Source organism: Blautia sp. HCP3S3_C4 (genome assembly GCF_052064095.1).
Taxonomy (GTDB): Bacteria; Bacillota; Clostridia; order Lachnospirales; family Lachnospiraceae; genus Blautia_A.
Window position 1 is genome coordinate 1 of sequence record NZ_JBQHWF010000002.1, and the last position, 57,671, is coordinate 57,671.

Here is a 57,671-nt window from a genome sequence, read left to right on the forward strand (position 1 = left end):
GGAAGGGATAAACGCTGAAGGCATCTAAGCGTGAAGCCCCCCTTAAGATGAGATATCCCATTCGAAAGAAGTAAACCCCCTTGAAGACGACGAGGTAGATAGGGCAGAGGTGGAAGTGTGGCAACACATGGAGCTGACTGTTACTAATCGGGTGAGGGCTTGACCAACTAGCCGAGGAAGCGGCAGGATGGAGCAGGAAGGATTCGGAGCAAGCTTGCTTGTGGAGAAGCATTCCTGATACAGACTGGACATTTGCGAAGCAAATGACACTGAGTGACGAAGTCACGAAGTGACCCCCGCGGAGTACAATACTCAATCGGCAACGCAGAAAGTTAATTCTCAAGGAAATGTCAACATGTATGTAGTTTTGAAAGTATATTAATTATTTGCATGTGGCTTTAACCAGTCACATGTATTATATTTTATAGGGGATTGGTCAAATGGTATGATAGGGGTCTCCAAAACCTTTGGTGGGAGTTCGATTCTCTCATCCCCTGCTAAAAAAACACCGGAAAGTCAATGAATACGGCTTTCCGGTGTTTTTTTATGTTATAGGAAATTACTCTGTAATGTTTCTATAACATAAAAAGATGTTGCGAAACCTACTGAAGCAGATCCAGCACAATTCCACAAAATGCTTTTACGCCATTTGCAAGAGCATCTTCGTGAAAATCAAATTTGTCATTATGAAGAGGTGCTGCACAGGGACTTAAATTTAAAAAATAACAGGATTGTCCGCCATGAGACTGGACACGTTGGGACATATAGTAATAATCTTCGCTTCCACCTACATCTGCAGAGGAAAGGTGAAGAATTTTCAGATGCATTTCCTTTTCACACACATTGGCCAGACGTTTCATGAGAGGTTCATCGTTTTTTCCGCTTATGGCGGATCCCATCTGTTTGAGTTTATAGGTGCAGCCATGCATTTGGGCGGCAGAGTGGATGATACGTTCTGCATAATTTTTCATATATTCATTTGCCTCAATTGAGGATCCACGTACTTCTAATTCTATATGTGCATGATCACAGATGATATTTCTGCCAGTTCCTGCTGTAGCTTTACCCACATTAATTCTGGTATCACCCTGACTGCATCTGGGAATGGCATGAAGATTTAAGATTGCTGTAGCCATAGAAAGCATGGCATTGTTTCCTGATTCTGGTGAAGCAGAAGCATGAGCACTTTTGCCATAGAATTCTGCATCAAATTTTGTGGTTGACATACTGTGACTTTTTCCCACTCCGATGGCGAATCCCTGCTGCTGGGGATGATTACACATGTGTGAGGCCAGAACATAATCTACATCATCTAGATGCCCGTTTTCTACAATAGCCTGGGCACCTCGGACCCCCTCTTCAGCCGGTTGAAAAATCAGTTTGATAGTTCCATGAAGTTCATGGCGGATTTCACTGAGAATTCTGGCAATGCCAAGTCCTATGGCTGTGTGTCCATCGTGACCGCAGGCATGCATGACACCATTATTTTGGGAACTAAATCCGTTCTTTGTGGGAAAATGTGTTTCTTCAGAACTTTCCTGTATGGGAAGAGCATCAATATCAAATCGAAGTGCTACAACAGGCCCGGAGCCGCAGCGTAAAATTCCGATTACACCGGTGAATCCCTTTTGGGTATCCGGAAGATATGTAAGATCTGTCCCCTCCTGATTAATAGTTTGTGTATAGTGTTCAGATAGACAGCTCTTATCAGGAATTCCCATTCGTGCATTTGCTTTACAGACTGCTTCGCCGGTCAGGATTTCATCAAAGTTAAATTTTTTTAAATAACCGGCAATAATGGAAGATGTGCGCATTTCCATCCATCCCGTTTCCGGATATTGGTGGAGGGTACGGCGGATTTTTTTTAATTCCGGTTGAAGCTGATCAGTTTTTATTAGTATTTGTTTGTATAAATCTGGAGTAATCATAAGAATTCCTTTCTATGATCTGATATAGGCGGTATTTTTATAGTCCTCAGAATAAAGACAGAAGGGCTGAATGATATAAGAGTTTATATATAAAAGATATAGCGGCTATCAAATCTTGTCAATAGTAGCCAGAAAGTATTTTTTATGCAATAAGTTCCTTCAGACTATGGAAGCTGTATCCCATCTGTTCCCATTTGCTCAGAAGTTCATCCAGAATCAGAGCATTGGTGGAGGAGGTACTGTGAAGAAGTACAATAGCTCCTGGATGAATTCGATTAGTTAGTTTTGTAATGGCTTCCTGAGGGTCCGGTTGATTATCCTGATACCAGTCTACATAGGCCAGACTCCAGAAAAAGGTGTGATATCCCAGTTCTTTTGCCATAGATAAGTTTAAAGTACTGTAGATTCCCTGAGGAGGACGATAAAACTTTATCATTTCTTTGCCGGTAACTTCTTTATATATAGCTTCCACATCGGATAGTTCCTTCTGAAAGGCTTCTTTTGTAGAAATTTTGGACATATTTGGATGAGTCATAGTGTGATTGCCTATGATATGTCCTTCTTTTTCCATTCGCTTGATCAGATCGGGATTTTGGGATAGAAAATTTCCTACCACAAAGAAAGTGGCTGGTACCTGATGCTTTTTTAAGGCATCCAGAATTGCAGAGGTATTACCGTTTTCATATCCTGCATCAAAGGTAAGATAGATATTTTTGCTATCAGTGTCCTGAACATAAAAAGCATTATATTGTTTTAATTCTTGTATGGAAGCATTCCCCAGAGGTTGCTTTCCTTTTTCCTGAAAGCTGAGCCCCCAGTTTCCGGAAGGATCAGAAGATACTGAGAGTGCTGTAATATCCGGAGAGATGATTTCGGAGGATGTGATTTTGGCAAGCAGGCGTCCTGTCAGGAAAGCTGCACAGAAAATCAATATAAGTTTCAGATATTTGCCGAATCTGCTGTGAAAAAGATATGTAAGATTCTTCATAGAAGAAACTCCAAAATAACTGGTATTGTTATTATATATGCGTGAAAAGAGTGAAAAATTCAAATAAAAAAGAGCCATCAGTTTCGTTTACTGTGGCTCTTTTTAAAATTGAATATCCAATGGTAAATACCTCTCTTTCTGATTATTACTTTACATTTTTCATTTTATAATTTATAAGATCAAAGACTCATATCCCATCGGTCTGTACCATCCTTTAAAATTTTGAAGATAAGGTAAATCGTTAAATTTTCATTGGTCCGTACCATCCTTCTGTGATTTTGAGATGAGGTAAATCATTATGGTTTCATTGGACTGTACCATCCTTCTGTAATTTTGAAATAGGGTAAATCGTTAATACTTCATTGGACTGTACCTTCTTTAAATTAATTAATAAGTTTCAGATATAAAACGTTATTGGATTTAAGGCTTTAAGTTCTTGGTGGTCTGTACCTGCCTTTCATAAATTATAAGAATTGATTTAAAATAAATTATGCTGGTGGTCTGTACCTCGCTTTCATATATTATAAATAAAATCTTATGTTTTCGGTGGTCTCACTCCTTTCAGCTTTTATTTTTTATCCCCTGTTGTTTTATGACTTTACTATATCAGATAACTCCAAATAAGTCAAGCATAAATTTGAAAAAATATAAAATAAAATACAAAAGACAAATAAGATGATGATAATTAAGAAATATTCTGAAAATACAAGCTCGTCAAAAACTGTATAGAAAAAAATATCCAGGAAAAACTATTTCTATAAAAGTCTAATTTTATAGGAGGTTCTAAAATGTTACGTTATCTGCCTGTAAGAAGGGTTCACGCAAGACAAGTACTGGATTCCAGAGGAAATCCTACAGTTGAAGTAGAAGTTACGGTAGGAGAAGGCGTAATAGGGATAAATGGATATACGGGGAGAGCTATGGTGCCCTCCGGAGCTTCCACAGGAAAATTTGAAGCAGTTGAACTGCGGGATGGAGAAAAAGGAAATTATGGAGGACTAAGTGTTCACAGAGCGGTGGAAAATGTAAACACAAGACTGGCAGAAGCAATTTTGGGAGAAAATGCTCTGAATCAGAGATTTATTGATCATAAGATCATTGAGACAGATGGAACGGATAATAAAAATAGTGTAGGAGCAAATGCTGCTCTGGGAGTATCTATGGCAGTGGCAAGGGCAGCGGCAGCAGCTTTGCGTATCCCTTTGTACCAGTATATGGGAGGATGTCATACAGGACGGATGCCGGTTCCTATGATGAATATTTTAAACGGGGGCAGGCATGCAGATAATACTGTGGATATGCAGGAATTCATGATTATGCCTGCAGGTGCTTCAAATATGGAAGAAGCGATCCGTATGTGTGGAGAAATTTATCAGTGTCTAAAAATCATACTGAAACAGAAAAAGCTTTCCACTGCAGTGGGAGATGAAGGCGGATTTGCCCCGGACCTGGAAGATTCTGAGAAAGTGCTGGAATTGATCATGGAGGCTGTGAAAAAGGCTGGATATGAGCCGGGAAAGGATATCTATATTGCTATTGATGCAGCTGCCAGTGAATTATATGATAAGGATAGAAATGCATATGTTTTCCCAGGTGAAAGTTTAATGAAAGGAAAAGAGATTTTGCGGGATTCAGAGCAAATGATCGAATATTATGAGAGACTTCTGGATCAGTTTCCTATTGTATCTATTGAAGACGGATTGGAAGAAGATGACTGGGAAGGATGGAAAAAACTTACGAAATATCTGGGCGCAAGGGTTCAGCTGGTGGGGGATGATCTGTTTGTGACGAATATTAAGCGTCTGTCCTGCGGAATCAGGCAGAAGGCAGCAAATGCAATTCTTGTGAAAGTAAATCAGATAGGGACTCTGTCTGAGGCTTTGGATGCAGTGGAAATGGCACAGAAATCAGGATATCGTGTGGTTATTTCACACAGATCAGGGGAGACGGAGGATTCCTTTATTGCAGATCTGGCAGTAGCCACAGGTGCAGGACAGATAAAAACAGGGGCACCCTGCAGATCTGACAGAAATGCAAAATATAATCAGCTTCTTCGTATTCACGAAGAACTGGGAGAATTGGAAATTTATGAGAATCCTTTTGTATAAACAGAGTAAGAGAAGGAAACCAGTAAGCAACTATCAGTAAACATGATAATACGGAAAATATTGAAAATTCAAGAATTGTAGTTGAAATCCGCTCTCAGCTATGTTAAAATATTTCCTAGTTGATTAGGAGGTGTAATGAAGTGAATGTTGTTAAGATTATTCTTGGTATTATTTTCTTAATAGATTGTATTGCTCTTACTATTGTAGTTCTGATGCAGGAGGGTAAGCAGCAGGGCCTTGGCGCTATTGCCGGAGCGGCAGAGACATACTGGGGCAAGAATAAGGGTCGTTCTATGGAGGGCGGACTTGTGAAGGCTACCATAGTTATGGGAATTTTGTTTTTCGTATTAGCTGTAGTGCTGAATATGCTTGGTTAATGAGAGAATGAAAATGCGGCTGTTGCAGTAAGCATATCCTTGTTTGGATGTGTGCTTATGCGGCAGCCATTTTTTTACTGTGAAAGTGCTGGAAAACAGCTGATTTTCAGATAGGATGAATAGATACAGAGGAGTAAAATGAACAGGAAAGACATAGATCGCAGAAAAAAATTTATTTTGGAGTTAATGGGGGATCCGGTTTATAAGCCTATGAGACTGCGCGAGCTGTCTTCCTTGCTGAGATTGTCCAGAGAAGAGAAAAGGGAATTGTTTGATGTTCTGGATAGTTTATGTGAGGATGGAAAAATAACTCAGGATAATAAGGGAAGATACTCCAGGATTACCGGAAAATGGAAAAAGAAAGAAAAGCATCTGAAAGGACATAAAGAAGATAACAGAAATTGCAAAGAGCGCAGAGAAAAAGAGGGTAAAGACAGGAAAAAACCAGAAGGGATGCAGGCAGAGGGAATCTTTATCGGACATCCGAAGGGGTTTGGCTTTGTGGAGATCGAAGGACAGGAAGAGGATATTTTTATTCCGGAGGAAAATACAGGTACTGCTGTGAACCAGGATAAAGTCCGGATTATCATTAAAGATGAACAGCGAGAGGGAAAACGCCGTGAGGGCATAGTAGTGGAAGTCCTGGAGAGAGGGATGGAGCAGATTGTAGGTACTTATCAGCTTAATAGAGATTTTGGCTTTGTGATCAGTGATAATCCCAAATTTTCAAAGGATATTTATATCTCAAGGAAAAATTCACTGGGAGCAAAAAATGGTGATAAGGTAATTGCCGTTGTAACAGATTACGGTTCTAAAAACAGAAAACCGGAAGGAAAGATCAAGGAAAATCTGGGAAATATCCGTACACCGGGGACTGACATTCTGGCAATTGTGAAAAGCTTTGGAATCCCCAGTGAATTTCCTGAAAAAGTAATAAAACAGGCGCAGAGAGTGCCGGATCATGTGCTTGATGCAGACCGCGACGGACGTCTGGATCTGACCCATCTGCAGACCGTAACTATTGACGGTGAGGATGCAAAGGATCTGGATGATGCTATTTCTCTCAGCAAGGAAGGGGAGATTTATCATCTGGGTGTGCATATTGCAGATGTAAGTAATTATGTACAGTACAATAGTGCTCTGGACAGAGAGGCATTAAAGAGAGGAACCAGTGTATATCTGGCAGACAGAGTTGTGCCAATGCTTCCGGAGAGACTTTCCAATGGGATCTGTTCGCTGAATCAGGGTGAGGACAGGCTTGCATTAAGTTGCCTTATGGATATTAATGCACAGGGAAAAGTGGTGGCTCATCAGATTGTGGAAACAGTGATCAATGTAGATGAGCGTATGTGCTATACAGATGTGAAAAATATTCTGGAGGATACAGATCAGAATGCAAAAAAACGCTATGAGAAGCTGCTTCCCATGTTTTTCCTGATGAAGGAATTATCAGAGAAACTGCGCAGCAGTCGTCATCACAGAGGTTCTATTGACTTTGATTTTCCAGAGAGTAAGATCATATTAAATGAGGCGGGAAAGGCAATTGATGTGAAGCCTTATGAAGCCAATGTAGCTACAAGGATTATAGAGGATTTTATGTTAATGGCTAATGAGACAGTGGCTCAGGAATACTGCACAGAAGAAATTCCGTTTGTATACAGAACCCATGACAATCCGGACCCCGAAAAGATAGAGAGTCTTCTGACTTTGCTTCATAATCAGGGGGTAAAGATCCAGAAGGCCAGAGAGGAAATCACTCCTAAGGAAATCCAGAATATTATAGAGAGCATTGAGGGACTTCCAAATGAACCGATGGTCAGTCGATTGGTGCTGCGTTCCATGAAGCAGGCAAAATATACCACAGAATGCAGTGGACATTTTGGCCTGGCAGCCAAATATTATTGCCATTTTACATCACCGATCAGAAGATATCCGGATCTTCAGATTCACAGGATCATTAAGGACAATCTCAGAGGAAGGCTGCTGCGCGAAGGCAGAACAGAGCATTACCGGGAAATATTGGATGAGGTGGCAAGACAGTCCAGTGTATGTGAGAGACGGGCTGATGAGGCGGAGAGAGAATCTGATAAACTGAAGAAAGCAGAGTATATGTCTTATCATATCGGAGAAAAATTTGAAGGAATCATTTCCGGAGTGACTGGATGGGGATTTTATGTGGAACTTGCCAATACTGTAGAGGGACTGGTTCATGTGAATACACTGAGGGATGATTATTATACTTTTGATCAGGAAAGCTATGAACTCAGGGGAGATATGACAAAAAAGGTGTATAAGCTAGGAGACAAGGTGTGTGTCCGAGTGGAGGATGCAGATAAGCTTCTTAAGACGGTGGATTTTGTGCTGGCAGACTAGCTGTGGAAAGGAAGAGATTGACAGATGGCTAAGACAAAAGGAATCAAGCTGATCGCAAATAATAAAAAAGCATTTCATGATTATTTTATAGAAGATACTTATGAGACAGGAATTGCACTGGCAGGAACAGAGGTGAAATCTCTGCGAATGGGAAAATGCAGTATCAAGGAGTCCTTTATCCGTGTAGAGAGAGGAGAAGTGTTTATCTATGGTATGCATATCAGTCCTTATGAGAAAGGAAATATTTTTAATAAGGATCCGTTGAGAGTGCGGAAACTTCTCCTTCACAGATATGAGATCAATAAGATTGAAGCGAAGCTGAAGGAAAAGGGATTGACGCTGGTTCCTCTGAAGGTTTATTTTAAAGATAGCCTGGTGAAGGTTGAGATAGGCGTGGCAAGAGGTAAGAAACTTTATGATAAGAGACAGGATATTGCGAAAAAAGACCAGAGAAGAGAGGCAGAACGCGATTTTAAAGTAAGAAATCTGTAGTAAGAAAACTTTTTGTTTGAGAGTAATGTCCGGCGAGGCAAATAGTTTGTTATGGAAAACAATAACTCTGAAAATTATATGAAATCAGAAGCACTTTGGTTGACAAGTTATAGAGACTCTGCAATAATAAGAAATTGAAATTCAGCTTTGAATCTGGATATTTCAGATACAGGAGGGAATATATTATGAAGAAACGATTTTTGATACTTGCAGGAGTACTGGCGCTGACAGTGGCAGTATCCGGCTGTGGAAAGAAAAAAGATACAGATGTGCAACCTGTTGCAGCAAGTGCTACTCCTACACCTGAGGTTACTAAGGCAGCAGAAATTGTGGATATGAAGCAGTCTACAGAGGAAGAGATTGCCAATATTATGGGCGAGGAATCAGCAACTGCTTCCAAAGTTATTTTTGTGAATAACATGGGAAGTGATATTTCTTCTGTTTATATCAGGAAACATGTGGAGGATGAGGATGATTCTGAGGATGATACCTGGGGTAGTGACCTGGTGGATGGAAAATTCACATTAAAGGATAAGGACAAAGCGTTGTATTATTTTTCACCGAATGCAACGGAAGATAGCACTAAGAGTACTGCTTCTTATGATATTCGTGTGGGATTTACTGATGAAGATAAGAATGAGTGCTTTTTCAGGGACATTCCTCTGGGTACTATTTCACAGATCACTCTCTGTATGAGTGGCACAGATGAGGATGCTATTCCTTATGCAAAATATCTGACAGGAAGTACCAAGCGGGAAATTTCAACTTTAAATGATGTAAAGAAGCGTCTGGGAATGACCGATGATTCTGATTCCACGGATGATCAGAACACCAATTCAGATAGCAGTGATGATTCTTCACAGAACACAGATTCTGATTCAAATAGTGATGCAGATAACAGCAGCAGTACAGATGACAACAACAGTGGAAACAACAGTAACAGTGGAGATGATAATAACAGCGGAGATGACAATAACGGAGGAGATGATAATAACAGCGGAGATGACAATAACGGAGGCGATGATAATAGCGGTGGAGATGATATGATTTCTACTGCAGAGCAGTATGTGGGCCAGTCTATTGATGCACTGCAGAGTGCTTGTGGCTCTCCTCAGGGCAGCAGTTATGAGACAGATCCTGAAACCGGAAAGACAGGCTTCTATTATTACAGTAATTTTACAGTTTCTACCACAGTTGATGAAAATGGTAATGAAATTGTTGCTAAGATATGGTAAAATAAAAGTATCATAAAATGAACTTTAGGAGAAAACAATATGAAGCGTGTATTATTAAAATTGAGCGGGGAAGCTCTTGCCGGTGAAAAAAAAACAGGATTTGATGAGGCTACAGTTATTGAGGTTGCCAAACAGATCCGTGAGATTTCCAAAGAAGGTCTGGAAATCGGGATTGTGATCGGTGGCGGAAATTTCTGGAGAGGACGTACCAGCGAGACAATCGACAGAAATAAGGCAGACCAGATCGGAATGCTTGCTACAGTGATGAATTGCATTTATGTGTCAGATATCTGCAGATACCTGGGAATGAAGACACAGATTTATACACCGTTTGTCTGTGGTGCATTTACAGATCTGTATTCAAAAGATGCAGTGGAGGAGAGCTTTGCACAGGGTAAGATCGTATTCTTTGCAGGCGGAACAGGACATCCGTATTTCTCCACAGATACAGCAACAGTTCTTCGCGCAGTGGAGATTGAGGCAGAGGCGATTCTTCTGGCAAAAGCAGTAGATGGAATTTATGACAGTGATCCTAAGACCAATCCCAATGCAGTGAAATATGATGAGATTTCCATTGAAGAAGTGGTAGCCCAAAAGCTGGCAGCTATGGATCTGACAGCCTCCATTATGTGTATGGAGCAGAAAATGCCAATGCTGGTATTTGCACTGGATGAGAAGGACAGTATTATTAATACAGTTCACGGCAAATTTACAGGTACAAAGGTAACTGTCTGATCCGAAAGGATGGGAATGCAGATCAGTTAGACAATTTATAAAACAACAGGAGAAGGAGACAAACCTAATGGATGAAAGAATTCAGAAATATGAAGAAAAAATGAAAAAGACACTGACGAATCTTGAGAGCGAGCTGGCAACAATTCGTGCAGGAAGGGCAAATCCCCATATTCTCGATAAACTGACTGTAGATTATTATGGAGCACCTACACCTCTGCAACAGGTGGCGAATGTGACAGTTCCGGAGGCACGTATGATTCAGATCCAGCCTTGGGAATCCAGCCTGATCAAAGGAATTGAAAAAGCAATTCTTGTATCTGATCTGGGACTGAATCCCAGTAACGATGGTAAAGTGATCCGTCTTGTTTTCCCAGAGCTTACAGAGGAACGCCGTAAGGAACTGGTAAAGGATGTTAAGAAGAAGGGTGAGGCTGCCAAGGTTGCAGTCCGCAATATCCGTCGTGATGCCAATGATGCATATAAGAAGCTTGCAAAACAGGATGTATCTGAGGATGAGATCAAGGAGCTGGAAGATAAGATCCAGAAGAGCACTGATAAATATATTAAAGAGGTTGATGCAGCGGTAGATGCCAAGAGCAAAGAAATCATGACTGTATAAAAAGTAAAGGGAGCTCCATTATGCGGGCTCTCTTTTAAGCTTGCAGATGGTGTCTGCGAGAGCAGCATGGTTTGTACACAGCATATAATGAACATAAGAAACGAGGAAAAAATATGAATGTACCGAATCATATAGCCATTATACTGGATGGTAACGGACGTTGGGCGAAAGCAAAAGGGATGCCCAGAAGCTATGGACATATGAAGGGCTGCGCTAATCTGGAAACAGTCTGTGATTATATGAAAGAGCTGGGAGTAAAATATGTTACAGTTTATGCGTTTTCAACAGAGAACTGGAAACGGTCCAAAGAAGAAGTGGATGGTCTGATGAAGCTGTTCCGCAGTTATCTCAAGAAATGCATTAAACTTGCTGATAAGAATAAAATGCGTGTTCGTGTAATTGGAGAAATTTCAGCATTTGATCAGGATATTCAAGACAGCATTGAAAAACTGGAGGAGTATTCACAAAAATATGATGAAATTTATTTCCAGATTGCATTGAACTACGGAAGCAGAGATGAGATTATCCGGGGAGTGCGAAAGCTTGCTCAGGATGCAGCTGATGGCAGGATAAATCCCCAGGAAATAGATGAAAAAGTATTCGGAAATTATCTTGATACAGCAGGAATTCCTGATCCTGACCTTATGATCCGCACCAGTGGGGAGCTTCGCCTTTCCAATTTTCTGTTATGGCAGATGGCATATACAGAGTTTTATTTTACAGACGTGGCATGGCCTGATTTTAATAAAGCAGAGCTGGTGAAGGCAATTGAAAAGTATAATCAGAGAGACAGAAGATACGGTGGAGTGAAGGAGGAAGCATAAATGTTTAAGACAAGACTCTTAAGTGGAATCCTGCTGGTGATCATTGCGCTTGCAACAATTATCAGTGGTGGATATATACTGTTTTTTACTTTGCTTGCAGTTTCTCTGATCGGTATGTCAGAATTGTACAAGGCAATGAATGTGCAGAATGAAAAGAATTATTTGCTGGCTGCGGCCGGATATGCAGGAGCAGTCTTGTATTATGCTGCTGTTTTGCTCGATTTTCAGAGATACGGTGTGCTGGCAATTATTTTTGGCCTGGTATTGATCATGTTTGTGTATGTGTTTACTTATCCGGAGTATGAGGCAAAGCAGGTTATGCCGACATTGTTTGGAATTGTTTATGTGGCAGTAATGCTGTCATTCATTTATCTGACCAGATGTCTGCCTGGAGGAAAATTCCATGTATGGCTGATCTTTTTGTGTTCCTGGGGGTGTGATACCTGCGCTTATTGTGTGGGAATGCTTATTGGAAAACATAAAATGGCACCTGTGCTCAGTCCGAAAAAATCTATAGAAGGAGCAGTGGGGGGTGTGGCAGGAGCTACACTTCTGGGTGTAGCCTATGCTGCGGCAACTCAGGGACCAATGGTTCAATATGCAGTTATCTGTGCAGTGGGAGCATTGATCTCCATGGTAGGAGACCTGGCAGCATCTGCAATTAAAAGAAACCAGGGAATTAAAGATTATGGAAAATTAATTCCCGGACATGGAGGAATACTGGATCGTTTTGACAGTGTGATTTTTATAGCTCCTGTAATTTACTTTTTGTCACTGATTATGATCACAGCGTAGGATCGTGAATATCCATTTGATAATATAGTTATAACAGAAGGGATCAAGATGAAAAAAATAGCAATTTTAGGTTCTACCGGTTCTATTGGAACTCAGACCCTGGATGTAGTCCGGGCGAATGATGATCTGGAGATTGTGGGACTTTCAGCAGGAAATAATATTGATAAACTGGAAGAGCAGATCCGTGAATTTCATCCCAGACTGGCAGCTGTCTGGAATGAAGATGCAGCCCGAGATCTGGCAGTAAGAGTACAGGATCTGGATGTGAAAATTGTAAGCAGTATGGATGGCTTGCTGGAACTGGCAAGAATGGAGGAAGCAGATATTCTGGTGACTGCTATTGTGGGAATGATCGGGATCAGACCGACTATGGAGGCAATCAGGGCAGGTAAGGATATTGCTTTGGCAAATAAGGAAACACTGGTGACTGCCGGACATCTGATCATGCCACTGGCCAGAAAAATGAATGTTCAGATCCTTCCGGTGGACAGTGAACACAGTGCTGTTTTTCAGGCAATTCACGGAGAGAAAAAGGAACAGATTCATAAACTTCTGATCACAGCATCCGGAGGTCCTTTCAGGGGAAGGAAAACAGCAGAACTGAGTAAGGTTACGCTGGAAGATACGCTGAAGCATCCAAACTGGGTGATGGGACAGAAAATCACGGTAGATTCTGCAACTTTGGTAAATAAAGGGCTTGAAGTGATGGAGGCCAGATGGCTTTTTGATGTGGACCTGGATCATATTCAGGTAGTAGTTCAGCCTCAAAGTATTATCCACTCTATGGTGGAATTTGAGGATGGAGCTGTAATAGCTCAGCTGGGAACACCAGATATGAGGCTGCCTATTCAGTATGCACTGTGTTATCCGGATCGAAGATACCTGGCAGGGGACAGACTGGATTTCAGAACTCTGAAGCAGATTACTTTTGAAGAACCGGATATGGAGACATTTCAGGGACTTCCGATGGCAATAGAAGCTGCAAGGAAAGGCGGAAGTATGCCTACTGTATTCAATGCTGCCAATGAACTGGCGGTAAAGAAATTCCTGCAGAGAAAAATAGGATTTCTGGATATATATGATATTATCGGGCAGTCTATGGAGAGACATACCCTGGTGAGAGAGCCGGATTTGGATCAGATCCTGGAGATTGAGAAGGAAACCTATCAGTGGATCGAAAGCAGGTGGTAATTTGAAAATAATTATTGCAATTATTATATTTAGTGGTATTATCCTTTTTCATGAGTTAGGGCATTTTCTTCTGGCAAAGAAAAATGGAATCATTGTAACAGAATTTTCCCTGGGAATGGGTCCAAGACTTTTGAGTAGGGAATACAAAGGAACCAGATATTCTCTCAAGCTTTTGCCTATAGGTGGTTCCTGCGCAATGCTTGGGGAGGATACGGATGAAGAGGATGTATCTGGAAGTTTTAATAATGCATCTGTGTGGGGCAGGATTGCAGTTGTGGCTGCAGGTCCCGTGTTTAATTTTATACTGGCATTTGTACTGTCTGTGATTATTGTGGGAGTAGTAGGCTATGAACCATCTACAGTCCTTTCTGTAAAGGAGGGATCCGCAGCAGAAGCGGCAGGATTGAAAAAAGGAGATGTGATCACCAGTTATCAGGGATACCATATTGATCTGGGGAAAGATCTTTATGTATATTCTTATATGAATGAATTAAAAGCAGGGGATACTGTAAATCTGACAGTAAAGCGTGATGGCGAAAAGAAGGAAATTTCCTATAAGGCTGACACGAATGTGAGATATCTGCTGGGATGCAATTTTACGGGAGATGACAGTGCGCCTATGACAGTGGAATCTGTAATGGCTGGAATGCCATTGGAGGAGGCTGGCGTACAGGCGGGAGATGTGATTACTTCTATTAATGGCGTAAGGATCAGTACCAGCCAGGAATATCAGGATTATATCAGGGAACATCCGCTGGATGGCAGTCCGGTGAAGATTACCTGGAAACATGAAGGGCTGGAATATGATGATACAATCACCCCGAAGGAATACAGGACAGCGGATTCAGGATTTTCTTATAATATATACTGTGAGAAGGCAAAGGGTCTGGACGTGATCCGTTACGGGGCAGTTGAGGTGAAATATATGATCCGTACCACCATTCTCAGCCTTAAGGAATTGTGCAGCGGAAAGTTTGGCCTGAAGGATCTGAGTGGGCCTGTAGGGGTGGTAGATGCAATTGGTACTACTTATGAGGAAAGCAGAAGTGAGGGAAGCGTGATGCTGTGGATGAACCTTTTAAATATGGCAGTTCTTCTCTCTGCCAATCTGGGTGTAATGAATCTGCTTCCTTTTCCGGCGCTTGACGGTGGCAGGCTGGTATTTCTCGTCATTGAGGCAATCCGCAGAAAACCTGTCAACAGACGAATCGAGGGAACAATACATTTTGCCGGACTTATGCTTTTAATGGTACTGATGGTTGTGGTAATGTATAATGATATTGTAAGGATATTCTAAGCTGGATGCAAAGTGGATTAAAAATATCCGATGGAATCCGGCAAGGATTTTGTATCCTGTGTAAGGAGAGGGAACAATGGTAAAAATGCAGCTTCATGAGAACTGGCAGTTGTGTAATGTGAAAGAGCAGGAATGGGTTCCTGCGCAGGTGCCGGGAGATATTTATATGGCTCTTCTTCAGGCTGGAAAAATGGAAGATCCATTTTGGGAAGATAACGAATATCAGGCGAAGGCACTGATGGAGGAAGATTACGAATATAAAACTGTATTTATATATGACGAAACAGAATTTGAAAACTGTCAGGAAGTAATCCTGAGGTTTGACGGAATTGATACGATTGGGGATATTTATCTGAATGAGTGCTGTCTGGGAAGAGTAGAAAGTATGCACAGAGTCTGGGAGTTTCCTGTGAAGGAGATTCTGGAAAAAGGAGAAAATACTCTTCGTGTCATTATCAGATCTCCTCTGAAATTTATGGCGGCAGCTTACGAGAAATATAAAACACATGGAAACGAAGATACAGTGGAAGGATTTATGCATCTGCGCAAGGCACACTATATGTGCGGTTGGGACTGGGGTGCCTGCCTGCCGGATGGAGGTATTTTTCGCCCTGTAACGCTTCTGGGAGTAGAACATGCCAGACTGGACAGCGTGTATATCCGTCAGATTCATGAAGAGGGAAAGGTGCTGCTGATACCGGAAGTTGATGTGGAGACAATGGATGAGGCTGACGAAGATGGTTGTGAAAAAACAGGAAAATCAGAGCAGAGTCAGTTATTGGAATATGAAATCACAGTTACGGAACCTGATGGAACAAAGACTACATGGGAAGGGTCTCCGGATGAAATTGAAATTGACCACCCGAAGCTCTGGTGGCCCAATGGATTAGGAGAACAGCCTTTATATCAGGTGGAAGTGAATCTGAAAGCAGGAAATCAGATTGTAGATACCTGGTGCAGAAAGATTGGTCTTCGAACCATGACCATGCATATAGAAAAGGATCAGTGGGGAGAAAGCTTTGCCCATGAGGTAAATGGATATCAGATATTTGCCATGGGTGCTGATTATATTCCGGAAGACAATTTACTTCAGCGAACATCCAGGGAACGTACCAGAGAATTGCTCCTTCAGTGTAAAAGAGCGAATTTTAACACTGTCCGTGTGTGGGGAGGCGGCTATTATCCGGAGGACTGGTTCTATGATATCTGTGATGAACTGGGACTGATGGTATGGCAGGATTTTATGTTTGCCTGCTCAATGTATGAGCTTACACCGGAATTTGAGGCTAACATCCGACAGGAATTTATTGATAATATCAAACGTCTCCGTCATCATGCATCCCTGTCATTATGGTGCGGAAACAATGAGATGGAGACATTTACACAGGAGGGAACCTGGGTAACAAAGCCGTCAGAGGTGAGAGACTATCTGTTTATGTATGAACGGATTATTCCTGAAATTTTACGGGAATATGATCCGGAAACTTTCTACTGGCCGGCTAGTCCGTCTTCAGGCGGATCCTTTGATAATCCCAATGATCCTAACCGCGGAGATGTACATTACTGGGAGGTATGGCATGGGAATAAGCCTTTTGCGGAATACAGGAAATATTTCTTCAGATATGCATCTGAGTTTGGATTTCAGGCTTTTCCTTCTGTAAAAACACTGGAAACCGTTACAGATGATCCAAGGGAATTGAATCCATTTTCCTATGTGATGGAAAAACATCAGAGAAATTATGGAGGAAATGGGAAAATTGCCAAATATATGCAGGCTGCATATCGCTATCCTGAGAATTTCAGCGATTTTGTTTATGCGTCCCAGCTTCTTCAGGCAGACGGAATCCGTTATGGAGTGGAGCATTACAGACGAAATCGTGGACGGTGTATGGGCGCTATTTACTGGCAGCTGAATGACTGTTGGCCGGTAATCTCCTGGTCATCTGTTGATTATTATGGCCGCTGGAAGGCATTACATTATTATGCAAAGCGTTTCTTTGCCCCTGTGATGCTTTCCTGTGAGGAACAGAGCTGGATGACAGTAGAGGCGGACATGAATCGTCAGCACTTTGAATTTGAAAAATCTATCCGTCTGAATGTGACAAATGAAACTCTCACAGACCGCAGGGTTCTTGTGAAATGGGCAGTGAGAAAGGCAGATGCCACAGTGCTTATGGAGGAGAAACAGTGGGTAGAGGTACCTGCCTTGTCTGCAGTATGGCTGGATAAGGTGGAACTTCCACAGATTGATTGTTTTAATGAATATGTAAGTTATGAGGCTTGGGAGGATGATCAGGTAATTTCTCAGGGAACTGTTATTTTCTCTTATCCGAAATATTTCCATTATCTGGATCCGAAACTGACAGTAAGGACAGAGGGAGATGAGATTATCGTGAGTGCTTCTGCCTATGCGAAGAGTGTGGAGATTCTTAATGATACAGAAGATTTAATTCTGGAGGATAATTATTTTGATATGAACGCCGGAGAGCGACGGATAAAGATTCTTCAGGGAAAACCGGAAGGACTTCGGGTACGGAGTGTGTATGATATCTAAGGAAAAGGAACAAGAACTTACAGCTGTGCTGGAACAGTTTTATAAAGAAGTAGAGATAAAGGCAAAAGAAACTGGGCATCCGGAATTTGCAGAACAGTTTAAGAGAAGCTATGGAGATACCCTGAAGAGAACAATAGCAGAGAATCCGGATGGAACTGTGCATGTGATCACAGGGGATATTCCGGCTATGTGGCTGAGGGATTCTACTGCGCAGGTAAGACCTTATCTTTATCTTGCGGCTAGAAGTACAAAACTGCAGGAACTGATCGGCGGAGTTGTACAGCGTCAGTTTTTTTACCTGCTGATGGATCCTTATGCAAATGCGTTTAATAATGAGCCCAGCGGTGCCTGTTGGGAAAAGGATTTTGATGATCAGAATCCTTGGGTATGGGAGCGGAAATTTGAAATAGATTCCCTTTGCTATCCCATTCAATTGGCCTGGCTTTTGTGGAAGATTACAGGATATACAGCACATTTGGATGAAAATTTCCGGAAAGGTGTCAAAAAGATTCTGGAAGTTTTTCATAGGGAACAAAATCATGAAGAACGGTCAGAATACAGGTTTGTGAGGAATGGAAGCTTTTATACAGACACTTTGTCCAGAGAGGGGAAGGGAGCCTTAACCCGTCCGGATACAGGGCTTATCTGGTCTGGCTTTCGTCCAAGTGACGATGCCTGCACTTATGGATATCTGATCCCTTCCAATATGTTTGCTGTGGTTGTGCTGGGATATCTCAGTGAACTGGCACAAGAAGTATTGAATGACAGAAAGCTTGCTGAAAGTGCACAGAATCTGAGGAAAGAAATACACAAAGCAATCGAAAAGTATGGACATACAAAAACAGAGGAATTTGGGGAAGTTTATGCTTATGAGACAGATGGATATGGAATGTATCATCTTATGGATGATGCTAATGTACCCAGTCTGTTATCTATAAAGTATCTGGGATATCCTACTGACAGGGAGCTTGCGGAGAATACCCGGAATATGATTCTGAGCGAAGCAAATCCCTATTATTATACGGGAAAAGCAGCGAGCGGAATAGGAAGTCCTCATACACCGGCAAATTATATCTGGCATATTGGGATGGCTATGGAAGGATTGACATCTGACAGGAGAACAGTAAAGGAGTCTGTCCTTGAAAAAATGATAGAAACTACCGGAAGTACCGGCCTGATGCATGAGGGATTTCATGCAGATGATCCATCCAGATATACCAGAGAATGGTTTTCCTGGGCAAATGCTATGTACTGTGAATTATTGCTGGATTATCTGGGATATAAGATCATAAGCTGATATTTGGGAAAAGAAAAAACTGTCATAAGCACATGTTATAGGGCTTATGACAGTTTTTTAATATTCTGAGAGACAAAGCCTAAAAGCATTATTTCTCAATTTGTTCCATAGAATCCTTTGCATTTTGTAAAACAGTGTCAAATGCAATGGCAGCTTTGTTGTACTCTTCATCGCTTTCGATATTAGAAAGAACCGGGTCTCCGGATTCTGTGCGGGCAAAGGTATAGAGATATACTTCACCGTTCTGATTCTGACCGTTCTCATCTAATGGAAGAAGGGCAATATATTCTTTGGCATCTACCGGGAAAATAGTAAGGATCGCACATTCTACCTCTGTATCATCGTCCAGGGTAAGGGTGATGGTGCGTCTGTCTTCGATATCCTGGCAGTTTCCTTCTGGGTTGCTGCAACCGCTGCAGGAAGCGCAGTCATTGGGGGAACATCCGCCGGTTGTAAATTCTTCTGTCATGGTTTTCATCCTCATTCTTTCTTTTATAAAAGTTCAGAACTGTGACTGTAATAGAAAACACAGTTTTGTTCCTTAATGGTATCCTGATGATTCAAGACTTTTACAGAAGTCTGAATATTAGTATTGTACCAGAAACGTAAGCTAAATGCAATTTTTTTATGGTTTGAGGAGAAATATCATCGCGGAATGATATAAGATGTGTTATAATGAACGGAAGAGAATGATTTGTTCAGAAATTTTGAGATATAGGAGTGGAAATTTATGAAATTTATTTCCTGGAATGTAAATGGAATTCGTGCCTGCATCGGCAAGGGCTTTGAAGAAAGCTTTCGCTTGCTGGATGCAGATATTTTCTGTCTGCAGGAGACCAAGTGTCAGCAAGGACAGGTAAAGCTTGATCTGCCGGGATATTATCAATATTGGAATTATGCCAACAGACGGGGATATTCCGGTACAGCTATATTTACAAAAAAGGAGCCATTATCTGTAGCTTACGGACTGGGAATCGAAGAGCATGATAAAGAAGGCAGAGTGATTACTCTAGAGTTTGAGGACTTTTATTTTATTACGGTATATACCCCTAATTCTCAGAGTGAGCTGAGACGTCTGGAATATCGTATGCAGTGGGAAAAGGATTTCTTGGCATATCTTCTGAGACTTCAGGAGAAAAAGCCGGTGATCTGCTGTGGAGATATGAACGTGGCACATCAGGAGATCGACCTGAAAAATCCAAAAACCAATCATAAAAACGCAGGCTTTACAGATGAAGAAAGAGCATGTTTTGACAGAATGCTGGAAAGTGGATTTATTGATACTTTCCGCTATTTTTATCCGGATCAGGAGGGAATCTATTCCTGGTGGTCTTATCGGTTCAGGGCAAGAGAAAAGAATGCAGGATGGAGAATTGATTATTTTATCACCTCGCCGGCACTGAAGGACAGATTAGAAGATGCCAGGATCCATACAGAAATTATGGGTTCTGATCACTGTCCGGTAGAATTGAAAATTAAGGATTGAGATAGGTTTTGTATTAAAAACAGGGAGGACGTTGGAGAATGGCTGACAGCAGAAGATATAAGACAGAGAAGGGAATACCTTTGCTGCCAGGGGTGAACAGACTGGAAAGAGGATATAATTTTACAGTGGAGGTTCCTGAAGGAAAGAATGCTTCTCTGGTCCTCTATAAAAAAAGGTCAAAGAAACCCTGTATGGAGATTCCGTTTACCAGTGAGAATAAGGCAGGGGAGGTATATTCTCTTTTTCTGCCAGATTTTTTGCCGGAGGGATATGAATATAATTTTTTATTGGACGGGCAGGTTTATATAGATCCATGGACCTATGGGATTTCAGGGAGAGAACGTTTTGGGGCAGAGGCAGATCCTGATGCCCATAAAATACGCTGCACCTTCTGGAACCCGGGAGACTATGACTGGGAAGGGGATCAGTGCCTTAATATTCCTTATCATGAAATGATACTTTATAAGCTTCATGTGAGAGGCTATACCAAAGCCAACAGTCAGATTAAGGGGAAAAAAGGGACCTTTCAGGCATTGGAAGAAATGATTCCTTACTGGCAGGAACTGGGAATTAATGCAATAGAGCTGATGCCGGTATATGAGTTTATGGAGACTGTACCGAAAAAGTATTATGCCGGCAGTATGGTATCAGAGAAAAAAGTTAATAAAAAGGTGAATTATTGGGGATATACAGCAGGGTATTATATGGCACCAAAGCGTTCGTACAGTGCAACGAATGATCCCGCACAGGAGTTCAGGCATTTGATACAGGCAATGCATAAAGCCGGAATTGCCTGTATTTTGGAGATGTATTTTCCGGCAGGAATAAACCCGTTTCTGGCTCTTCGTGCATTGCAGTCCTGGAAACTGAATTTTCATGTAGATGGATTTCATGTGCTGGGAGATGGAGCACCGATACAGCTTTTGATGCAGGATGGTATTCTCAGAGACAGCAAGCTGATGTTCCACGGATTTGATGAACGGGATATCCGGGGAAAGAAGGAACCTGCCCAGAAATGTGTGGCTGAGTATAATCCCGGATTTCTTCAGGATATGCGCCGCTTCCTGAAAAGTGACGAGGAGATGGTAGAAGGAGCTGCCTGGCATGTGAGAAGAAATCCGGACAGATATGCAGTGATCAACTATATGGCCTGTCAGGATGGATTTACCCTGAATGATATGGTGACTTATAACTATCGTCATAATGAAGCTAACTATGAGAACAATCAGGATGGCAGCAACTATAATTATTCCTGGAACTGTGGAGTAGAAGGTCCTACACGTAAGATGAATATCCGGCAGCTTAGAGAACAACAGCTTCGAAATGCTTTTCTTATGGTATTGCTCAGCCAGGGTGTTCCTATGATCTATGGAGGAGATGAGATCGGTAATTCCCAGAATGGAAATAATAATGCTTATTGTCAGGATAATTCCATAGGCTGGATCGACTGGAAGGGGCTTAAAAAGAATGAAAGTCTTCTGGAATTTGTAAAGGCGGTGATTGCTTTCCGAAAGGAACATCCTATTCTTCATACACCCGGAGAATTACGTGGAGTGGATTACCAGACCAGAGGCCTGCCGGATGTATCTGTACATGGGGAAAGGGCATGGTTTTTGAATTCAGAGAATACTTCCAGACTTCTGGGAATTATGTATTACGGTGCTTATGCCAGAAGGAAAGATGGGACTTATGATGATTCTATCTATATTGCATATAATTTCCATTGGGAAAACAGAAGTGTGGCACTTCCCAATCTGCCGGGAAAAGGCTGTTGGACAAAAGTAATTGATACAAGTATGCTAAAGACCAATGGATTTTGTTATGATGACGAGAAACATAGCAGGAAGCTGGAGATTGCACCCCGTACCATCGTAGTGCTTCTGGCAAAACAGGAGGAAAAGAAAAATGCACCCATGGCAGCACTTTAAGACAATCACCAGACATAAGCTTTTGGTGATGCGTTACTGTTTTCGTATCGGGCTTTATAAACAGGGACTGCTTCATGATCTGTCAAAATATGAGCCTGTGGAGTTTTTGGTTGGCTGTAAGTATTATCAGGGAGACAGAAGCCCCAATAATGCAGAGAGGGAAGCTACAGGCATTTCACGATCCTGGCTTCACCATAAGGGAAGAAACAAGCATCATTTTGAATATTGGGTAGATTACGTACCGGGAGATGAACATATTATCAACGGAGTTCCCATGCCCCGTAAATATGTTGCCGAGATGGTGATGGACAGAATCAGTGCTTCCCGGAATTATCTGGGGGATAAATATGACCATACACAGCCTTTGAGCTATTTCCTGAAAAGTAAAGAAAGACTTTGGTTTATCCATCCGGACACAAAGAGAGACCTGGAGGCTCTTTTGCGAATCCTTAACGATCATGGAGAAGAGGTTCTCCTTTCTTATATTAAGAATGTCTATTTGAAAAAAGGGAAAAAACATCGGAAGATAAAGTAAAAACAGTATAAAAAATGAGACAGGTGCAGTGTAGTTGCTGCATCTGTTTTTTGTAAAACGGCAAAAAGGTTATTTTATCCAATATAAAAATGTGTGATATAAAACATATTTGACATTCTGAAATGTAATGATAAACATAAATAAACAGAATCACTATTGATTTTTGGGGATTTGATATGTTAAAGTGTAGAAATGAAAAACAGGCAGAGACAGAAAAAGTAGAAGATGCCTGCGTAATAAGGAGGAGAAGAGAAGTGAGTGGTAATACTATGATCATATTGTCCGCATTTGTAGTCTATCTGTTGTTTATGATAGTAATCGGTGTGGTTTATATGAAGAAAACAAATAACTCAGAGGATTATTTTCTGGGAGGCAGAGGGCTGAATGCCTGGGTGGCAGCTCTGTCTGCACAGGCATCTGATATGAGCGGATGGCTTCTGATGGGGCTTCCGGGTGCTATCTATTCACTGGGAACCGGACAGATTTGGATCGCAGTGGGACTTTTTATCGGAACTGTACTGAACTGGCTGTGTATATCCAGAAGGCTCCGCAGATATACCATAGCAGCCAATAATTCCATGACGATCCCTGCATTTTTTGAGAATCGTTTTCAGGATAAGAAGCGAATCCTGCTTCTGATCTCATCAATTGTAATTGTGATCTTTTTCCTGGTGTATACGGCATCCGCACTGGCAGCAGGTGGTAAACTGTTTAATACCGTATTTGGAATTGATTATCATATAGCACTGGCAATAGGAGCCGGAGTTATTCTCTGCTATACCTTTATGGGTGGATTTATGGCAGTCTGTGTAACTGATTTTGTACAGGGAACACTGATGCTGATAGGTCTTCTTGTTGTACCGCTGGTTGCTTATTTTATGCTTCCGGGAAATTTGACGGATCTGTTGAACCAGAGCGGGGCACTGGGAGGAGCAGCAGCTTTCCTTAATGCATTTGAGAACGGAGAACGTAATTATACTTTCATTGAGATTTTCTCACAGCTTGCATGGGGACTGGGATATTGTGGAATGCCCCATATTCTTACCCGTTTTATGGCTGTGAAGAGTGAAAAAGAGCTGAAAAAATCCAGTGTGATTGCTATTGTGTGGGATATTCTTTCTCTGTCTGCAGCATGCTTTATCGGTGTGATCGGACGTGCTTACCTGTTACCGGAAGTTCTGGGAACAGAGGGGGCATCTTCCTCTGAAAGTGTGTTTATAGAGATGATCGGGAAACTGTTTTCCAATGACCTTGCACTTCCGTTTATTGGAGGAATTTTCCTCTGTGGTATTTTGGCGGCGATTATGTCCACAGCGGATTCCCAGCTTCTGGTAACTGCATCAGCAGCATCTGAGGATCTGTATCATCAGTTTGTAAAGAAGGATGCAGATTCCAAAGAGATTTTAATGGTTGCCAGAATTACGGTTATTATTGTTTCTGTTCTTGCTTTTGTGATCGCATGGAATCCAAACAGCAGTATTATGGGATTGGTATCAAATGCCTGGGCAGGACTGGGAGCAGCCTTTGGCCCCGTCGTGGTAATGTCTCTGTTCTGGAGACGTACTAATCTGGCAGGAGCTGTGGCAGGAATTGTTTCCGGCGGTCTGACTGTTATTATCTGGGACTACATTCCATTTGTATCCGGACAGACCCTTGGTACCTACACGGGATTATATTCTCTGGCAGTGGGATTTGCAGTAAGTCTGGTAATGATCATTGTCTTCAGTCTTGCAACAAAAGCACCGTCTAAAGAGATCACAGATGTGTTTGATGAAGTGGCTTCTATGAAATAAAGGGCTATCCAATTTTAGAGGAATTTGTTATAATAGCAGTAGCGCGAGAAATTGTGCTGCTGCTTTTTTTACCGAATCAAACTGCGGAGTAGTTATTCGGTTATGAGCAAGTAGCGAAGCGGATGATTTTGTCCGCCTGAATTAAAAAACAAGAAGGTGTATAACATGAAAAAATCTGATTATCTGATCGTAGGAGCGGGACTTTTCGGTGCAGTTTTTGCACATGAAGCTACCAAAAAGGGAAAAACCTGTCTGGTTATTGATAAGAGAGGACATATTGGGGGAAATATTTATACGGAAGAGGTAGAGGGAATTCAGGTGCACAGATATGGAGCACATATCTTCCACACTTCCAGAAAGGATGTATGGGAGTATATCAATCAGTTTGCTGAGTTTAATCATTTTGTAAATTCCCCGATTGCTGTTTATAAAGATGAATTATACAATCTTCCTTTTAACATGAATACATTTCATCAGCTGTGGGGGGTAAAGACTCCTGCACAGGCTAAGGCAAAGATCCAGGAGCAGATAGCCAGAATGCATATTACTCATCCTAAAAACCTGGAAGAGCAGGCACTGGCCCTGGTAGGACAGGATGTATATGAGAAGCTGATAGAGGGATATACACGGAAACAGTGGGGAAGAGAGTGCAAGGATCTGCCATCCTTTATTATTAAGAGACTTCCTCTTAGATATACCTATGACAATAATTATTTTAAGGATCCATATCAGGGTATCCCTAAGGGTGGTTACACCCGCATTATCAAAAAAATGCTTGAAGGTGTGCAGGTATGCCTGAATACTGACTTTTTTGCAAATAAAAAGGAACTGATGGATCAGGCTGAAAAGGTTCTTTTTACAGGTATGATCGATGAATTTTATGATTATTGTTATGGTGAACTGGAATACCGTTCCCTGCGTTTTGAGACAGAAACTCTGGAAATGGGTAATTATCAGGGAAATGCTGTGGTCAATTATACAGATTATGAGGTGCCTTATACAAGAATCATTGAGCATAAGCATTTTGAGTTTGGAACTCAGCCAAAGACAGTAATCACCAGAGAGTATCCCGCTGCCTGGGAAAAAGGCAGGGAGCCTTATTATCCGGTAAATGATCCCAAGAACAGTGAATTATTTGATAAATATGAGCGAAAAGCCCTGGAGGAGAAAAAAGTACTTTTCGGAGGCAGACTGGGTATGTACCGCTATATGGATATGGATCAGGTGATTGAGGAAGCTCTTGCAATGGCAGAAACTGAGCTTGCCTATGAGGAAGAATAAAAAGACTGAAAATAATATATAAGTGAAAACGAAAGGAACAAAGGTTTATGGAAGATACACAGCTGCTTGCCCTTTATTATAAAGAACATGATCCTATGAAAAGAAAAATGTTTTTGGATCAGTCCATTGCAGCAGGAGAGGATACAGAGGGAAATGCCATTAGAAAGGAACTTTGGGATATTCGCTACAGTGCTGTTTCTGAGACTGGAGATGGACGTGCTGACGGATATCTGGGACTGTGGATGTCCCTGGAATACAACAGGGATGCAGGCAGGAGATTCTTTGGCATGAAAAGTGCAAAAAAAGAAATCGGTAAACATCTGGAAAAATTGAAATTCAGAGAATTTCAGCAGGGAGATGCACTTCATCAGGAGCTTTTGTACAAAGAATGCTGCCATATGGTGAAAACATACATGGAATTGTGTGAAAAGGATAAGAATTATAATACCATAATCTGCGGAATTGTTCCCATCGGAGAAAAAGGTGCCAAAAACAAATTGCAGATAGATATTTATGAGACTGCTGTACAGCTTCCTGTAAACCTTGATATGCAGGAAGAACTGGGGATTATTACCAGGGCAGCAAGGGAAGCTTATGAAAAGCATTTTCCGGGTGAAGGCGGACTGGACGCAAAAACAGGTAAATAAAGTTACTGTGAATAGAGGGGACAGTAATAAAAAATAACTTGGAGGCAGAAATGAACAAAGAGAATTTGACAGCATATGAAGTGATAATGGAGGAAAATCTTACAGATATTCATTCCAGGGGATGGCTGCTTCGCCATAAAAAAACCGGTGCAAGAGTTATGCTGATCGAGAATGATGATGAGAATAAAGTATTTAATATCGCATTCCGCACACCGCCTAAGGACAGCACAGGTGTGGCACATATCCTGGAGCACAGTGTGCTCTGCGGATCCAGGGAGTTTCCATTAAAGGATCCTTTTGTGGAACTGGTAAAGGGTTCTCTGAACACATTCCTGAATGCCATGACTTATCCGGATAAAACCTGCTATCCTGTAGCAAGCTGTAATGATCAGGATTTCCAGAATCTGATGCATGTTTATCTGGATGCGGTCTTCTATCCGAATATTTATAAGAGAGAAGAGATTTTCCGTCAGGAAGGCTGGAACTATCATCTGGAACAGCCGGAAGGACCTCTGAAATATAATGGTGTTGTATACAATGAGATGAAGGGGGCATTTTCTTCTCCGGATGAGGTTCTGGAGCGTGAGATCATGAACCACCTTTTTCCTGATACCACTTATGGCTGTGAATCAGGCGGTGATCCGAAAAATATTCCGGATCTTACCTATGAGAACTTCCTGAATTTCCACAAAACCTATTATCATCCGTCCAACAGCTATATTTATCTTTATGGAAATATGGATATGGAGGAGAAGCTTAACTTCCTTGATGAGCATTATCTGTCTCATTTTGAATACCTGGATGTGGATTCTGTGATCCGGGAGCAGAGGGCATTTGACGAATGCAGGGATGTGACGCTGGAGTATCCCATCGCAGAGAATGAGGGAGAAGAGGATAATACCTATCTTTCTTATAATATGATCGCCGGAAATGCCGGGGACAGCCAGATGGCAATGGCATTTGAAGTCCTTGACTATGCTCTTTTAAGTGCACCGGGAGCACCGCTGAAACAGGCGCTTCTGGATGCAAAGCTGGGAAAGGATGTCTATGGCTCTTATGATGACGGAATTCTCCAGCCATATTTTACAGTGATTGCAAAAGGCTCCAATCCTGACAGAAAAGAAGAGTTCGTATCTGTGATCAGACAGGTGCTTGGAGATATTGTTAAGAATGGAATTGATAAAAAAGCAGTGGAAGCGGGAATCAATTACTTTGAATTCCGCTATCGTGAGGCAGACTTCTCCTCCTATCCAAAGGGACTGATGTACAGCCTTGATATTCTGGGAGACTGGCTGTATGAGAGTAAAGATCCTTTTGCACAGGTGCAGATGCTTAAGGTATTTGAGAACCTGAAAAAAGCAGTAAATGAGGGATATTTTGAAGCACTGATCCGCAGATATCTTCTTGAGAATCCTCATGGCTGTATTCTTACTCTTGTGCCGAAGAAGGGACTGGCAGCTCAGCGTGAGAAAGAGCTGGAAGAGAAACTGGAAGCATACAGAAGCAGTCTTTCTGAAGAAGAATTGAATACAATGGTCGAGAAGACCAAAGCACTGGAAGCATACCAGGAATCTGATGAGGATCCGGAAGCACTGGAATGTATTCCTATGTTAAAGAGAAGTGATATTAAGAAAGAGGCCGGAAATTTTGTAAATGAAGAATTATCTGTAGATGACAGCCTGTTCCTTTATCATGAGGTATGCACAAATGGTATCGGATATGTAGATCTGATGTTTAAGACTGACAGCATTGCACCGGAACAGATTCCTTATCTGGGACTGTTGAAATCTGTGCTTGGATATGTGGATACAAAGGATCACACATATGGAGAACTGTTTAATGAGATCAATGCCAATACAGGTGGCATCAATTGTGGAGTAGAGGTTTTTGACAGAGCTGATTCAACAGAAGAGTTTCAGGCTATGTTCTCTGTAAGGGGTAAGGCGCTCTATACAAAACTGGATTTCCTTTTCAAAATGATCCAGGAAATCCTGAACAGTTCAAAACTGGAAGATACCAAACGTCTCTATGAGATCATTGCGTCTGTGAAATCCCGTGCTCAGGTAAATCTGACCGGTGCAGGACATTCCACTGCTGTGCTGAGAGCAACAGCATATTCTTCACCTATGGCTGCATTCCAGGATGAGATGGCAGGAATCGGATATTATCAGTTTATCGAGAAGCTGGAGAAAGATTTTGATCAGAGAAAAGAAGAAACAGTAGAAGAACTTCGCAGACTGATGAAGGAGATCCTTCGTCCTGAGAACTTTATGATCAGCTATACAGGAGAGAAGGAATCACTGGAAACTGTTAAGAAACTGGCACTTTCTGTAAAAGAGGGACTTTGCACAGAACCTGTGGAGAGATCACAGAACAAACTGACCTGTACAAAGAAAAACGAAGGCTTTAAGACCTCAGGACAGGTCCAGTATGTGGCCCAGACCGGTAACTTTAAGAAAAAAGGTCTGGAATATACAGGTGCACTGGAAATTCTGAAAGTTATTTTAAGTTATGATTATCTGTGGATCAATCTGCGTGTAAAAGGCGGCGCATATGGCTGTATGAGCGGATTTAAGAGAAATGGAGAAAGCTATCTGGTGTCCTATCGTGATCCTCATCTGAAACGTACGCTGGATGTATATAAGGGAATTCCGGAGTATATCCGAGGCTTCCAGGCGGATGAAAGAGAGATGACAAAATATATCATCGGTACTATCAGTGGAAAGGATGTGCCAAAAACACCTCAGATGAAGGGCTCTGTTTCAAAGACAGCCTATTTCTGCGGTGTGACAGAAGAGATGATCCAGAAAGAGAGAGATCAGATCCTGAATGCATCTGTGGAGGATATCCATGGGCTGGCTGAGATCATTGAGACAGTTCTGGCAGCAGACCAGATCTGCGTTGTAGGAAGTGAGAGCAAGGTATCTGAGGCTTCTGATGTGCTGATGGAAGTGAAATCACTGATCAACTGCTGAGAGTAAACATGATATTATGTTGCAGATATAGATGAAAAGTAATAATTTATAAGGAAAAGAACAAAATGAACGAAAATTTTAAATCCGGATTTGTAGCGATCATCGGTCGTCCAAATGTAGGAAAGTCTACTCTGATGAACCATCTGATCGGTCAGAAGATCGCCATTACATCCAAGAAACCACAGACAACCAGAAACCGTATCCAGACAGTCTATACCTGTGATGAGGGACAGATCGTATTCCTTGATACTCCGGGTATCCATAAAGCAAAAAACAAGCTGGGAGAATATATGGTCCAGGTGGCAGAACGAACACTGAAGGAAGTGGATGCTATTATGTGGCTGGTGGAGCCAAGTACCTTTATCGGAGCAGGGGAGAGACATATAGCAGAACAGCTTCAGGGAATCGGAGTGCCTGTGATCCTGATCATCAATAAGATCGATACTGTATCCAAAGAGGAAATACTTCCTGCTATTGATACCTACCGTAAGGTATGTGATTTTGCAGAAATCATTCCATGTTCCGCACTGCGGGGACAGAATACCCAGGATATTATTGGCTGTATCCTGAAATATCTTCCATATGGACCAATGTTTTATGATGAGGATACGGTCACAGATCAGCCTCAGCGCCAGATCGTGGCTGAAGTCATCCGTGAGAAGGCTCTTCATGCTCTGGATGAAGAGATCCCCCACGGGATCGCAGTTGCCATTGATCAGATGAAAACACGTCCCGGAAAAAATCCAATCGTGGATATTGATGCGACTATTATCTGTGAGAGAGAGTCTCATAAGGGAATCATCATCGGCAAACAGGGGGCCATGCTGAAAAAAATCGGAAGCAATGCAAGATATGAGATTGAGCGAATGCTGGAATCAAAGGTTAATCTGAAGCTTTGGGTAAAGGTAAAAAAGGACTGGAGGGACAGCGATTTCCTTATCAAGAACTTCGGATATGACAAAAAAGAAATCTGAGAATATGTAAGGATAAATCAATGAGTGATCTGATAACTGTGCAGGGAGTGGTACTTTCAGCCATGCCTGTGGGAGAATATGATAAGCGGATTGTTCTTCTCACAAGAGAGAGAGGAAAAATTTCTGCTTTTGCAAAAGGTGCACGCCGCCCGAACAGCCCTTTTCTGGCAGCTACAACGCCCTTTGTTTTTGGTATTTTTACTCTTTATGAGGGCAGGACAAGCTACAATCTGAATCAGGTATCTATCACTCATCATTTTGCAGAACTGGCAGAAAAACAGCCGGGTATCTATTATGGTTTCTATTTTCTGGAGCTGGCAGACTATTTTGGACAGGAAGGAACCGATGAGAAGGATGCCATGAATCTGCTGTATGTGACGGTGAAAGCTCTTTTGAATCCACATATTGAGGACCGGCTGATTCGCTGTATTTTTGAATTGAGGATGATGGTTATTCAGGGAATTGGTCCCTCTCTTTTTAACTGTACAGGCTGTGGAAAACAGCCTGGAGAAGAAGAGAAACTTTTCTTTTCTCAGGAGGCACATGGGATATTGTGCAAGGAATGTCTGAGAAAGGTGAAAGATGGGGGAAGAATCTCTCAGTCAGTCCTTTATGTCATGCGGTATGCTGCAGTGGCAGACCTGGGAAAACTCTATACCTTCACTGTGAAGGAGGAAGTACTGGCGGAATTAGAACGTTTCATACATAAATATATAGCGAAAAATACAGATAAAAAGTTCAAAAGCCTTGAAATTCTGGAAATAATGAGTTGAGAAACCTTGCAAAAGAAAAGAGATACAGCTATAATAGCGTTAGTCATATAAATAAAAGACGAGGAGAATAGTCATGGAAAAAACAATGGACAAAATCATTGCTCTGGCAAAAGCAAGAGGATTTGTTTACCCGGGTTCCGAAATTTATGGTGGTCTTGCAAATACATGGGACTATGGTAATCTGGGCGTAGAGTTAAAAAATAATGTAAAGCGTGCATGGTGGCAGAAATTTATTCAGGAATCCCCATACAATGTAGGTGTTGACTGTGCAATCCTGATGAACCCACAGACATGGGTGGCTTCCGGACATCTGGGAAGCTTCTCTGACCCGCTGATGGACTGTAAGGAATGTCATGAGCGTTTCCGCGCAGATAAGATCATTGAGGACTTCAGCCAGGAGAATGGTATTGAACTTGAGAGCTCTGTAGACGGATGGTCTCAGGAAGAGATGATGAACTTTATCAAAGACCACAATGTACCATGCCCTACATGCGGCAAGCATAACTTTACAGATATCCGTCAGTTTAACCTGATGTTCAAGACATTCCAGGGTGTTACAGAGGATGCCAAGAATACAGTATACTTAAGACCTGAGACAGCTCAGGGTATTTTCGTAAACTTTAAGAATGTTCAGAGAACATCCCGTAAGAAGATTCCGTTTGGTATCGGTCAGATCGGTAAATCTTTCCGTAACGAGATCACACCGGGTAACTTCACATTCCGTACACGTGAGTTCGAGCAGATGGAACTTGAATTCTTCTGTGAGCCGGATACAGACCTTGAGTGGTTTGCATACTGGAAGAACTTCTGCCTGAACTGGTTACATTCTCTTGGATTGAAGGATGAAGAAGTTCGTTACCGTGACCATGATGCAGAAGAGTTAAGCTTCTACAGCAAAGCTACTACTGACGTAGAGTTCCTGTTCCCATTCGGATGGGGCGAGCTTTGGGGAATCGCTGACAGAACAGACTATGACCTGACACAGCATCAGAACGTATCAGGACAGGATCTGACATACTTTGACGATGAGAAGAAACAGAAATACATTCCATATGTAATCGAGCCGTCACTTGGAGCTGACCGTGTGGTACTTGCATTCCTGTGCAGCGCATATGACGAAGAAGTTCTGGATGCAGAGAAGAATGATGTTCGTACAGTTCTTCATTTCCATCCGGCACTTGCACCTGTTAAAATCGGTGTGCTTCCTCTTTCCAAGAAGCTTAATGAGGGCGCAGAGAAGATCTATCAGCAGTTAAGCAAGAAATATAACTGTGAATATGATGATCGTGGAAACATTGGTAAACGTTACAGAAGACAGGATGAGATCGGTACTCCGTTCTGTGTAACTTATGATTTTGAGTCCGAAAACGATGGAGCAGTCACAATTCGCGACCGTGATACTATGGAGCAGGTTCGTGTGAAGATTGATGAACTGGATGCATATTTTGCGGATAAATTTACATTTTAACTGAATAAACTGCAAAGCAGTTATTCGGTTATATGAGCAAACAACAAAGAGGATGATTATATCCGCCTGACTGAAAAAACAGCAAAGGAGCTGTATCGGATGGGAATCCGGGTACTCTTTTGCTGTTTTTTATTACAAAATACAGATTATAAAAATTCGACATCAAAAGTTATCAAAATAATTTTTACTTGTGTAAATATTCATTTTTTAGTATAATGTGCGATAATAACATGAAAAGGAGGCAATAAAAATGAGCGAAAAGAAAAAGAGTGGCGGAGCCTTACTTGGCGCAGCGTTTCTGATGGCCACATCTGCAATCGGACCAGGATTCCTGACACAGACAGCAACCTTTACCGGACAGTATCAGGAAAGTTTTGGATTTGTTATCCTGGTTTCCGTAATCCTTGCAGCCATTGCACAGCTGAATATCTGGCGTGTGCTTTGTGTGACCGGACTTCGTGGACAGGATGTTTCCAATAAGGTACTTCCTGGACTGGGATATCTGGTATCTATACTGATTGTATTCGGTGGTCTGGTATTTAATATCGGAAACGTAGGTGGCGGAGCACTTGGTTTTAACACATTGCTTGGAATACCTACCAAAGTTGGTTACATACTGGCAGGTCTTTTGGCAATCCTGGTGTTTGTGCTGAAAAATGCCAAAAGTGCCATGGATACTATTACCAAGGTACTGGGTGCCATTATGATTATCGTAATCTTTGTTGTGATCATTGTGGTAAAACCACCGGTAGGAAGTGCATTGAAGAATACATTTGTACCAGAAGCCGGTGCCACAAATCTGATTCCTGCAATCCTTACACTTCTGGGAGGCACTGTTGGAGGATATATCACTTTCTCAGGTGCACACCGTCTGATCGATGCAGGAATTACAGGCGAGAAGAACCTGAAAGAGATCAATAGGAGTTCTGTTATGGGTATGATCATTGCCACTATTGTACGTATTTTCCTGTTCCTGGCTGTTCTGGGTGTTGTTGTCAAGGGTGTAACACTGGATGCTGCAAATCCTGCAGCAGATGCCTTTAAGCAGGGGGCTGGTGAAATCGGATACCGGTTTGCAGGTCTGGTTCTTCTGTGCGCAGCCATCACATCCATCATTGGTGCGGCTTATACTTCTGTTTCCTTCCTTAAGACTTTCAGTAAGTCTATTGAAGAAAATGAAAATAAAGTGATCATCGGATTTATCGTTATTTCCACAGCAATCATGTTTATTCTTGGCAATCCGGCAGTGCTTCTTGTGCTTGCAGGTGCTGTGAATGGTCTGATCCTTCCGATCACACTGGCGATCTGCCTGATTGCTGCACATAAGAAATCCATTATGGGAGAGAATTATCATCACCCGGTAGTGCTTACCATTCTTGGAGTGATCGTGGTAATTCTTACAGCATACCTCGGTGTGACTACATTTGTATCTAAGATCGGTACATTGTTATAATTGAGGAAAATGTATCCGGTTTTCTGACTGGAGAGTATATCAAAAAGGTGTGATCGTCCAGGTTACACCTTTTTGGTTCATTAACAGCTATAAAAACACATGGCAAAAAAAGATTAAGAAAAGAGGAGCAGATTATGCCGGACATTAGAATTTTAACAGAAGGTGATTCTTCTGTTCTGATTGAATTTGGCAAAGAGATCAGTCCGGAGATCAACCGGAAGATCACTGCCACTGTACAGCTTATGAGAGAACAGCATATAGAGGGAGTTGTAGATATGATCCCTGCGTTCTGTTCTCTATTGGTTAATTATGACCCGCGTGTGATTTCCTACGATGACCTGAAAAAAAGACTGGAAATTCTGTTAAAGATGGAAGTTGCAGCAGGAAAAGAACGCAAAAAGATTTATGAGATCCCTGTATGTTATGGAGGAGAGTACGGACCGGATATTGAGAATATTGCAGAACATGCCGGACTTTCCGTAGAAGAAGTGATAAAGATTCATTCTTCCAGAGATTACCTGATCTATATGCTTGGTTTCCTGCCGGGATTCTGTTATCTTGGAGGACTGGATGAGAGAATCCACACACCACGCCTTGCAAATCCGAGAATTAAGATCAATGCAGGAAGTGTAGGAATAGGCGGTTCTCAGACCGGGATTTATCCCCTGGATTCTCCGGGAGGATGGCAGCTGATGGGAATGACACCTGTAAAAACCTATGATCCGGACCGCAACATCCCGATTCTGGTAGAGGCAGGAGATTATATCCGTTTTGTACCGATCGATGAAGAGGAGTACAAACGGATCAGAGAATTAGTAGAACGTGGCGAATACCAGTGCACCGTTCATGAGGAGGCATAAAATGGGAATTCGTATATTAAAAGGCGGAATGATGACAACGGTTCAGGATCTGGGACGTTATGGATATCAGAGTCAGGGATTCAGTGTAGCAGGAGTCATGGATGTCCGTTCATTCAAAATAGCCAATCTTCTTCTGGATAATCCGGAGAATGAGGCAGTATTGGAGATAACGCTGATAGGCCCAACCCTTGAATTTACATCAGCTACTATCATTGCAATCACAGGCGGAGATTTCCAGCCAACCATTAATGGAGAGCCGGCTCCCATGTATACAGCCCTGTATATAAATAAGGGAGATGTACTGAAATTTGGAAGCGCCAGAACGGGAAGCAGAGGTTATATTGCTTTTTCCAGTTATCTGGATATTCCGGTAGTGATGGGAAGCCGATGCACCAATTTAAAGAGTGGTCTGGGCGGATTTAAGGGAAGAAAACTGGAAGCGGACGATTATATCGGATTTCGTATTAAGAGACGTTATCTGCCGTTTTTCCTTTCCCGAAAGCTTGACATGGATGAGTTTGATCAGACAGAAGCAACACTGCGGGTAGTAATGGGACCGCAGGATGGTATGTTCAGCAAACAGGGCATCCAGACTTTCCTGGGCAGTGAGTATACAGTGACAAATGAATTTGACCGTATGGGCTGCAGGCTGGAGGGACCGTTTATTGCTCCTAAGGAGACTTCGGATATTATCTCCGACGGAATCGCATTTGGGGCTATACAGGTACCTTCCCATGGTAAACCTATCATTCTGCTGGCTGACCGTCAGACAACGGGCGGTTATGGGAAAATTGCCACAGTGGCATCTGTGGATATTCCCAAGCTGGTACAGAGAAAAACAGATGATAAGATACATTTCAAGGCAATTACCGTACAGGAGGCTCAGGCTCTTTATGTTGAGGAAATGAAAGAACTTGACGGACTGAGAAAGATCATTCATCAGCCATGTAAAGAGGTTCTGGATTGCCGTCTGGTGGCAAAGAGACTGCGCAAGCTGTTTGAAGAATAATCGTAAAAAATAATATAAAATAGACAGAAAGGATAATGTTCGATGGATTTAGAGAAGATTGAAGGACTGGTAAAGATTATTGAGGATTCATCCCTTAATGAATTCACATATAAGGACAAGGATGTAAAGATTACAATGAGCAAGCTGGATCATCCTCCTGTAGTTGCAGCGGGAGTTCCTGTGGCTGCATCTGCACCTGTGAATACAATTGTGGAAAAATCAGAGGAAGAAGAGGAGGAAAGTCTGTTTATCACTTCTCCTATCGTAGGAACCTTCTATTCTGCAGCTGCTCCGGATGTACCTGCTTTTGTAAAGGTGGGAGATCAGGTAAAAGCAGGACAGACAGTGTGCATTCTTGAAGCTATGAAGCTTATGAATGAGATCCAGAGTGACTATGACTGTGAGATTGAAGCAGTTCTGGTAAGTAATGAACAGAAAGTAGAATATGGACAGCCTCTGTTCCGTGTTAAGAGACTGTAGGATAAGGAGGCTTTCATATTGTTTAATAAAATTTTGATCGCCAACCGTGGGGAGATTGCAGTTCGGATCATACGTGCCTGCAGGAATCTGGGGATCCGAAGTGTAGCTGTTTATTCAAAAGAAGATGCTAAGAGCCTTCATGTACAGCTGGCAGACCAGCGTATCTGTATCGGAGAAGGTCCTGCCAGAAACAGCTACCTGAACATGGACCGGATCATTGCTGCAGCAGAAAATATGGGAGCAGATGCTATCCATCCCGGTTTTGGCTTTCTTTCAGAAAACAGTGAGTTTGTCCGCAAATGCAAAGAAAACGGAATTACCTTTATCGGACCGGATGCGGATGTGATCGATAAGATGGGAAATAAATCCCATGCCCGTAAAACCATGATGGATGCCGGTGTACCGGTTGTACCGGGAACAAAGGAACCTGTATACGATGCAGAAACAGGTAAAAAACTGGCTGAAGAGATTGGATATCCGGTTATGATCAAGGCTTCCTCAGGCGGTGGTGGCAAGGGAATGCGTGTGGCTGCAAATGAGGATGAATTTGAATTTCAGTTTAATATGGCACAGAGAGAATCAGCCAATGCTTTTGGGGATGATACCATGTACATTGAACGTTTTGTAGAAAATCCCCGCCATGTGGAGATCCAGATTATGGCAGACAGTCATGGAAATGTGGTGGCACTGGGAGAACGTGACTGTTCGGTACAGAGAAATCATCAGAAGCTGATTGAGGAATCCCCTTCCCCTGCCATTGATGAAGAAACTCGCAGGAAAATGAATGAATATGCAGTTCTTGCTGCGAAAACAGTAGGTTATACCAATGCAGGAACGATTGAATTTATCGTAGACCCCAAAGGCAACTTCTATTTCATGGAAATGAATACCAGAATCCAGGTGGAGCATGGAGTAACAGAGATGGTTACAGGCACAGATCTGATCATTGAGCAGATTCGTGTGGCTATGGGAGAGGAGTTAAGCTTTAAACAGGAAGATATCCGGATTAAAGGACATGCTATTGAATGCCGTATCAACGCAGAGATTCCTGAGAAAAATTTCATGCCAAGTCCCGGAGTAGTACAGCATATGCATCTTCCGGCAGGCAACGGAGTCCGGGTGGATACTGCCCTTTATACAGGCTACAAGATTCCGTCAGAGTATGATTCCATGATTGCGAAGGTAATCGTTCATGCACCTGATAGAGAGGCTGCCCTGCAGAAAATGCGCTCTGCGCTGGATGAGATGGTGGTCATGGGTGTGGAGACAAACCTTGATTTCCAGTATCAGATTATGAAGAATCAGGTATTCTGCGACGGAAAGGCAGATACGGGATTTATAGAAAATGTGCTGAAAATCAAAGGATGATAAATAAAAAAGAGGTAAGATGAATGTATACAGTAGATTTAAACAGTGACCTGGGAGAGAGCTTTGGAAACTATAAAATCGGTAATGATGATAAGGTCATTCCGCTGATCTCCTCTGCAAATGTAGCCTGCGGTTATCATGCTTCAGATCCGGTAGTTATGGGAAATACGCTGGCAATGGCAAAGGAAGCGGGAATTCGTATAGGAGCACATCCGGGTTTTCCTGATCTGATGGGCTTCGGAAGAAGAAATCTGAGTGTTTCCCCTGCAGAGGCAAAAGCATATGTGCTTTATCAGCTGGGTGCACTGGATGCATTCTGCAGAGTAACCGGTGTAAAAATGCAGCATGTAAAGCCTCATGGAGCCTTATATAATATGGCTGCAGAGGACTATGCCCTTTCTACTGCGATCTGTGAAGCAATCAAAGAATTTGACAGCAGTCTGATCGTACTTGCTCTTTCCGGCGGACAGCTGGCAAAGGCTGCTCAGGATATGGGCCTGCGTACAGCTATGGAGGTTTTTGCAGACCGCGCCTATGAAGAAGATGGTACTCTGGTAAACAGACGTAAGGAAGGTGCTGTGATCACTGATGAAAATGAGGCTATTGTCAGGGTGATTCGTATGGTCAAAGAGAAAAAGATTACTGCAATTACAGGAAAAGATATTGATATTCAGGCAGATTCTGTCTGCGTTCATGGAGACGGAGCCAAGGCTCTGGCGTTTGTGGAAAAAATCAGAGAGGCTTTTGCAAAAGAAGGAATCCAGATCCGTTCTCTGGATGAGTTTGTAAAATAAAAGAAATTTAGAAACAACTATTAAAAGGACTGAAGTAAAGAGGCTGTGGCACAGATTTTCTGATTGCCACAGCCTTGTTGCTGTTTTTGCTGTTTTACAGCTGGCAGCGGTCCTTCTACTGATGTTTCAGATTCAACCCCTGCTGTTTTGCAAGTGAAGTGATAATCTCAATGCAGTTATCGTATCCAAGGGTTCCGGTATCCAGACACAGGTCATAATCGTGATAAGTGCCAAGTTCATGTTTTGTATAGGTTTTGAAATAGGTTTCACGCAGGTTATCCATTTTTGTGAGATATTTTCTGGGATCTTCCTTTCCGTTTAAGCCTAATTTCTGAATATGTTCTGTGCGGAGATTCACATCTGCATGAAGGAAAATATCCAGACTAGGAATACCGGCATTTCGCAGAATAAGATTGGAACAGCGGCCGATAATAATACAGTCCTGTTCTGCTGCGAACTGAAGGATCAGCTCTTTCTGAGCCTGGTAAATAGCATCATGGGAACTGAAATAGCCTGCAGAGTTATTCAGAATGTTGTCCAGAAGTCTGGCGCTGCGGCTCAGATTTTCACCCTCACGATCAATATCCTCCTGGGAATATCCGCTTCTGGCAGCAGCCTGTTTCGCGAAATCCCGATCGTAATATGGGATACCAAGCCTTTCTGAAACTACTCTTGCAATACTGTGTCCCCCGGCACCAAACTCCCGGCTGATTGTGATGACAGGGTATTTTCTTTCGGACATAATAGATACCTCCATTGGGTTGTTATTTATTTTGTTATCCATGTTTTTCCTTTATTGTAACGTTTTTTGTAAGATTATTCAATAAAGATTATCATTTTTGAAAAAATATGTTATAATTCAAAATATTATGTACCTGAAGGAGATGGATTTATGAGAAACAAAGAGCTTTTCAGAGGCAGGAGAAAAACTGGCAGGCTTGTTGGCCTTGTTTTGACTCTTGCGCTTGCAGTCAGCCTTCTGAGTGGCTGCGGACAAAGTAAAGAACGTCTGACGTTCGGTACCGGCGGTACGGCGGGAACGTATTATTCCTACGGTGGTGTGCTGGCCCAGTATATTACCAATAATACAAATGTAAAGGTTACAGCGGTTTCTACAGGTGGTTCCAAAGCGAACCTGCAGTCAGTACAGGACGGAGATTTTCAGCTTGGATTTGTCCAGTCAGATGTAATGGCCTATGCATGGGACGGTGTAAGAGCATTTGAACAGGACGGTGCAACCCATGATTTCAGGACTCTGGGCGGCCTGTATGCAGAGACTGTCCAGCTGTTTACCATGGATCCTGACATTAAGACAGTGGAAGATCTGAAGGGCAAGAGCGTATCTATCGGTGCGGCAAACTCCGGTGTATATTTCAATGCTCTGGATGTTTTAAATGCAGGCGGCATTACCCTGGATGATATCCATCCCCAGTATCTGTCTTTTGAGGACAGCAAGGAATCTTTGAAGGATGGGAAAATTGATGCTGCGTTTATTGTTGCAGGTGCACCTACAACAGCTATCACAGAGCTTGCAACTACCAATGGTGTCTATATGATCAATATTAATGGCGCGATCAGGGATTCAATTTTGAGTGACTGTCCATATTATACATCCTACCAGATTCCGGCAGGAACCTATCCGGGACAGGATGAGCCTGTAGAAACCATCACAGTCAAGGCGACGATCGTAGTGTCCGAATCTCTGGATGAGGATACAGTTTATGATATGACTGCGGCAATTTTTGACCATGCAGATGAGATTTCTGCTGAGAATGCAAAAGGAGCGGAGCTTTCTCTGGAAAATGCTACTTCCGGTATGACCATTCCTTTCCATAAGGGTGCGGCGCGTTATTATGCAGAGCATGGAATTACAGTGGATACGAAAGGGGAATAGTCAGGATGAAAGACAATAAGATAAAAAAAGCAAACACATCACCGGAAGGGCAGGCTGGTTCTGAGAACATGAGCACAGCAGATGTAGATGCAGTAATGAAGAAATATGACCGCGAATCAAACGTTCGTGTGTGGACTGGTAAATATAAGCTGGCTGTACGTGGCCTGCTGGTTGCCTTTTCTCTGTGGTGTATCTATGTTACCTTATTTGCCACATTCCTGGAGGAAATCCGACTGACTTCTTTTCTGGGGCTGATCATTCTTATCGGATTTCTTACCTATCCGGCGAAAAAAGGAGATATCAGAGAAAACTACATGCCGATTGGCGACATTATTTTTATGATCGCAGGCACAGGAGCTTTTCTGTATTTTACTTTTTCTGCAAATCAGATCATCAATCAGGGTACCAGATTTGCCCCTTATCAGATTGTGATCGGTATTATCGGTATTGCTGCACTGATCGAGCTTACCAGACGATGCGTGGGCCTGCCGATCCTGTTTGTGGCAGGTTTTTTTCTGATTTATGCACTGGCTGTAGGGCTTACCAATCCGGCATTTTTGGGAAGAGTGAAATTCCTGGTGCGGAATCTTTTCTACACAAAAGAGGGTATTTTCTCCACACCTGTAAATGTATGCTCTAAATATATTGTGGTATTTATTATTTTCGGTGCGTTTCTGGAGAGAACAGGAATCTCCAACTTCTTTATTCAGCTGGCTAACTGCATTGCAGGAAAATATGCAGGTGGACCGGCAAAGGTAGCGGTTATCAGTTCTGCACTCTGTGGAATGGTATCCGGTTCCTCTGTAGGTAACACAGTAACAACTGGTTCTGTTACAATCCCGATGATGAAGGACACAGGCTACAAACCGGAATTTGCCGGAGCAGTAGAAGCTGCTTCTTCCACAGGTGGACAGATCATGCCTCCGATCATGGGAGCTGCCGCATTCCTTATGGCAGATTTTGTGGGTGTACCGTACTCCAACATTATTGTCAGGGCGATTCTGCCGGCATTGTTGTACTTTACAGGAATCTTTATTTCTGTACATCTGGAAGCAAAGAAATTAGGACTTTCCGGAATTCCGAAGGAAAAACTTCCGGTATTTAAGCTTCTGATCCGTAAAATCTATCTGTTATTACCTCTGGTCATGCTGGTAATCTGGGTGTCCGGAAACTATATGACCATGCAGAAGGCTGCCAGCTATGCAATCGTTCTTTCTGTTATCGTAAGTCTTTTTGACAAAGAAAACAGAATCAGTGTTACCAAATGTATTGATGCGCTGGAAGCAGGAGGAAGAGGTGTTATCTCCGTAGCAGTAGCCTGCGGTGTTGCAGGAATCATTTCCGGTTCCATCACCATGACAGGACTTGCCAATGACCTGATCAACGGAATCATCAGTGTTGCAAACGGAAAACTGATCATTGCACTGCTTCTGACTATGCTGTGCTGTATCGTACTTGGTATGGGTGTACCTACCACTGCCAATTACTGTATCATGGCAGCAACCTGTGCTCCGATTCTGGTACGTATGGGAGTACCTACACTGGCAGCTCATTTCTTTGTATTTTACTTTGGTATTGTTGCAGATATCACACCGCCGGTAGCGCTGGCTGCCTACGCAGGTTCAGCCATAGCGAAGGCCAATCCGATGAAGACTGCATTTACAGCCTCTAAGCTGGCTATCGCAGTATTTATCGTACCTTATGTATTCTGCTTCAATCCGGCAATGCTGCTGATCGATACCACACCGCTTAAGGTTGTTCAGATCTTTATCACCTCGCTGATCGGTGTGTTTGGACTGTCATCCTCACTGGAAGGCTTCCTGTCAGTGAAAATGTCTGTGCCGGTTCGTGTCTTAATGGCCGCAGGCGGACTGATGCTGATTGATCCGTCACTGATGACTGATGTTGTGGGAATACTTCTGATTGTGGGATGCTGCGTATGGCAGACAGCGCAGAAGAAGAAAACTGTATAGAGAAGAATAGAAAATCCGGCAAAACACCAGGCTTTTGAGTGTTTTGCCGGATTTTTTCAGAAATCCAGTTCTTTCAGATAACGTCCAAGCGCATCCTGCCAGGTTGGAAGTGGAGTGAATCCATTGGCTGTCAGTTTGCTCTTATCCAGGCGGCTGTTAAATGGACGTGCTGCTTTGGAAGCACCGTATTCAGCAGTTGTGACAGAGTTGACTGTCATGTTTTCCGGGAGATATTCCGCATGTCCCATGGCAGCGGCCTGACGGAAGATTTCTTTTGTGAAATCATACCAGCTGATATAGCCTCCTTCATTGGTTGCATGATAATAACCGTATTTCTCTGTCTCAATCATATCTACCAGAAGTCTTGCAAGATCGTAAGTATAAGTAGGAGTACCGATCTGATCATTGACTACGGAAAGAGTATCATGTGTTTTTCCCAGATTGATCATGGTTTTGATAAAGTTCTTACCATTTTTTCCAAATACCCATGCAATACGGACAATAAAGAATTTATCTACAGTGCCTGATACAGCAAGCTCGCCCTCAAGCTTTGTCTGTCCATAGACATTTAATGGTTTATAGTCTTTGCAGTCCGGTTCCCATGGAGTAGTTCCTTGGCCATCGAACACATAGTCTGTGGAGAGATAGAGCATTTTGATGTTAAGTTCTTTACATACATCAGCAATATTCTGGGTTCCTGTTACATTTACCAGACGGACCTTGGGCTGATTTTCCTCATCTTCGGCAGCATCTACAGCTGTCCATGCAGCACAGTGGATTACTGCATCCACCTTTGCTTCTTTGATAACTTTTTCCACAGATGACTTATCTGTGATATCCATCTGTACGTAAGGCATGGTTGTGACAGCAGTGCCGTCTGCAATTCCGCTGTAGGAAGGAGCAATGTCGCTTCCCACACCTTCATAGCCTCGTTTTGCAAGTTCATTCATAACATCATGTCCAAGCTGACCGTCTACACCTGTTACAAAAACTCTCATAAATTATGCCTCCCCGCGGTTTGCGTACATTTTCTCATAATAGTTCTGATATTCACCGGAGATGATGGTTTCCCACCATTCTTTGTTATCCAGATACCATTTGATGGTCTTTTTGATACCGTCTGCGAATTTTGTTTCCGGTAACCAGCCAAGTTCGTTGTGAATCTTAGTCGGGTCGATTGCATAACGCATGTCATGACCTTTACGGTCTGCTACGTAGGTGATCAGGCTTTCTGGTTTGCCAAGTTCTTTGCAGATGATCTTAACGATATCAATGTTTGTCATTTCATTGTGTCCGCCGACGTTGTAAACTTCTCCAACACGTCCTTTGTGGATGATCAGGTCGATTGCGCGGCAATGATCTTCTACATAGAGCCAGTCACGAACGTTTTCGCCTGTTCCGTATACCGGAAGTGGTTTGTCATTTAATGCATTGGCGATCATTAACGGAATCAGTTTTTCCGGGAAGTGATATGGTCCGTAGTTATTGGAGCAGCGGCTGATGGTTACAGGCAGTCCGTAGGTTCTGTGGTAAGCCAGTACCAGAAGGTCTGCAGAAGCCTTGGAAGAGCTGTAAGGGCTGCTTGTGTGGATCGGAGTTTCCTCTGTGAAGAACAGGTCAGGTCTGTCTAATGGAAGATCTCCGTAAACTTCATCAGTGGATACCTGATGATAACGTTTGATTCCGTATTTGCGGCATGCGTCCATAAGAACAGCAGTGCCGATAATATTTGTGGTAAGGAACACTTCCGGATTTTCGATAGAACGGTCTACATGGCTCTCAGCTGCAAAGTTAACAACCATATCAGGATGTTCTTCCTCAAAAAGCTTGTAAACTGCTTCACGGTCTGTGATGCTTTCCTTTACAAAACGGAAGTTAGGGTTGTCCATAACAGGTGCAAGAGTGGAAAGGTTTCCTGCATAAGTCAGACAGTCCAGACAGATGATGCGATAGTCCGGGTATTTTTTTAACATGTGAAAAATAAAGTTGCTTCCGATAAATCCGGCACCGCCGGTTACGATAATATTCATTATGGTTCTCCTTTTTTATTATATATATTTAAGTATCTTAATGAAGAATATCCAGATATTTTCCATCCAGAACGTCTTTTAAATACTGGCCATACTGATTCTTCTTCAGTACCTCATAAACCTTCAGTACATCGTCTTTGGTGATCCAGCCGTTGAGATATGCAATCTCCTCCAGACAGCCAATCTTGCGGTGCTGGTGGCTCTCCATTGTTTTTACAAAGTTGGTAGCTTCTACAAGACTTTCATGTGTACCGGTATCCAGCCATGTGAATCCCTGACCCAGAAGTTCTACATTTAATTCCCCTTTTTCCAGATAGATGCGGTTCAGGTCTGTGATCTCAAGTTCGCCTCTGGCGCTTGGTTTCAGGTTTTTGGCATATTCTACAACACGATTATCATAAAAATATAATCCTGTGACACAATAGTTGCTCTTCGGATGTTCCGGTTTCTCTTCAATAGAGATCGCTTTGCCTTCATGATCGAATTCTACAATACCGAATCTCTCCGGATCGTCTACATAATATCCGAAAACAGTAGCACCTTCTCCGGATTCTGCATTCTGTACTGCTGCTTTCAGTCGCTTTTTCAGACCATGTCCTGCAAAAATATTATCGCCAAGAACCATAGCAACGGTATCGTTTCCGATAAACTCCTCACCAATGATAAATGCCTGTGCAAGTCCGTCCGGGCTTGGCTGTACAGCGTAGGTAAGGTGAACACCAAACTGATGTCCGTCACCCAGAAGCTCCTCAAAACGAGGGGTATCCTGCGGAGTGGAGATGATCAGGATGTCACGGATCCCTGCGTTCATCAGTACAGACATTGGATAGTAGATCATTGGTTTATCATAGATGGGTAAAAGCTGTTTTGATGTTACCATTGTGAGCGGGTAAAGGCGTGTGCCGGAGCCGCCTGCTAAAATAATACCTTTCATGAGTATTCTCCTTTTTCCTTGTCAGTACAGCTGCTCATATACAGGACTGCACTGAATGTAGATAGCTTTCTGTGTTACCGGAGATTTCCAATCTTTCTCCGGTTTATGATAATTGTATTATAAAAGGTGACCTAGCGTCACCTTCAAGCACTTTTTACAAAAAAATTAAATTTTGGTTATTTTTCACAAAAAAAGATACCGGCATCCTTGGTAATGAAGAAACCATCTCTGGTCTTTCTTGATACAAAAGAGCGAAAATCCTTATATCTGTCCAGGAGATATTGATTTTGATTTCCGTGGCAGGAAAGAATATAGGAGATCAGAGGTTCTGCATCAGGAACCAGAAGGGAGTCCTCATAGTTTTTCCAGGAAATATGGGAAAAATAGGGAGATAAGATCTGCCTTCCGTTTTCTCTGCCAAAACGTTCATAAAGTTTGTCTGCAGATAGGACGATCCGGCTGTCAAAGTCCTGTACCAGCTGGCTGACTTCCTGCATGTGGCGGCTTCCATAAGTACTGCAGACGAATTTTCCGCCGGGAACAAGGACACGGTGGATTTCTCTGCATACTGCGGGAATATCTTCACAGTAGAAAAGTACATGATCAGCGATTACCAGATCGAAGCTGTTATTTTCGTAAGGGATTTCTGAACAGTCGAAAGCCTCAAAGGAGAAGCGGTTGTCTTTACGGCCCAGAGCACGTCTTGCGTCCCAAAGCATTCCGGAGGACAGGTCAGAAAGGGTGATAGAAATATTGGCTGGTAAAAGGGAACGGTTCTGTGTCCAAAGTGCTCCGTCACCACAGCCAAGCTCCAGGATTTTCATATGGGGACCAATCCGGCACTGTTCATAAACCCATGGAAACCAGCCTTGCTTATTTTGGGAATAGAGGCTGTGCAGATTAATACGGGAAGAAATATTGGAAGCATTCTGATATTGGTTTTTCATACTTTTTTCCATACCGGTCAGGTGAATCAGATCAAGCATCTGATTCCAGTCAATAACATGTCTGGAGCGGATTGCTTCTGTAGTGTCCTGGATTGCTTTTTCCACCAGCTGCATCTGTTCAATCCGGTCTCTGACCAGCTTCAGCTGAATATTCAGAGAATTTTCCATGAAATGATAATCTGTGTCATCAATGATCATTTCGCGGATATCGTCCAATGAAAAGCCCAGATATTTCAGCAACAGAATCTGTGAGAGTCTGGCAAAATCGCTGTCTGTGTAAAAACGGGCGCCTGATTCCGTTACAAAAGATGGTTTTAAAAGATCCTGTTTGTCATAATAACGTATGGTACGAAGCGTTACATGGGCCATACGTGCAAATTCACCGGAAGAGTAGTAACCCTTTTTTTTCATATTAAATCTGTTCCTTTCTGAGTTTTCCCTGATATCTACCAATTGCTCCGTTGCGAAGCAGCTTACACAATTCTCATTATAATATGAAATAATAATAAGGGCAATAATAAGACTGAAGTTGGAAAGCACTTGTTATTTCTAAAAAAATATGCTATGTTTAGTTAAAGATTTCCCGTTACTGTTCGCTTAGTTTTCAGTAACGATTTCACAAAAGAGTACGAATTCTGATCTGGCAGTTCTGCCGTAAATTTTCCAAAATACAATATAATGATACAGGATTAAAAAGTGAATGATCAATAAAGCAGGAGGAAATACATGAATTTATTTGATTTTACCTACTGTGGGGACTATAACCGGCAGATTATGAATCTTGCAGGGATTGTACCGGAGCGGTGGAGTTATTCCGGCACAGAAGATAATGGAATTCTGAAAGGATATCTGGAGCATACATTTAAACGACTTTATGAGGAGGGAAAAGTCTGGGAAAAGGAAAAATTTGCAATCTTTAATACAGGACTCTTTAATCATTATTATCAGCCAGTCTATGCTTTTTTTATTCCCAATCTGGTTCCGGACAGGCAGAGATGGTTTCTGGACGGCTTTTATACGGATTATTATTTAATGAAGGAAGGGATTACTGACCTGCCGCAGCGGGCATGTTATGTGAATGATCCTTCAGAACTGGTATTTGATACCAAGCTTCCCATTATACCCCAATATGATCATATTTTCGGGGATACAGACAATGCAGAGCGGCTTCCCACAGAGGTGCGGGAGAGTAGTATGCGTCTGCAGCTGTTTGACGGTGCACTGAAGCAGACCAGGAGAATGCTGGAAGCAGATTATAAAACTGCCATTCCCCAGTATTATAATCATTCCATACAGCTTTTGCTTCCTATCTGCCTGCGTCATCCCGGTAAACCAGACCTGGCTCTGGCCTGTATGAAAACCTCTGATGGAGGCAGATATCTGGGGAGAACCTGCCTGACTCTCAGAATGGCCTATCATAATGCCAGGCTTCTGGCAAGACAGGACAGGAGCTGGCTGTTACCGTCTTGACAGAAAAAAAGGCCTTTGCTATACTGTCATGCTGTAAAGGAAGCGTAAGAATTATGAGAAACAAATGTTTAGATGGTATGAAGGCAATTGCAGCATGTATGGTTATTTTTATCCATATTGACCTGCCCGGACAAACCGGTGTATTTATAGAAGCCTTGTCAAGATTTGCAGTTCCGTTTTTCTTTATGATATCCGGTTATTTCTGTTATTATAATGGAAAAGATGCTTCTGACAAAATCCCGGGAAAAATATTTCATATTGTAAAACTGATGATTTTTGCAATGGCTTTTTATTTTATCTGGGAAATCAGTAAAAGACTGGTAACAGGGGAAAATCTTTACAGATGGATCAGGGAAGTTACAGACAGACAGAATATTATGAGGCTGCTTTTGTATAACAGTACTTCTCCGCTGCGTGGACACTTGTGGTTTTTGCCGGCATTGATTTATTGTTATATGCTGGATTATTTGATAGAGAGATTTCATTTGCGTAAAATTGCATTTTTGTGTATCCCGGTATTGTTGGGCGGACTCTTATGGAGAGGGTATTTCAGCAGTTTTTTTGGATATTCCTATCGTATTATGGAATACAGAAACTGGCTTTTTACAGGTATGTCCTTTTATCTTCTGGGTCAGATGTTCCATGAATATCTATATTGGTTTCGCAGAAAGATTGGTTATATTACTCTGATTTTGATAATGACAGTGGGTATTGGGATGACAATATGGGAATGCTCACAGTTTGGGGCAAAAGAAATATATGTAGGCTCTATTTTGATCTGTATCAGTATTTTTCTTCTGACTGTTCTCTGGGGAACCCGGATCCGGATGCCGGAGGTTTTGACTGCTGTAGGGGCAAAACTGGCTTTTCCGGTTTACCTTTTTCATCTGGCAGTGGGAGACATGATGCGGGTGTTGGCAGTTGCCGGGAATTTTGAGGATAATCTGGCTTATCTGTGGATTCGTCCTTTTGCTGTATGCGTGTTTACAATCGTGATGATTGCACTGGTTTATCGGGGCTGTTCATTCTGGAAAAAATATGATATAGTTGGTATATTGTTCAGGCAGTTTGGCCTGTGGCGTAAAGGCAGTCCATTATAATACAGGTATATTCAGACAAAAGGAGATCAAATGGAGCAAAATAATCAGGAAAAAATATTGGAAGCAACCAAAGATAAACAGACAGGGCATGATGAAAGTGTGCTTAACCCGGTCTATAAAAATGAATCAGATCTGTCACGGAAGGAAAAACGCCTGCTTGAAAAAGAAAAATTAAAGGGAATGGGACCCGGAAAAAAAATTCAATATATCTGGATGTATTATAAGCCGGTAATGTTTGGGATTCTGGCAGCTATCGTGCTTGCATTTGTGTTAAGGGACTGGTATATAAATGCAAAAACAAAAACGGTATTGTCAATTGCGGCTGTTAATTCCCAGCTGAGTGATACAGATGATATAGAAAAACAGGTGGAAGAGCTTCTGGGTGTGACAGAGGATAAATATAGTAAAGTACAGATCGGTGTGAATATTACTACAGATGGAACCGGAGGCAATCTGGACTATTATGCCCAGACCGCATATATGACACAGGTTCAGGCAGGGACTTTGGATGTTATGCTGATGCCGGAGCAGTTATATGATTCATTGAATACAGATGGCATTTTCCTGAACCTGGAAGAATTGCTTGGTGATCATGTTTTCGGGGAATTCGGAACACAGTCTGATCAGACACATATTACCATCAAAGACAGCAGACTGGCAGAGGAATTTGGATTAAGCTATGATACTATTACGATTGTGGTGCCTGCCTCTGCACCTGACCAGAAAAATGCAGCAAAATGGCTGGAAAGTCTTACAAGTGAAGAGCAATAGCTGTAACAGTAAAAAACTGACAGTTTCTAATTTAGAAACTGTCAGTTTTTGGCATTCAGATATTAGTTGATGGATTCATCATCGATTTCTGCATCAGTGTCTGAGCTTCCACCACTTAAAATATAGGTGATCACTTCATCCGGTACACCTGCGGCAGTGAGATTGTCCATAAGCTTTGTGAAATCCATGGATGATACATAGTCAGTCATATCATCATCGTTGGACACATCACACACATCTTTTAAAGAGGCGAGATCAGGAATATCCACTCCGTCACCTTTGCCGGAAACGAATGAAACAGAACCCAGTGTTGCACCTGCACTGACAATACCAAGCTTGATAGAACCGGATTCTGCAGTGCTTGCAATATCTGCATCCAGTGAAAAATTAGTCAGAGGAGAAACATCAGAGCTGTCATCAGACTCATCCGCTACAAAGGAAATGGAGTAGTTTCCATTGATATTACCTTTTTTAGCTTCCGCAGTGTCATAATCCTTTACTTCAATATTGGCAGCAGGTTCATCGTTCATGCTGAACTGGTAGGAACCGTTTAATATGTCATTTTCAATAGTGCCATTTCCGGAAAGTGCATAAACTTCGTCTTCAGCATAGATTTCCAGCAGATATCCATAAGAGGAATCGCTCTTTGGCATCTGCCAGGTGAAAACAGGAGTATCCCCGGAAGCATCATGCATGGTAAGGGAACGGCCAATGATTTCTCCGTCTTCGCCGACCCAGGTTTTAGAAGAAAAATATCCATCCTGGGAAGCCTCATCTAAGGAATCTTCCTTAAGTGCATTCAGACCGCTGTCAACTGCTTCCTGGAATTGCGCATTCAGATCCTGGCTGTCAGGAAGTACAGCAGACCATTTTTCAAGGATTGCTTCAATTTCCTTGTCTGATTTTGCAGTTTCCAGAACAGCAGTAAGAGCTCTGATTGCAGCCTCAGAGTCCAGAGTACCTTCATATACAGTACAGTCCTGGCTGACATCTCCGGCAGTAAGGGTATCGGAAGTACCGTCAGTACTTTTTACATTGTCAATAAGGATGGTGCCGTATTTGTTAAGTAAGGATTCTACTACAGAAGCTTCAGGCATGGCTTCTGTCATATTGTTGAGAAGCTTTACAGAGTCACTCAGACCTTCTGTGGATGCCTCAAGAGTTTCATCATCCTCCGTTTCCTTAAGATTTACTTTCATATATTTATCAGAAAGCTCCGGGACTTTCATGTACATATCTTCTGTATCCGGGTCAAAATAAAAATCTAGGGTGCAGACCTGACTGTCGTTTACGAGAAGTGCCATGGAACCGCCTTCTTTGTTATCTTTGAAAGAGCTGTTGATGGTAACAGAGGCATTATTCAGCCAGGATACATCAAAGGGAGCGACAAATCCCAGAAGTGACCGTCCGGAATCTTCTATATTTACAGTAATATCGCCTTTGATCCCGGAGACAAGATCCTGGCTTTGCTCCAGAGAGGTGGCATAGGACGCAGCAAATTCGCCGGCTATCTTTGCCAGGGCACTTTTTTCGATATCAGCATAACTGTCTGCGGCAAAAGCGGCAGAAGGCATGGATGTTGCGCTTAAAACCATAGCAGTACAAAGAACTGCAGTTTTCTGTAACCATTTTTTTCTTTTCATAGAGAACCTCCTTTTAATTAAAGTGAATAAGAGATATCCATAGGGAGTATTAATTATTGGCAGAAAAATTTAGTTATAAAATCTGATAATTAATAGACACTCGTTAGGATTAAGTTTATTTTATCAGAAAATATTGCAAAAATCTACAGCTTTTTGCGGAAATATTGTAGGTATTGCATTTTGTATCTATTTCGATTAAACTGTAAATAGAATTACACATAAAATAAAGAAATGAGGAAACGTGTGGAAATGAAAACAACATTGGTTATTATGGCTGCAGGAATCGGTTCACGTTTTGGCGGTGGAATCAAGCAGCTGGCACCTGTTGGCAGACATGGTGAGATCATTATGGATTATTCTATTCATGATGCCATAGAAGCTGGGTTTAATAAGATTGTGTTTATTATCCGTAAGGATATTAGGGAAGCATTTAAAGAAGCAATTGGTGACCGTATCCAGAAAATATGTGATGACTTGGGTGTGGAGATTGCTTATGCATATCAGGAACTTGATCATCTCCCGGATGGAGTAGAAACTGTGCCTGAGAGAACGAAACCCTGGGGAACAGGACAGGCAGTTCTGGCCTGCAGAGAGGTACTTCATGAGCCATTTGCAGTTATAAATGCAGATGATTATTATGGAAAGGAAGCCTTTGTAAAGCTTCATGATTTTCTGGAAGGTTATACTCCGGATAAGGCAGAACAGCTGTGTATGGCAGGCTTTATCCTGAAGAATACGCTAAGTGAAAATGGTGCTGTTACCCGTGGTATCTGTGAAACCAATGAGTCAGGATATCTGACAGCAGTACATGAAACTCACAATATTGTAAAAACTGCTGAGGGTGCAGCTGTAGAGCACCAGGAGGGGCTGACACCGGTAGATCCGGAATCTTATGTTTCCATGAATATGTGGGGGCTGACACCGGAGTTTGTACAGCTTCTGGAAGATGGATTCAGGGAATTTTTCCAGAATACCTCCAAAGAGAACATTCTGAAGGCAGAGTATCTGCTCCCCATTTATATTGATGAGCTGCTTCAGGTAGGAAAAGTATCTGTAAAGGTGCTGGATTCCAGTGACAGATGGTTTGGTGTAACTTATAAAGAGGATAAGGATTATGTAATAGAATCCTTTGGTAAATTGATAGATGCAGGTGTATATCAGGAAGAACTTTTTTCAGATCTGAAATAATAAATGGCATTGAATGACCGGGACAACAGGACATGAGAATGGTATCATGATCCGTTGTTCCGGCTTTTTTTGTATCATAAAAAACTTTGAAGAAAATGCAGGATGAGTTTCGTTAAAATATAAGAAGAGGTAAGAATTTTACTTTGTAACATATTTCTCAATGAGCCCCAGAAGTCCATACAAAATCAGGGCGATGATACACAGAAGAGTGATGGACATCAGAACCCAGGTAAGCTTGAAGGTCTGGCTTGAATAGATGATCAGATAGCCAAGCCCCTGTCTGGCACCGATGAACTCACCGATGATTACTCCCACCAGGCAAAGACCGATATTCACCTTCATCACACTGAGGAACAGAGGAAGGGAAGAGGGGAGTATGATCTTCTGGAATTTTTCCTTTTTTCCGCCGCCCAGGGTTTCAATAAGCTTAAGCTTATCTGGATCTGTATTTTGAAATCCGGCATATAGATTTAAAACGGAACCAAAGATTGCAACAGATACTCCGGATACAATAATGGTTCGCTCATTGGCACCCAGCCATACAATAAGAAGAGGTGCCAGTGCAGATTTAGGCAGACTGTTCAGTATTACCAGATAAGGCTCGGTGACCTGGGCCAATCTGGGAAAACACCAGAGAAGCACTGCCAGTCCGGCACCCAGGATCACTACTATGAAAAAACTGACCAGGGTTTCTGTAACTGTAACACCCAGATGAGAAAAAATGGACAGATCCCGGCACATTTCCATAAAGCTTTTCCAGATCAGAGAGGGGCTGCTGAAAATAAAAGAGTCAATAAGACCATATCTGGCAGAACATTCCCAGATAAGGAGAAACAAAAGAAAAACAGCGGTTCTCCACAGTACGATCAGTTGTTTTTCGCGTTTTATGCGGCGAAGAAATAATTGCTGGTAATAGGATGGTTCAGGCATCATGATTTAATTCCTCCCAGATAAGATTAAAGTAAGTTTTAAAATCTGGTGCATTGCGGGAAGACAGGGGAGTGCGGTTTGGAACAGACAGATTTATGGAAAGCTCTTTCTGAACTGTGGCAGGTCGGGGAGAGAGGATCAGTATTCTGTCTGCCATACTGATCGCTTCTGAAATATCATGAGTGACAAGGATTGCTGTTTTCTTCTCTTTTTTCAGGATTTTACCGATATCATCACTGACCTTGAGACGGGTCTGATAATCCAGGGCGGAAAAGGGTTCATCCAGCAGAAGAAGCATAGGAGACAGGGCAAGAGTGCGGATCAGTGCAGCACGCTGGCGCATTCCTCCTGAAAGCTGAGAAGGATAGGCATTGCGGAATTTGTCCAGTCCATAGGTGAGTAACATCTGATTTACATAGGCCAGTTTTTCGGCAGTGAGCTCTTTGCGTATTTCCAGTCCCAGGATTACATTTTTGTAAATTTTCCGCCATTCCAGAAGGTGATCTTTTTGCAGCATATATCCGATGCGGCAGTCTCCGGCAAACACCGGTTCTCCGTTCAGGAGAATCTGTCCCTGTTCAGGCTTCAGTAATCCGCATATCAGGTTTAGAAGAGTGGATTTTCCACAGCCGGAGGGACCTACAACTGCGAGAAATTCTCCTGGAAATAGTGAAAAGGATATATGTGAAAGGACCCTGGTTTCCCCGGAAATACTGTGGTATGAAAGACAGACATCTGATACTTCCAGCAGTGGTTTCATTTTTACCTCCATTAAAAATCTTTCTGACAAATATAAGTGAAAGAGATGTTGGGGTTACTGTTCACACATCACGTTACTGTGAACGGAGTGAACAGTAACATGTTGGGTTACATATATTTTATGATATGCAGACCCGTGAAGGTGTGATATAATAAGACAATTAGTGTAACTACAGTGTAGTTCATTATTTGTGAAGGCACTGGAAGTTACGGTAACAGAGCATACAATATGCAGGAAAGTGTACAGAAACTATGACAGATAAAAAAAAGGCGGTTTTTAATTTTATCTTTCTGATCCTTGTGTTTTCTCTGACTGTATATATGGTATTTAAGGGAGAGGATCTGGGAGAAATTATTTCTACAGTGCAGCAGGCAAATGCTGTGTATCTGATGATCAGTGTGATCTGCGTGGTACTCTTTATTCTGGGAGAATCCGTGATCATTTTCTATATGATGAGGACATTGGGAGCAGGGGTTAAAATGGGACATTGTGCCCTGTACTCCTTTGTGGGGTTCTTTTTCAGCTGCATTACTCCTTCAGCCACAGGGGGACAGCCCATGCAGATTTATTATATGAAGAAAGATAAACTTCCCATACCGGTGACTACGTTGGTATTGATGATCGTTACGATCACCTACAAAGCGGTTCTGGTGCTGATCGGCATTCTGCTATGGATATTCGGAAAGGAATTTCTGACAGGATATTTAGGACAGTATATGTGGGTATTTTATCTTGGTGTGGCGCTGAATGTGTTCTGTGTTTCCTTTATGATGATTCTGGTGTTTGCACCTGGACTTGCCAAATGGCTCATGGTAAAGGGAATGAAACTGCTGGAACATTTCAGATTCCTGAAACCCAGAAAAAGCAGACTGGAGAAACTGGAAAATTCCATGGACCAGTATCATGCTACAGCAGCATTCTGGGCGGGACATAAGCTGGTGATTCTGAAAGTGTTTCTGATCACTTTTGTACAGCGTATTATTTTGTTTACAGTTACTTACTGGGTATATCGTTCCTTGGGATTTCATGAATATGGGATCGTGACTCTTACAATTTTACAGTCAGTGATTTCTGTATCTGTAGACATGCTTCCTTTGCCGGGAGGTATGGGAATCAGCGAATCACTGTATCTGGTTATCTTTGCGCAGGTTTTTGGGGAGACATTACTTCCGGCTATGCTGCTGAGCAGAGGAATTTCCTATTATGTACAGATGCTTATCAGTGCAGTGATGACCTGTGTGGCACATCTGGTAATAGGACGAAAAGTACAGAAAGAAAATAGGGGGTAAAACATGTTTTTAGGATTTTATGATTATACGGTGGTTCTTACATATATCAGTCTGGGAATTTCCGTGTTTGGAATTACAATGGCTCTGGAGGGAAACTTCAGAATGGCCATTTTCTGTCTGGCATTGTCAGGACTTTGTGATATGTTTGATGGAAAAATAGCCAGAACTAAAAAGAACCGTACAGAGGATGAGAAGAATTTTGGAATCCAGATTGATTCGCTCTGTGATGTAGTCTGTTTTGGAGTTTTTCCGGCAATGATCTGTTACTGCCTGGGTGTAAATACGCCTGCCGGAGTGGCTGCCCTGATATTTTACAGTATAGCATCTGTGATCCGTCTGGCATATTTTAATGTGACAGAAGCTAAGAGACAGACACAGACTGAAGAAAATCGGAAATACTATCAGGGACTGCCGATTACATCCATGGCGATCATTCTGCCCTTTCTGTATCTGATGAGAAGATATTATATGATTCATTTTCTGATTGTGATACATATTGCGGTAATTATAGTAGGCCTTCTTTTTATTCTAAATATTAAGGTAAAGAAACCACAGAATCCGGTGCGTATTCTTCTGGTAGTTGTAGTAGCACTGGCACTTGCAAAGATGTTCCGTTTGATATAGTAAATAGGAGAGATACCAATGAAATATATTGACAGAATGGGAAATGTAACTGTTGAGGAAAATGGTCAGGACAAGTTATTGCGTCATCTGTATAATGACCGGGGCGGAAGACTTTGCCTCAGAGTGCTGGTCAGCCCCTGGATATCTAAAATGGCAGGCAGGTTGTTAAATACAGGATTTTCTGCCAGGTTTGTGGGAGATTTTGTGGAAAAAAACAGAATTGATCTGAGTATCTGTGAAAAGCAGAAATTTTCTTCCTGGAATGATTTTTTTACCCGCAGATTACGCCAGGGAGAACGTCCTGTTGATGAAAGGGAAAAGGTGCTGGTCAGTCCCTGCGATGGTAAGCTTTCTGTTTACAGGATTGATAAAAATTCCCGTTTTTGGATTAAAGATACAGAATATACAGTGGAGCAGCTGCTTCGTAATAAAAATCTGGCAGAAAGATATCTGGGTGGATATGCCCTGGTATTCAGACTGACAGTAGATGATTATCATCATTTCTGCTATCCTGCAGACGGTAAAAAATCTGATAATGTAGTGGTACCGGGGATTTTCCATACTGTAAATCCTGTAGCAAATGAGGTATATCCTATTTACAGAGAAAATGCCAGAGAATATACTTTGCTGAAAACAGAGAAATTCGGGACTGTACTTATGATGGAAGTAGGCGCCATGATGGTGGGAAAAATCACCAATGTGGAGAAAAAATCTGTTTCAGTAAAAAAGGGACAGGAAAAAGGCTGGTTTGAATTCGGAGGTTCCACGATTATTCTTCTTCTGCAGCATGGAAAGGTAAGATTGGACTATGATCTGATAGAAAATACCGAAAATGGATATGAAACGGTTGTCAGAATGGGAGAGCGTATCGGTGAGACCAGAAAGCACAAAACAGGAGAATAATTCATGAATATAAGAAATTATCAAAAGGAACTGGACAGGCTCATAGGACAGATACAGAAAGAGAATAAAGTCCCAAGCCTGTTCCTTCATAGCTGCTGTGCACCCTGCAGCAGCTATGTATTGGAATATTTGTCAAAATATTTTGATATTACAGTGTTTTATTACAATCCCAATATTTACCCTGAAGAAGAGTATAGGAAACGGGTACAGGAAATTATCCGCCTGGTAAATTCTATGGAATTTGAGCATCCGGTCAAACTGATAGAGGGGCGCTATGATCCACAGGAATTTTTCAGAATGGCAAAAGGACTGGAAGACATACCGGAAGGAGGAGAACGCTGCTTTAGATGCTATCGTCAGCGTATGGAAGAAGCAGCAAAGCTGGCAAAGGAAGGTGGATATGATTATTTCACGACCACTCTGTCTATCAGTCCGCTGAAAAATGCAGCCAGGATCAATGAGATTGGAGAAGAACTGGCAGAGATCTACCATGTAACACATCTTCCTTCAGATTTTAAGAAAAAAAATGGATATAAGCGTTCTATAGAGCTTTCTCATGAATATGATCTTTACCGGCA

The 57,671-nt window shown here is 42.2% G+C and carries 50 protein-coding genes, 1 tRNA gene and 1 rRNA gene (1 of these 52 running past the window's edge); 41 read left to right on the plus strand and 11 right to left on the minus strand.

All coding sequences use genetic code 11. The features are described from left to right. Together ACTNC6_RS01965 and ACTNC6_RS01970 are read left to right on the plus strand one after the other, a co-directional pair. Window positions 1-167: ribosomal RNA gene (locus tag ACTNC6_RS01965) — 23S ribosomal RNA — on the plus strand; the annotation flags it as partial. A 259-nt stretch (window positions 168-426) separates the two neighbouring features. After that, a tRNA-Trp gene (locus ACTNC6_RS01970) sits at window positions 427-497 on the plus strand. 105 nt (window positions 498-602) lie between these two features. On the opposite strand, the gene ACTNC6_RS01975 is transcribed toward ACTNC6_RS01970, so the two are convergent. Together ACTNC6_RS01975 and ACTNC6_RS01980 are read right to left on the minus strand one after the other, a co-directional pair. Then, on the minus strand, window positions 603-1,928 hold the full coding sequence (locus ACTNC6_RS01975; RefSeq protein ID WP_173743469.1) for an amidohydrolase: 1,326 nt from the start codon (window positions 1,926-1,928) through the stop codon (window positions 603-605). Window positions 1,929-2,070: 142 nt separating this feature from the next. Continuing rightward, window positions 2,071-2,916 (minus strand): polysaccharide deacetylase family protein, encoded by an 846-nt coding sequence (locus ACTNC6_RS01980; protein WP_173743468.1) that lies wholly within the window; start codon window positions 2,914-2,916, stop codon window positions 2,071-2,073. A 788-nt stretch (window positions 2,917-3,704) separates the two neighbouring features. Between ACTNC6_RS01980 and eno the strand changes: the two genes are divergently transcribed. The 13 genes from eno to ACTNC6_RS02045 all read left to right on the plus strand — a co-directional run bounded on the left by eno (window position 3,705) and on the right by ACTNC6_RS02045 (window position 18,813). Further along, complete coding sequence (eno, locus tag ACTNC6_RS01985; protein ID WP_173743467.1) at window positions 3,705-5,024, plus strand: phosphopyruvate hydratase; 1,320 nt, start codon at window positions 3,705-3,707, stop codon at window positions 5,022-5,024. A gap of 140 nt (window positions 5,025-5,164) precedes the next feature. Beyond that, complete coding sequence (gene secG / locus ACTNC6_RS01990) at window positions 5,165-5,401, plus strand: preprotein translocase subunit SecG (protein WP_441043086.1); 237 nt, start codon at window positions 5,165-5,167, stop codon at window positions 5,399-5,401. Window positions 5,402-5,539: 138 nt separating this feature from the next. After that, a complete protein-coding gene (rnr, locus tag ACTNC6_RS01995) occupies window positions 5,540-7,774 on the plus strand; it encodes a ribonuclease R (protein WP_441035413.1) in 2,235 nt (744 codons plus the stop codon). Between the two features lie 24 nt (window positions 7,775-7,798). Beyond that, window positions 7,799-8,266, plus strand: a complete 468-nt coding sequence (smpB, locus tag ACTNC6_RS02000; protein ID WP_019161114.1) for an SsrA-binding protein SmpB — start codon at window positions 7,799-7,801, stop codon at window positions 8,264-8,266. 185 nt (window positions 8,267-8,451) lie between these two features. After that, on the plus strand, window positions 8,452-9,501 hold the full coding sequence (locus ACTNC6_RS02005) for a hypothetical protein (protein ID WP_441043087.1): 1,050 nt from the start codon (window positions 8,452-8,454) through the stop codon (window positions 9,499-9,501). Window positions 9,502-9,540: 39 nt separating this feature from the next. Continuing rightward, entirely contained in the window at window positions 9,541-10,236 is a 696-nt protein-coding gene (pyrH, locus tag ACTNC6_RS02010) for a UMP kinase (RefSeq protein ID WP_441035419.1), read from the plus strand. A 67-nt stretch (window positions 10,237-10,303) separates the two neighbouring features. Beyond that, on the plus strand, window positions 10,304-10,855 hold the full coding sequence (gene frr / locus ACTNC6_RS02015) for a ribosome recycling factor (RefSeq protein WP_173743461.1): 552 nt from the start codon (window positions 10,304-10,306) through the stop codon (window positions 10,853-10,855). A 71-nt stretch (window positions 10,856-10,926) separates the two neighbouring features. Further along, a complete protein-coding gene (locus ACTNC6_RS02020) occupies window positions 10,927-11,679 on the plus strand; it encodes an isoprenyl transferase (RefSeq protein ID WP_279589620.1) in 753 nt (250 codons plus the stop codon). After that, window positions 11,680-12,474 carry a phosphatidate cytidylyltransferase gene (locus ACTNC6_RS02025; protein WP_441035421.1) on the plus strand — a complete coding sequence of 265 codons (795 nt, stop codon included), beginning with the start codon at window positions 11,680-11,682 and terminating at the stop codon, window positions 12,472-12,474. Between the two features lie 48 nt (window positions 12,475-12,522). Next, a complete protein-coding gene (gene dxr / locus ACTNC6_RS02030) occupies window positions 12,523-13,665 on the plus strand; it encodes a 1-deoxy-D-xylulose-5-phosphate reductoisomerase (RefSeq protein WP_441035423.1) in 1,143 nt (380 codons plus the stop codon). Between the two features lies 1 nt (window position 13,666). Next, entirely contained in the window at window positions 13,667-14,962 is a 1,296-nt protein-coding gene (gene rseP, locus ACTNC6_RS02035) for an RIP metalloprotease RseP (protein WP_441043088.1), read from the plus strand. Between the two features lie 76 nt (window positions 14,963-15,038). Continuing rightward, window positions 15,039-17,516, plus strand: coding sequence for a beta-mannosidase (locus ACTNC6_RS02040; RefSeq protein ID WP_441043089.1), 2,478 nt, complete (start codon window positions 15,039-15,041; stop codon window positions 17,514-17,516). Continuing rightward, on the plus strand, window positions 17,506-18,813 hold the full coding sequence (locus ACTNC6_RS02045) for a glycoside hydrolase family 125 protein (RefSeq protein ID WP_441043090.1): 1,308 nt from the start codon (window positions 17,506-17,508) through the stop codon (window positions 18,811-18,813). Before ACTNC6_RS02040 ends, ACTNC6_RS02045 begins: the two co-directional genes overlap by 11 nt. An 88-nt stretch (window positions 18,814-18,901) precedes the next feature. On the opposite strand, the gene ACTNC6_RS02050 is transcribed toward ACTNC6_RS02045, so the two are convergent. Then, window positions 18,902-19,282, minus strand: coding sequence for a DUF1292 domain-containing protein (locus ACTNC6_RS02050; RefSeq protein ID WP_441043091.1), 381 nt, complete (start codon window positions 19,280-19,282; stop codon window positions 18,902-18,904). Between the two features lie 261 nt (window positions 19,283-19,543). Here ACTNC6_RS02050 and ACTNC6_RS02055 point away from each other — a divergent pair, with 261 nt between their 5' ends. The 16 genes from ACTNC6_RS02055 (at window position 19,544) to ACTNC6_RS02130 (ending at window position 38,637) form a co-directional block, all read left to right on the plus strand. Beyond that, window positions 19,544-20,299, plus strand: coding sequence for an exodeoxyribonuclease III (locus ACTNC6_RS02055; RefSeq protein ID WP_019161123.1), 756 nt, complete (start codon window positions 19,544-19,546; stop codon window positions 20,297-20,299). Window positions 20,300-20,337: 38 nt separating this feature from the next. Next, a complete protein-coding gene (locus ACTNC6_RS02060; RefSeq protein WP_441043092.1) occupies window positions 20,338-22,227 on the plus strand; it encodes a Type II secretory pathway, pullulanase PulA and related glycosidase in 1,890 nt (629 codons plus the stop codon). Next, window positions 22,205-22,762 (plus strand): DUF5662 family protein, encoded by a 558-nt coding sequence (locus tag ACTNC6_RS02065; protein WP_173743452.1) that lies wholly within the window; start codon window positions 22,205-22,207, stop codon window positions 22,760-22,762. The genes ACTNC6_RS02060 and ACTNC6_RS02065 overlap by 23 nt, the downstream gene beginning before the upstream one ends. A 176-nt stretch (window positions 22,763-22,938) precedes the next feature. Beyond that, a complete protein-coding gene (gene putP, locus ACTNC6_RS02070) occupies window positions 22,939-24,555 on the plus strand; it encodes a sodium/proline symporter PutP (protein WP_441043093.1) in 1,617 nt (538 codons plus the stop codon). Between the two features lie 165 nt (window positions 24,556-24,720). Next, complete coding sequence (glf, locus tag ACTNC6_RS02075) at window positions 24,721-25,836, plus strand: UDP-galactopyranose mutase (protein ID WP_441035434.1); 1,116 nt, start codon at window positions 24,721-24,723, stop codon at window positions 25,834-25,836. 47 nt (window positions 25,837-25,883) lie between these two features. Then, window positions 25,884-26,483 carry a DUF6553 family protein gene (locus tag ACTNC6_RS02080; RefSeq protein WP_441035435.1) on the plus strand — a complete coding sequence of 200 codons (600 nt, stop codon included), beginning with the start codon at window positions 25,884-25,886 and terminating at the stop codon, window positions 26,481-26,483. 50 nt (window positions 26,484-26,533) lie between these two features. After that, a complete protein-coding gene (locus ACTNC6_RS02085) occupies window positions 26,534-29,458 on the plus strand; it encodes an insulinase family protein (RefSeq protein WP_441043094.1) in 2,925 nt (974 codons plus the stop codon). A 65-nt stretch (window positions 29,459-29,523) separates the two neighbouring features. Next, complete coding sequence (era, locus tag ACTNC6_RS02090; RefSeq protein WP_441043095.1) at window positions 29,524-30,432, plus strand: GTPase Era; 909 nt, start codon at window positions 29,524-29,526, stop codon at window positions 30,430-30,432. Between the two features lie 20 nt (window positions 30,433-30,452). After that, on the plus strand, window positions 30,453-31,205 hold the full coding sequence (gene recO, locus ACTNC6_RS02095) for a DNA repair protein RecO (protein WP_441043096.1): 753 nt from the start codon (window positions 30,453-30,455) through the stop codon (window positions 31,203-31,205). A gap of 73 nt (window positions 31,206-31,278) precedes the next feature. Next, window positions 31,279-32,673, plus strand: coding sequence for a glycine--tRNA ligase (locus ACTNC6_RS02100; protein ID WP_022380971.1), 1,395 nt, complete (start codon window positions 31,279-31,281; stop codon window positions 32,671-32,673). A 250-nt stretch (window positions 32,674-32,923) separates the two neighbouring features. Beyond that, window positions 32,924-34,126, plus strand: coding sequence for an NRAMP family divalent metal transporter (locus ACTNC6_RS02105; RefSeq protein WP_441043097.1), 1,203 nt, complete (start codon window positions 32,924-32,926; stop codon window positions 34,124-34,126). A gap of 134 nt (window positions 34,127-34,260) precedes the next feature. Then, window positions 34,261-34,986: a 5-oxoprolinase subunit PxpB gene (pxpB, locus tag ACTNC6_RS02110; protein ID WP_441043098.1), complete on the plus strand. Its 726-nt coding sequence runs from the start codon at window positions 34,261-34,263 to the stop codon at window positions 34,984-34,986. A 1-nt stretch (window position 34,987) separates the two neighbouring features. Beyond that, window positions 34,988-35,995 (plus strand): biotin-dependent carboxyltransferase family protein, encoded by a 1,008-nt coding sequence (locus ACTNC6_RS02115; RefSeq protein ID WP_441035445.1) that lies wholly within the window; start codon window positions 34,988-34,990, stop codon window positions 35,993-35,995. A 42-nt stretch (window positions 35,996-36,037) separates the two neighbouring features. After that, window positions 36,038-36,475 carry an acetyl-CoA carboxylase biotin carboxyl carrier protein gene (accB, locus tag ACTNC6_RS02120; protein ID WP_441043099.1) on the plus strand — a complete coding sequence of 146 codons (438 nt, stop codon included), beginning with the start codon at window positions 36,038-36,040 and terminating at the stop codon, window positions 36,473-36,475. A gap of 18 nt (window positions 36,476-36,493) precedes the next feature. Further along, on the plus strand, window positions 36,494-37,843 hold the full coding sequence (gene accC / locus ACTNC6_RS02125) for an acetyl-CoA carboxylase biotin carboxylase subunit (RefSeq protein WP_008707547.1): 1,350 nt from the start codon (window positions 36,494-36,496) through the stop codon (window positions 37,841-37,843). A gap of 23 nt (window positions 37,844-37,866) precedes the next feature. Continuing rightward, on the plus strand, window positions 37,867-38,637 hold the full coding sequence (locus ACTNC6_RS02130; protein ID WP_025577218.1) for a LamB/YcsF family protein: 771 nt from the start codon (window positions 37,867-37,869) through the stop codon (window positions 38,635-38,637). Window positions 38,638-38,752: 115 nt separating this feature from the next. On the opposite strand, the gene ACTNC6_RS02135 is transcribed toward ACTNC6_RS02130, so the two are convergent. After that, a complete protein-coding gene (locus tag ACTNC6_RS02135; RefSeq protein ID WP_008707544.1) occupies window positions 38,753-39,379 on the minus strand; it encodes an AAA family ATPase in 627 nt (208 codons plus the stop codon). A 150-nt stretch (window positions 39,380-39,529) separates the two neighbouring features. On the opposite strand from ACTNC6_RS02135, the gene ACTNC6_RS02140 reads away from it, so the two are divergent. Continuing rightward, entirely contained in the window at window positions 39,530-40,531 is a 1,002-nt protein-coding gene (locus tag ACTNC6_RS02140) for a TAXI family TRAP transporter solute-binding subunit (protein WP_441035448.1), read from the plus strand. Window positions 40,532-40,536: 5 nt separating this feature from the next. After that, on the plus strand, window positions 40,537-42,504 hold the full coding sequence (locus tag ACTNC6_RS02145; protein ID WP_441035450.1) for a TRAP transporter permease: 1,968 nt from the start codon (window positions 40,537-40,539) through the stop codon (window positions 42,502-42,504). Between the two features lie 56 nt (window positions 42,505-42,560). On the opposite strand, the gene rfbD is transcribed toward ACTNC6_RS02145, so the two are convergent. The 4 genes from rfbD to ACTNC6_RS02165 form a co-directional block, all read right to left on the minus strand. Then, window positions 42,561-43,502: a dTDP-4-dehydrorhamnose reductase gene (gene rfbD / locus ACTNC6_RS02150; RefSeq protein ID WP_441043100.1), complete on the minus strand. Its 942-nt coding sequence runs from the start codon at window positions 43,500-43,502 to the stop codon at window positions 42,561-42,563. Window positions 43,503-43,505: 3 nt separating this feature from the next. Continuing rightward, on the minus strand, window positions 43,506-44,534 hold the full coding sequence (gene rfbB / locus ACTNC6_RS02155) for a dTDP-glucose 4,6-dehydratase (protein ID WP_008707535.1): 1,029 nt from the start codon (window positions 44,532-44,534) through the stop codon (window positions 43,506-43,508). A gap of 37 nt (window positions 44,535-44,571) precedes the next feature. Continuing rightward, on the minus strand, window positions 44,572-45,468 hold the full coding sequence (gene rfbA / locus ACTNC6_RS02160) for a glucose-1-phosphate thymidylyltransferase RfbA (RefSeq protein WP_173743443.1): 897 nt from the start codon (window positions 45,466-45,468) through the stop codon (window positions 44,572-44,574). 176 nt (window positions 45,469-45,644) lie between these two features. Continuing rightward, entirely contained in the window at window positions 45,645-46,826 is a 1,182-nt protein-coding gene (locus ACTNC6_RS02165; protein WP_441043101.1) for a MerR family transcriptional regulator, read from the minus strand. A 315-nt stretch (window positions 46,827-47,141) separates the two neighbouring features. Here ACTNC6_RS02165 and ACTNC6_RS02170 point away from each other — a divergent pair, with 315 nt between their 5' ends. The 3 genes from ACTNC6_RS02170 to ACTNC6_RS02180 are packed head-to-tail and all read left to right on the plus strand — an operon-like array spanning window position 47,142 to window position 49,756. Then, window positions 47,142-47,885 (plus strand): DUF3825 domain-containing protein, encoded by a 744-nt coding sequence (locus tag ACTNC6_RS02170; protein WP_441035456.1) that lies wholly within the window; start codon window positions 47,142-47,144, stop codon window positions 47,883-47,885. Window positions 47,886-47,938: 53 nt separating this feature from the next. Next, window positions 47,939-48,985 carry an acyltransferase gene (locus tag ACTNC6_RS02175; protein WP_441043102.1) on the plus strand — a complete coding sequence of 349 codons (1,047 nt, stop codon included), beginning with the start codon at window positions 47,939-47,941 and terminating at the stop codon, window positions 48,983-48,985. A 30-nt stretch (window positions 48,986-49,015) separates the two neighbouring features. Next, window positions 49,016-49,756 (plus strand): hypothetical protein, encoded by a 741-nt coding sequence (locus tag ACTNC6_RS02180; protein WP_441043103.1) that lies wholly within the window; start codon window positions 49,016-49,018, stop codon window positions 49,754-49,756. Window positions 49,757-49,818: 62 nt separating this feature from the next. Here ACTNC6_RS02180 and ACTNC6_RS02185 read toward each other — a convergent pair whose 3' ends face one another. Continuing rightward, window positions 49,819-51,399: a hypothetical protein gene (locus tag ACTNC6_RS02185; RefSeq protein ID WP_441043104.1), complete on the minus strand. Its 1,581-nt coding sequence runs from the start codon at window positions 51,397-51,399 to the stop codon at window positions 49,819-49,821. Window positions 51,400-51,648: 249 nt separating this feature from the next. Between ACTNC6_RS02185 and ACTNC6_RS02190 the strand changes: the two genes are divergently transcribed. Next, window positions 51,649-52,587 carry a nucleotidyltransferase family protein gene (locus ACTNC6_RS02190; RefSeq protein WP_441043105.1) on the plus strand — a complete coding sequence of 313 codons (939 nt, stop codon included), beginning with the start codon at window positions 51,649-51,651 and terminating at the stop codon, window positions 52,585-52,587. 138 nt (window positions 52,588-52,725) lie between these two features. Here ACTNC6_RS02190 and ACTNC6_RS02195 read toward each other — a convergent pair whose 3' ends face one another. Continuing rightward, window positions 52,726-53,517, minus strand: a complete 792-nt coding sequence (locus ACTNC6_RS02195; RefSeq protein WP_420314417.1) for an ABC transporter permease — start codon at window positions 53,515-53,517, stop codon at window positions 52,726-52,728. Next, the gene (locus ACTNC6_RS02200) at window positions 53,510-54,277 is read right to left on the minus strand and encodes an ABC transporter ATP-binding protein (RefSeq protein WP_441043106.1); all 768 of its coding nucleotides are present in this window, start codon (window positions 54,275-54,277) and stop codon (window positions 53,510-53,512) included. The genes ACTNC6_RS02195 and ACTNC6_RS02200 overlap by 8 nt, the downstream gene beginning before the upstream one ends. 251 nt (window positions 54,278-54,528) lie before the next feature. On the opposite strand from ACTNC6_RS02200, the gene ACTNC6_RS02205 reads away from it, so the two are divergent. The 4 genes in view from ACTNC6_RS02205 to ACTNC6_RS02220 are tightly spaced (at most 18 nt apart) and all read left to right on the plus strand, a layout consistent with a single transcriptional unit that may run on beyond the window. After that, window positions 54,529-55,566 (plus strand): lysylphosphatidylglycerol synthase transmembrane domain-containing protein, encoded by a 1,038-nt coding sequence (locus ACTNC6_RS02205; protein WP_441043107.1) that lies wholly within the window; start codon window positions 54,529-54,531, stop codon window positions 55,564-55,566. A 3-nt stretch (window positions 55,567-55,569) separates the two neighbouring features. Further along, entirely contained in the window at window positions 55,570-56,190 is a 621-nt protein-coding gene (locus ACTNC6_RS02210; protein ID WP_173743434.1) for a CDP-alcohol phosphatidyltransferase family protein, read from the plus strand. Between the two features lie 18 nt (window positions 56,191-56,208). Next, window positions 56,209-57,093, plus strand: a complete 885-nt coding sequence (gene asd / locus ACTNC6_RS02215) for an archaetidylserine decarboxylase (RefSeq protein ID WP_441043108.1) — start codon at window positions 56,209-56,211, stop codon at window positions 57,091-57,093. Window positions 57,094-57,096: 3 nt separating this feature from the next. Continuing rightward, on the plus strand, window positions 57,097-57,671 hold the 5' portion of the coding sequence (locus ACTNC6_RS02220) for an epoxyqueuosine reductase QueH (protein ID WP_441043109.1). The gene runs 49 nt beyond the window's last position; 575 of the gene's 624 nt are visible here — the first part of the coding sequence; its start codon is at window positions 57,097-57,099; the stop codon falls past the right edge of the window.

Bases quoted from the DNA above. Each gene is read 5' to 3' on its own strand.
- ACTNC6_RS01975 (WP_173743469.1), bottom strand. From the start codon at position 1,928: ATGATTACTCCAGATTTATACAAACAAATACTAATAAAAACTGATCAG.
- ACTNC6_RS01980 (WP_173743468.1), bottom strand. From the start codon at position 2,916: ATGAAGAATCTTACATATCTTTTTCACAGCAGATTCGGCAAATATCTG.
- eno (WP_173743467.1), top strand. From the start codon at position 3,705: ATGTTACGTTATCTGCCTGTAAGAAGGGTTCACGCAAGACAAGTACTG.
- rnr (WP_441035413.1), top strand. From the start codon at position 5,540: ATGAACAGGAAAGACATAGATCGCAGAAAAAAATTTATTTTGGAGTTA.
- smpB (WP_019161114.1), top strand. From the start codon at position 7,799: ATGGCTAAGACAAAAGGAATCAAGCTGATCGCAAATAATAAAAAAGCA.
- ACTNC6_RS02005 (WP_441043087.1), top strand. From the start codon at position 8,452: ATGAAGAAACGATTTTTGATACTTGCAGGAGTACTGGCGCTGACAGTG.
- pyrH (WP_441035419.1), top strand. From the start codon at position 9,541: ATGAAGCGTGTATTATTAAAATTGAGCGGGGAAGCTCTTGCCGGTGAA.
- frr (WP_173743461.1), top strand. From the start codon at position 10,304: ATGGATGAAAGAATTCAGAAATATGAAGAAAAAATGAAAAAGACACTG.
- ACTNC6_RS02025 (WP_441035421.1), top strand. From the start codon at position 11,680: ATGTTTAAGACAAGACTCTTAAGTGGAATCCTGCTGGTGATCATTGCG.
- dxr (WP_441035423.1), top strand. From the start codon at position 12,523: ATGAAAAAAATAGCAATTTTAGGTTCTACCGGTTCTATTGGAACTCAG.
- ACTNC6_RS02040 (WP_441043089.1), top strand. From the start codon at position 15,039: ATGGTAAAAATGCAGCTTCATGAGAACTGGCAGTTGTGTAATGTGAAA.
- ACTNC6_RS02045 (WP_441043090.1), top strand. From the start codon at position 17,506: ATGATATCTAAGGAAAAGGAACAAGAACTTACAGCTGTGCTGGAACAG.
- ACTNC6_RS02050 (WP_441043091.1), bottom strand. From the start codon at position 19,282: ATGACAGAAGAATTTACAACCGGCGGATGTTCCCCCAATGACTGCGCT.
- ACTNC6_RS02055 (WP_019161123.1), top strand. From the start codon at position 19,544: ATGAAATTTATTTCCTGGAATGTAAATGGAATTCGTGCCTGCATCGGC.
- ACTNC6_RS02060 (WP_441043092.1), top strand. From the start codon at position 20,338: ATGGCTGACAGCAGAAGATATAAGACAGAGAAGGGAATACCTTTGCTG.
- ACTNC6_RS02065 (WP_173743452.1), top strand. From the start codon at position 22,205: ATGCACCCATGGCAGCACTTTAAGACAATCACCAGACATAAGCTTTTG.
- putP (WP_441043093.1), top strand. From the start codon at position 22,939: ATGTTAAAGTGTAGAAATGAAAAACAGGCAGAGACAGAAAAAGTAGAA.
- glf (WP_441035434.1), top strand. From the start codon at position 24,721: ATGAAAAAATCTGATTATCTGATCGTAGGAGCGGGACTTTTCGGTGCA.
- ACTNC6_RS02080 (WP_441035435.1), top strand. From the start codon at position 25,884: ATGGAAGATACACAGCTGCTTGCCCTTTATTATAAAGAACATGATCCT.
- ACTNC6_RS02085 (WP_441043094.1), top strand. From the start codon at position 26,534: ATGAACAAAGAGAATTTGACAGCATATGAAGTGATAATGGAGGAAAAT.
- era (WP_441043095.1), top strand. From the start codon at position 29,524: ATGAACGAAAATTTTAAATCCGGATTTGTAGCGATCATCGGTCGTCCA.
- recO (WP_441043096.1), top strand. From the start codon at position 30,453: ATGAGTGATCTGATAACTGTGCAGGGAGTGGTACTTTCAGCCATGCCT.
- ACTNC6_RS02100 (WP_022380971.1), top strand. From the start codon at position 31,279: ATGGAAAAAACAATGGACAAAATCATTGCTCTGGCAAAAGCAAGAGGA.
- ACTNC6_RS02105 (WP_441043097.1), top strand. From the start codon at position 32,924: ATGAGCGAAAAGAAAAAGAGTGGCGGAGCCTTACTTGGCGCAGCGTTT.
- pxpB (WP_441043098.1), top strand. From the start codon at position 34,261: ATGCCGGACATTAGAATTTTAACAGAAGGTGATTCTTCTGTTCTGATT.
- ACTNC6_RS02115 (WP_441035445.1), top strand. From the start codon at position 34,988: ATGGGAATTCGTATATTAAAAGGCGGAATGATGACAACGGTTCAGGAT.
- accB (WP_441043099.1), top strand. From the start codon at position 36,038: ATGGATTTAGAGAAGATTGAAGGACTGGTAAAGATTATTGAGGATTCA.
- ACTNC6_RS02130 (WP_025577218.1), top strand. From the start codon at position 37,867: ATGTATACAGTAGATTTAAACAGTGACCTGGGAGAGAGCTTTGGAAAC.
- ACTNC6_RS02135 (WP_008707544.1), bottom strand. From the start codon at position 39,379: ATGTCCGAAAGAAAATACCCTGTCATCACAATCAGCCGGGAGTTTGGT.
- ACTNC6_RS02140 (WP_441035448.1), top strand. From the start codon at position 39,530: ATGAGAAACAAAGAGCTTTTCAGAGGCAGGAGAAAAACTGGCAGGCTT.
- ACTNC6_RS02145 (WP_441035450.1), top strand. From the start codon at position 40,537: ATGAAAGACAATAAGATAAAAAAAGCAAACACATCACCGGAAGGGCAG.
- rfbD (WP_441043100.1), bottom strand. From the start codon at position 43,502: ATGAGAGTTTTTGTAACAGGTGTAGACGGTCAGCTTGGACATGATGTT.
- rfbB (WP_008707535.1), bottom strand. From the start codon at position 44,534: ATGAATATTATCGTAACCGGCGGTGCCGGATTTATCGGAAGCAACTTT.
- rfbA (WP_173743443.1), bottom strand. From the start codon at position 45,468: ATGAAAGGTATTATTTTAGCAGGCGGCTCCGGCACACGCCTTTACCCG.
- ACTNC6_RS02165 (WP_441043101.1), bottom strand. From the start codon at position 46,826: ATGAAAAAAAAGGGTTACTACTCTTCCGGTGAATTTGCACGTATGGCC.
- ACTNC6_RS02170 (WP_441035456.1), top strand. From the start codon at position 47,142: ATGAATTTATTTGATTTTACCTACTGTGGGGACTATAACCGGCAGATT.
- ACTNC6_RS02175 (WP_441043102.1), top strand. From the start codon at position 47,939: ATGAGAAACAAATGTTTAGATGGTATGAAGGCAATTGCAGCATGTATG.
- ACTNC6_RS02180 (WP_441043103.1), top strand. From the start codon at position 49,016: ATGGAGCAAAATAATCAGGAAAAAATATTGGAAGCAACCAAAGATAAA.
- ACTNC6_RS02185 (WP_441043104.1), bottom strand. From the start codon at position 51,399: ATGAAAAGAAAAAAATGGTTACAGAAAACTGCAGTTCTTTGTACTGCT.
- ACTNC6_RS02190 (WP_441043105.1), top strand. From the start codon at position 51,649: ATGAAAACAACATTGGTTATTATGGCTGCAGGAATCGGTTCACGTTTT.
- ACTNC6_RS02195 (WP_420314417.1), bottom strand. From the start codon at position 53,517: ATGCCTGAACCATCCTATTACCAGCAATTATTTCTTCGCCGCATAAAA.
- ACTNC6_RS02200 (WP_441043106.1), bottom strand. From the start codon at position 54,277: ATGAAACCACTGCTGGAAGTATCAGATGTCTGTCTTTCATACCACAGT.
- ACTNC6_RS02205 (WP_441043107.1), top strand. From the start codon at position 54,529: ATGACAGATAAAAAAAAGGCGGTTTTTAATTTTATCTTTCTGATCCTT.
- ACTNC6_RS02210 (WP_173743434.1), top strand. From the start codon at position 55,570: ATGTTTTTAGGATTTTATGATTATACGGTGGTTCTTACATATATCAGT.
- asd (WP_441043108.1), top strand. From the start codon at position 56,209: ATGAAATATATTGACAGAATGGGAAATGTAACTGTTGAGGAAAATGGT.